The organism is Enterovirga rhinocerotis (assembly GCF_004363955.1).
In the GTDB taxonomy this organism is placed as follows: domain Bacteria; phylum Pseudomonadota; class Alphaproteobacteria; order Rhizobiales; family Beijerinckiaceae; genus Enterovirga; species Enterovirga rhinocerotis.
In genome coordinates, this window is the sequence record NZ_SNZR01000011.1 from 1,801,688 (window position 1) to 1,856,982 (window position 55,295).

The following is a 55,295-nucleotide window of genomic DNA, read 5'->3' on the forward strand; positions in this document are numbered from 1 at the left end:
CGGACTGAGCCGCGACGAACTCCGTCGCATCGTCCTCGACCAGCTCGGATAAGACCCGCTGAGGGATCACCGCTGAGAGACCCGGCCAGTCGCGAGACTGGCCTTTTTATTTGTGGCTCAGCGCCGCTGGCGCAGCTTCGGCGGCGCTTCGGGCTCGCCCGGCGCCGTCTCGCAGCCGAGCGCCGGCACGGCGATGACCGGCGCGCCGCGCAGGTCGCGCCGGCAGATCACCGCGCCCCTTTCCTCCAGATAGCCGATCATGCGCCGCGCCCGGCCGGCCGAACTCGTGCCGTAGGCACGGGCGAGTTCGGCGTCCGACGGCGTCGGCAGCCCTTCGAGCGCAGCCCGCGCGAGGAGGAGGAAGAGCCCGTGGAGATCGTCGGGCAGGTCCGCCGCGAGTGCCTTGGCGCGCTCCCATTCCGGATGCTCGCCCGTCTCCTCGCCGATCCCGGCCCGCGCCACGGCGAGGCGCCTGCGGAAGGCGGGAAGGTCCGGTGCCTCGCCGCCGATGCGGCGGATCCGGCAGCGGACGGTGAAATCCTGATAGAGCGTCGCGACGTTGGTCGCCCCGGAATCGCGGTCGGCGAGGACCTCGGCCATCACGGCATCGAGCGCCGCCTCGCGTTCGGCGCCCGTCAGCGCCGGCTCCTCCTCCGCCTCGGCGGGCCGCGAAGGGGGGCGGTAATTCGCCAGTTGGACGAGGACGTCCGGCGCCGGGACCGGACGCGGCCGCGGTTCCGCGCGCGGCGGGGCCTCTCCCGGCGTGGGAGCGGCGAAGAGAAGGTCGCGTGCATCCTCCTGCACCTCCGGCAGCGGCAGGAGGCCCGGCGAGCCGCCGCGGCTCGCCGTCGAGACGGACCCGACCAGGATGGGGAGCGGCCGGCGCGACAGGGCGGGGCCGAGCGCGACGAAATGGCCGCGTTCGAGATCGCGGAACGCCTCCGCGCCGCGCCGGTCCATGCCGAGGAGGTCGGCGGCGCGGGCCATGTCGATATCGAGGAAGGTGCGGCCCATCAGGAAGTTCGAGGCCTCGGCCGCGACGTTCTTGGCGAGCTTGGCGAGGCGCTGGGTCGCGATGACGCCGGCGAGGCCGCGCTTGCGGCCACGGCACATCAGGTTCGTCATGGCGCCGAGCGAGAGCCGACGCGCCTCGTCCGAGACCTCGCCCGCCGCCGCTGGCGCGAAGAGCTGCGCCTCGTCGACCACGACGAGGATCGGATACCAAAAGTCCCGCTCCGCATCGAACAGCCCGCCGAGGAAGGAGGCGGCTGCGCGCATCTGGCCGTCGATGTCGAGCCCTTCGAGGTTCAGCACGACGGAGACGCGGTGACGCCGGACGCGCCCGGCGATCCGATGCAGCTCGGATTCGGAGGCCGCCGCATCGACGACCACATGGCCGTGCTCGTCCGCGAGGGTGACGAAATCGCCCTCGGGATCGATCACGACCTGCTGCACATGCGGGGCGCTCTGCTCCAGCAGGCGGCGCAACAGGTGCGACTTGCCCGAGCCCGAATTGCCCTGGACGAGCAGGCGGGTCGCCAGCAGCTCGGCGAGGTCGAGCCCCGCCGTGGCGCCGCCCCGCGTCTGCCCGAGATCGATGAGGAGGGTCATGCCGCGTCTATAGCGCGGCAGCGCCGCGAGGGGTCGGCCGCCCGTGTCTATTCACAGCGAATGAGCCGCGAGCACGCGGTTCACCACCGCCGCCGGTCCTGAATCGCTCGATGCCCGTTCACGCAGAGGCCTTCACCCTCCCCCTCCAGGGGAGGGTTCAGCCCTCGAAGGCCTTCGCATAGGCCTCAGGCTTGAAGCCGACGAGGATATCGTCGCCCCGCACGAGGACCGGGCGCTTGATCATGGAGGGCTGGGCCAGCATCAGCGCCTTGGCCCTGGCCGCGTCGAGCCCGTCCTTCTCGGTCTCCGGCAGCTTGCGGAAGGTCGTGCCGGCGCGGTTGAGCACCACCTCCCAGCCGAGCCGATCGATCCAGCCGTCGAGAGTCGCCGCGTCGATCCCCGCGACCTTGTAGTCGTGGAAGGCGTAAGCGATGCCGCGGGCGTCGAGCCAGGCCCTCGCCTTCTTCATGGTATCGCAAGCCTTGATGCCGAAGATGGTGACGGATTCGCGGGTCATGCGCTCCGCTCGCATGGCCGCGGGCCCCTTTCAAGGCGCGGATGACGCTTGCCTCACCTTCGCCCGCTTGCCGCCGCAAGCTCGACCCCGACCGCCGACGCCAGCGTCCTTCTCAGATGAGCCGAATGCCGCGCCGAATCACAACCCTCGCCACCCTCGCCCTCTCGGCCGTCCTCGGCCTCGGCGCCGCCCATGCGCAGGACACCGCCTCGCAGGAGGCGAGGAAGCGCGCCGCGAACACGGCCGCCTTCCCCGATGCCGCCCGCGCCCTGTTCAGCCAGCAGACGACGCCGGCGAACCTTCAGGCCCGCGCGATCGGCAATTACGCCCGCGGCTGCCTCGCCGGCGCCGTCGCGATGCAGGTGGACGGGCCGAGCTGGCAGGTGATGCGGCGCAACCGCAACCGCAATTGGGGCCATCCCGACCTCATCCAGTATCTCGAGACCCTCGCTCAGGCCGTGCCGCGCATCAACGGCTGGCCGGGCATCCTGATCGGCGACATCTCGCAGCCGCGCGGCGGCCCGATGATCACCGGCCACGCATCGCACCAGATCGGGCTCGATGCCGATATCTGGCTGACGCCGATGCCGCGCCAGCGCGTCGATGCCCAGCAGCGCGAGAACATGCCGGCCACCAACATGGCGCGCTCGGACTGGATGGACGTCAATCCGAACGCCTGGACCCACGGCCACACGCAGCTCATCCGGGCCGCCGCTGCCGATCCGCGCGTCGAGCGCATCCTCGTCAATCCGGCCATCAAGGTCGCTCTGTGCCGCGAGTCGGGCGCCGACCGCCGCTGGCTGCACAAGGTGCGGCCGATCTGGGGCCACAACTATCATTTCCACGTCCGCATGGCCTGCCCGGCCGGCATGGCGAGCTGCCGGCCGCAGGAGCCGCCGAATTTCGGCGACGGCTGCGGCGAGGAGCTGACCGGCTGGCTCGCGCGCCAGCACAAGGCGATGTTCGCCCCGAAGAAGCCGCGCCTCGGCCCGCCGCGGAAGGTGAAGCCGAAGCCGCCCATGTCCCTCGACGCCCTGCCGCCGGAATGCCGGCAGGTCCTCGTCGCCCGCTGAGGGTTGTTCCCCCGCCGTCATTGCGAGCGGAGCGAAGCAAACCAGCGGAACCGCTTCCCAGGCTGCCCCCTGGGTTGCTTCGTCGGCGCCTCCTCGCAAGGACGTCCGATGGGCGCCCGTCAGGCCTGCGGAGGAACGGGCCAGGCCGGCAGCGGATCTCGCAGCGCCTCGAAGGCGGCCGCGAGCCGGAGGACGCCGGCATCGTCGAAGCGCCGCCCGGCGATCTGGAGCCCGATCGGAAGCCCGGCCGGGCTCATCGCGGCCGGAACCGAGATCGCCGGCTGCTCGGAGAAATTGTACGGCACCGTGAAGGCGATGTGCTCGAAGGGCCTCTCCGGCTCGTGGTTCGGCGTACCGAGCTCGGCCGGAAAGGCGGTGCCCGAGGCGACCGGCGAGATCACGAAATCGTAGTCCCGCGTCGCGGCGAGCGTCGCATCGCGGATGACGTGGAGCTGGCTGAGGCCGCGATAGACGGTCAGCCCGTCATAGTGCCGGGCCGGCTCGACCCATGCGCGGATATAGGACAGGACGCGCGCCTTCCCCTCCGGCGGCAGCGCATCGATATCGGCGAAGGAGCGCTGGCGCCAGAACACGTCGAGCCCGTCCAGCATCGCGCGGGTCAGGAAGGGCGGGATCGTCTCGACGATCGCGCCTTCCGCCTCGAAGAGACGGGCGGCCTTGGCGACGGCCGCGGCGACCTCCGGATCGACCGGCAGGCCCACCCCCGCATCGGGAAGATAGCCGATCCTCAAGCCCCGGATGGCGAGCGGCGGCGCGGAATAATCGAGTTCCGAGGGCGGCAGGCTCATGCCGTCGCGCGGATCGGCCTTCGCGAGTTCGCGCATCATGAGGGCCGCATCGGCGACGGTTCGCGTCATCGGACCGACCGCACGCCCCCAATAGGGCGGATCGACCGGCACGCGCCCGAAGGACGGCTTCAGCGCGACGACACCCGACCAGGTGCCGGGCAGGCGGACGGAGCCGCCGATATCGGTGCCGAGATGGAGCGGCCCGAACCCGGCCGCCGCCGCGCCGCCGGCGCCCGCGGAGGAGCCACCTGGCGTCTTCGAGAGGTCCCACGGATTGCGGGCGAGCCGGTGGAAGGACGAGAGGCCCGAGGAGAGCATGCCGTAATCGGGCATCGTCGTCTTGGCGACGAGGACGGTCCCGGCCTCGCGCATGCGCGCGGCGGCCGGCGCGTCGGCGGGCGTGATGGGCGGCTCGCGCCCGGCCGTGCCGAGCGGCATCGGATCGCCCGCCGTCGCGATGTTCTCCTTGATCGTGACGGGCACGCCGTCGAGCGCCCTCGCCTCCCCGCGGCGCCAGCGCGCTTCCGATTCGGCTGCCGCCGCGAGGGCGGGCTCCGGCCGGAACAGATAGGTCGCGCCGAGGCCCGGCTCCCAGGCCTCGATCCGCGCGATCACCGAGCGCGCCACCTCGACGGGTGAGAGCGAGCCGTCGCGATAGGCGGCGAGAAGGGCGGTCGCGGGAAGATCGGCTGGCTCGGTCACGCATCGGCTCCGGGGCTCGTGGCCGGCGGAGTGCGGGCCAGTTCGCGGCGGCCGTCAAGAGGGACGCGCGAGCCCCTGGCGCGGTAAGGAGGCATCGCGGGGCTTCACGCGGCGCATCGCCTGCGCCACCATCCCGCCGCAACGCAGGACAGAGGACCGATGCCGGACACGATCAGACGCCACTCGCCGTATGGCGGTATTCTGCACGAGGTGGTGGAGCATGCCGGCACGCTCTATTTCGGCGGCATCGTCTCCGAAGATCTCAGCCTCGATGCGACCGGCCAGGCCGCGGACGTCATGCGCCAGCTCGGCATTCTGCTGGCGGATAACGGATCCGACCCCTCGCGCGTCCTCATGGCCACGGCCTACGTCACGGATCTCGCCGACAAGGCGGGGTTCAACAAGGCCTGGACGGATTTCTTCGCCGAGGCCGACCTGCCGGCGCGGGCGACGATCGGCGTCGCCGATCTCGGGCCGGGCGTGAAGCTCGAACTCGTCGTCACCGCCGCCCGGACCCGCTGAGAGCGGACACGAAAACGCCCGCCGGGGATTTCACCGGGCGGGCGCCTCTGCGTCTCCGGCGACGCTGGACTATCTGCCAGGACGGGCGGGAAACTCGCCGGCGCTCAAGCCCTCGGGCGAACGGTCGGCGTTGAGGGAGAGATAGGAAGCCCGGCGCAGGTTTCAAGGCCCGACGCCGGAATCCTCGCTCGGAACGGCTTGGCTTCGCCAGGCCGAGCGCCGATGCTGCGGCCGGCCGCCCGGCTCGGCGAGCCCCAAGACGAGGCAGGATGTCGACCGACGCATCCGCCAGGAGGAAGACCATCGCCATGCAGTATCGCTCCCTCGGCCGCAGCGGCCTGAAGGTGTCGCCCCTGTGCCTCGGCACGATGATGTTCGGCGGCCCGACGGACGAGGCGACCTCCGCGCGCATCGTCGACGATGCCCGCGAGGCCGGGATCAACTTCATCGATACGGCCAACAGCTACAGCGCCGGGCGGTCCGAGGAGGTGGTCGGGCGAGCCATCGCCGCCCATCGGAACGATTGGATCCTGGCGACCAAGATCGCCAGCCCGGCCGGCAGCGGGCCCAACGACAGAGGCCTCTCGCGCCGGCACTGCCTGTCCGCGACGGAGGATTGCCTGCGCCGTCTCGGCACGGACGTCATCGACATCCTCTATCTCCACAAGGAGGATCACGCGACGCCCCTGTCGGAGACGGTGCACGCGCTCGCCGATCTCGTCCGCGCCGGGAAGATCCGGTATTTCGGGGTCTCGAACTACCGGGCCTGGCGCGTCGCCGAGATCTGCCGGCTCTGCGATGCGATCGGGATCGACCGGCCCATCGTCAGCCAGCCCTATTACAACGCCCTGAACCGGATGCCGGAGGTCGAGCACCTGCCGGCCTGCGGCCATTTCGGCCTCGGGGTGGTTCCGTACAGCCCGCTGGCGCGCGGCGTCCTGACCGGCAAGTATCCGAGCGAGGCGCCCCCTCCGGCCGACAGCCGCGCGGGACGCACCGACAAGCGCATGCTGGAAACGGAATGGCGCCCGGAGAGCCTCGCCATCGCGGAGCGGTTGAAGGCCCATGCCGAGGCGCGGGGCATCACGCCCGGGCAGTTCGCGGTCGCGTGGGTGCTGAACAACCGCCTCGTCACCGGCACCATCGCCGGCCCTCGCACCGAGGCGCAGTGGCGCGATTATCTCGGCGCGCTCGACTACCGCTTCACGGCGGAGGACGAGGCGCTCGTCGATTCCCTCGTCCCTGCCGGGCATCCCTCGACGCCCGGCTATAACGACCCCGCCTATCCGATCGAAGGGCGCCTCGCCCGCACGTGCTGAGCGGACACGTTGCGGGGCTTGCCTCTCCACCCTCCCCTTCCAGGGGAGGGTTGGGAACGTCGCCTGAGCCCCTTCTGTCAGCCTTCCTTCGGCAGCGGGCCGTCCGCGTAGAGGTCGGCCCGCGTCGGGGGCAGGCCGGAGAGGCCACGGGCGCGGCGCGAGGCGAGGGACTGGTAGATGCCGATCGTGCCGCGCTCGAAGCCGAGCGAAACGCCGGCGAGATAGAGCAACCACAGGCGCAGCTTGCCCGCCCCGACCTCGGCTTCCGCCGTCTCGCGCGCCGCATAGAGGCGCTCGCACCAGAGCTTCGTCGTGCGGGCGTAATGCTCGCGCCAGGCCTCGACGTCGTGGACCTCGAAGCCGTTCCGCTCGAGCGATTCCACCGTGCCGCCGACATGGTCGAGCTCGCTGCCGGGGAAGACGTAATTGATGATGGCGGCGTATTCCGGCCGCTTCTTGCGGAAGGCGCGCGCGTTCTTCTTGGCCGGCCGGGTGATGGCGTGGTGCAGCAGAAGCCCGCGCGGCCGCAGGAGATCGCGCATCTGCCGGTAATACGCGTCGCGATTGGCGAGCCCGACATGCTCGAACATGCCGATCGAGGCGATCTTGTCGAAGGTGCCCGTCAGCTCGCGGAAATCCTTCAGCTCGATCGTGACCCTGTCCTCGAGCCCGAGCCGCCTGATCTTCTCCTGCGCGAAATCGAACTGCGCCTGGGACAGCGTCACGCCGTGAGCGGTGACGCCGTGATGGCGCGCGGCGTGGCAGACGAGCCCGCCCCAGCCGCAGCCGATGTCGAGGAAGCGCTCGCCGGGCTTGAGGCGCAGCTTGCGGCAGATCATCTCGAGCTTGGCCTGCTGCGCGTCCTCGATGCCCGTCTCCCAATCGGGAAAATAGGCGCAGGAATAGACCATCTCCGGATCGAGGAAGAGCCCGTAGAAGGCATTGGACAGGTCGTAGTGGAACTGGACGAGCGCCTTGTCGTCCCGGCCGGACGAGGGCGAATCCGGCTGGGCCTTGTCGTAGGCGGCGCTCGCCGCGCCCGTGCCGGCGCGGGCGAAGAGAAAGGGCGCGAGCACCTTCACCGCGCGCAGCTTGTCGAGCCGCTTCAGGGCGCCCTTCGTCGCGGCTCCGCGACGCGCCGCGAGGTCGAACAGGGTGCCGCCTTCGAGCGTCAGGAGGCCTTCCGCCGCGAGGTCGATCACGGTCGCGAGCCGGGGACGGCGCAGGAGGCGCGTGATCGCCTGCGGAGCGTTGATCGCGATCGCGAGATCGTCCCGCGCGCCGGGGCCGAGCGGGACATGCGAGCCGTCCCAGAGGCGGATCGAGAAATCCGCCTGAAGGGTCTGCCCGAGATCGGTGAGAAGGGCGCGGAACGCCTCGAGCCTCGGCTCGGATGGGGTCGTCACGGTTGGATCACACTCGTGTCATGCCGCCGGCTCCGGCCGGGTGCGCGAGGATTAGAGCCCGCGGCGCAGGCCGCATAGCCCCCACCGCCGCTCGCAGGGCGGCGCCGCGTCAGGGCGCCGCCTGATCGATCGAGGCAGGAGGCTCCTGCGCCGGCTCTTGTACGACGTCCTGGCAGACGTCGACCCATTCGGCTCCGACCAGAGCGGCCATGCGCTCGGGCGCGATGCGAAGCGAGGACCGGGGCGATCCCGCCGCCGGAACGACCTCGTCGAAAGCGCGCAGCGACACGTCGCAATAGACCGGCAGCGGCGCGACGAGCCCGAAGGGGCAGACGCCGCCGACCGGGTGGCCCGTCAGGGCCTCGACCTCGTCGCCGCCGAGCATCCGCGCCTTGCCGCCGAAGGCCCCGCGCGCCTTGCGGTTGTCGAGCCGCGCATCGCCGCGCACGACGACGAGGAGCACGCGCTCCCCAACGCGCAGCGAGAGCGTCTTGGCGATATGGGAGGGCGGCACGCCATGGACGGCGGCGGCTTCCGCGACGGTCGCCGTGCTCGCCTCGTGCTCCAGCACCTCGATATCGGGTGCCTTGGCCGCGATCTCCGCCTTCACCGATGCGAGGCTCATCTCACAATCCTTCCGCGCCGCCGTCGGAGCGTGGATCGTGCATCGCCTCGACCCGCCCGTCCTTCGGGTACTTCACCACCATGCCGGCATGGCCGAGCCCGTCCGAATAGGCCTCGCCGATCACCTCGACCTCGTGGCCGAGCCGCAAGAGCCCGTCCACGATCTCCGGATCGAAGCGGTTCTCGAGCTTGAGGCTGGTCGACGTCGAGCCCCAGGTCCGGCCGAGCAGCCAGCGCGGCGAATCGACCGCCGCGGCAAGGCTCTCGCCGAGATCGGCATAGCGCGTATAGAGCTGCGCCTGGAACTGCGGCTGGCCGTCGCCGCCCATCGAGCCATAGGCCATGGACCGTCCATCGTCGAAGGCGGCGAGGGCCGGGTTCAGCGTGTGGAAGGGCCGCCGCCCCAGCTCCAGCGGGTTGACCGCGGCGGGATCGAGCGAGAACGAGGCGCCGCGGTTCTGGAGCACGATCCCGGTTCCGGGCAGGACGCAGCCCGAGCCCCATTCCCAATAGACCGACTGGATGAAGGACACGGTGAGGCCGCTCGCGTCGCTCGCGCCCATCCAGATCGTGTCGCCGGGATCGGAGACCGACGGGAACGGCGCGGCGCGCGCCATGTCGATCACGGCGGCCTCGCGGGCGAAGACATCGGCGGTCAGGAAGGCCTGCGGATCGTGTTTCAGCCGGCCGTGATCGGTGACGACGCGGTCGCGGATGCGGAAGGCGCGCTTCGTCGCCTCGATGAGCCCGTGATGGTGGCGCACGCCCTCGCGGCCCGTGATGCCGAGCTTCTCGTAAATGCCGAGGATGAGGAGCGCCGCGAGGCCCTGGGTCGGCGGCGTCATGTTGTAGACCGTGGCGCCGTTCAGGCGCGCCCGGAGGGGCTCGCGGGCGACGGCGCGATAGGCCGCGTAATCCTCCCGCGTCACGACCATGCCGAGACGTTCGAGGTCGGCGCCGATCTCACGGCCGACATCCCCGCGATAGAAGTCGTCGAGCCCCGCCGAGGCGAGATGGGACAGCGTGTCGGCGAGTTTCGGATTGCGCCGGATGTCGCCGGCCTTCGGCGCCTTGCCGTCGAAGCCGTAGGTCCCGGCAAAGCCGGGCGCCGCCCAGAGGGCGGCCTTCTCGTTCGGCTCGGTGCGCAGTTCCGAGGCGGAGACCTCGCAGCCCTCCCCCGCGAAGCGGATCGCATCGGCGAGGAGGTCGGACAGCCCGAGCCGTCCGCCGAGGCTCTTGGCGTAGTCGAGGGCGAGCGCCCACCCGCCGATCGTGCCCGCGACCGTCACGGCCGCATCGGCTCCCCGGAACGGGATCGAATCGTAGCCGAGATCGCGGTAGCGCCGGATCGTCGCCTTGGCGCCCGCCGGACCGCAGGCCTCGATCGCCCGCACCCGGCCGCCCGGCTCGCGCACGACCCAGAAGCCGTCGCCGCCGATCGCGTTCATGTGCGGATAGACGACGGCGATGGTCGCCGCCATCGCGACCATGGCCTCGATCGCGTTGCCGCCCATGGCGAGAACATTGCGGCCGCTCGCCGCAGCGAGCCGATGAGGCGCGGCGACGGCCGCCGTCGAGAAGGTCGGTGTGTCCATGATCGTCCGGTGTACTGGGTACACCTCTTGTTGCACGCTCCGTGCCGGCACGGTAGATCGCGCGCTGTTGCCGGACCATCTCCTGGAGCTCCCGTTGGCCGAGACGAGCCGCCGTACCCACCGTGACCATTTCCTGACCACCATCAGCCTGATGGTGCTGGTCGGGGTGGAGGTGTTCGCCGTCGCCCTGTCGGGAGGCTGGGCCATCGCGGGTCTGTTCGAGCTCGGCGACTACGTCGCCTATGCGCTCATGGCCGCCTTTTCCTGCATCGCGGCCTGGCTGATGTTCCACCTCTGGCAGAAGGCCTCCAACGTCGATCCGAACGGCTGACGCCGCAGAGGCCCGAAGCATCGCCCCGGTGCCCGCCTCGCGCTCGAGGCGTTCCCGAGTGAAGCGTGCCTGGGCAAGGGGCCGGAACGCCGCGGCTCTTGAGGGAGCGGGACGGCTCCTATAGGCCAAAGGCGACCGTTCGGAACGGGCCGTCGGCCTCGGAGGGTGGGATGCTGACACGCGGGTTCGGAGGGGCGCTGATCCTGGGGCTCGCGTTGTCGCCGCAGCCCGCCGCGGCGCAAGCCACGGAAGCGCAGCCGCCGGCGGAGGCAAGCCTCCCGCTCGTCCAGGTTGCGATCCGCCTTCCCACGGAGGCCGGCCGCTGGGAGACGCGCAGCCAGCCGATCTACGACGCGCATCGTCAGGCTCTCTCGCGCAGGACCTACACCGTCTGGAACGCGCGGCCGTCGCTGGGGCTCGATTTCGTCTGGATCCCGGATCGCGAGGCCGCAGCGCGGCCCGGCCGGGTGAGCGGACAGGGCCGCCTCGTCTGGCGGCTCGCCGGCAAGCCCTCCTACGATCCCTCGGCCTTCTTCGCGGAATATCAGGGCGCGATGCGCGACGGGCGGCCCGAAGGGCACGGCATGTACCGCGACCGCACGGGCCTGACCTACGAAGGTCCCTGGCTCGGAGGCCTGCCTCACGGCGAGGGCCGCCTCAAGCTCGGCAACGGCGCCGAGTTCGCTGGCCTCTTCCGCCGCGGCGCGGCCGAGGGGCCCGGCCACTTCTACGATGTCGACGGCGAGATCTTCGAAGGCCGCTTCCGCCAGGGCCTGCGCAACGGCCAGGGCCGGACCGTTCTGCCGAACGGCGCGGCCTACCGGTCGGATTGGGCGGCGGGCGAAGAGCAGGTCAACTCCCGCCGGATCAGGCTGGCGCAGCTCGGCCCGGCACGGGGGCCGGGCGAGGATATCCGCCTCGGCATCTCGGTCGACCGCCAGGACGACGACAGCCTCCTCCAATACAGCGCGACCAATGCCGAGAGCGGCCTCGTCATCCAGCCGAGCAAGCGGCGCCTGATGGCGCTCTGGAAGGGCAACGAGAACATCCAGCTCACGATGCGCGAGGAGAACCCGAGCGAGCGGGGCAGCTACGGCGTCTTCGCCTATGCCTCGGGCGACCTGCCGCCGCTGACGCTCGTCTTCGAGGTGCAGAACAGGGCGTCCGCGCCGGTGCGCATCCGCGGCGCGCATCTCGACGTCGAGTCGAGCGTCTCCGATCTCCAGCCGGCCATCCAGCTCAGCAGTGGCGCGACGGCGGAATGCGGTGCCCGCAACCGGCCCGATTTCTCGCCGCGCTTCGAGCTCGAGAATTTCGGCTGGTCCCCGGCCGAGCGGGCGCAGCTCCGCTTCGCCTTCGCCCGGCCCAAGACGAGCGTCGCGCCCTCGGCCTTCGGCGTGACGAAGGAGATCGGCCTGATCCGCACCGCCGCCAAGATCGATATGGAGCCGGAACTGCGGGCGGCCGGCGTCAAGACGGACCAGCTCAAGCGCCGCGCCGATACGGGCGGCATCGGCTGCCGCTCGAGGGGCAACGGCCCGGCCTGCCTCGCCGAGATCGCCGCGAGCGGGCTGTTCGGCACGCTCTCGCGCCAGATCACGCTCGAGGAGCGCGACATCTATCTGAACGCCGTCGGCAATCTCAGCTACGTCTGGAAGAACGCCAAGGGCGAGGAGGAGGCGCGCACGTCGCCCTTCACCGCCCGGCTCCTCCTCGGCCGCACGCCGATCGAGGCCGAATGCGGCGAAGGGGCCGAGAAGGAGCCCGTCGGCAAGAAGCCGCTCGAATTCCGCCTCGACCAGAGCCGCTACCGCCTGCCCATCGCCTTCGAACGGACGATCCCGGCCGGCCGCTCGGCGCGCTACACCGTGGCGGTCTCCGCCGCGAAGTCCTCCGGGCACAACTTCAAGGTCGTGCTTCAGACCGCCGACGGGCAGCAGATCGCCTCCCGCCCGATCAGCCTCACCTATTTCCGCCCGAGCCGGCTCGTCGAGGGCACCCCGACGGAGTGAGCGGCCTCACTGCGCCTTGATGCCTGCATCCCGCGCGACCTCGGTCCAGCGGATGATCTCGGCATCGAGGTAGCGGGCATAGTCCTCGGGGCTGGTCGCGAGGATCGTCGCGCCCTGCACGGCGAGCTTCTCCTTCACGCCCGGATCCGCGAGCGCCTTCACGACGGATGCGTGGAGGCGCTCGACGATGGGCTTCGGCGTCCCGCCCGCGACCATCATGCCCTGCCAGGCGCCGATCTCGAGCTTGCCGAGCCCCGCCTCCTCCATCGTCGGCACGTCAGGGGTGACGGGCGAGCGCTTGTCGGACAGGACCGCGAGGCCCCTCACCTGGCCGCCATTGGTCAGGCCCTGCGCGGAATTCACCGCATCGGTCGAGACCTGGATATGGCCGCTCGCGACGGCCGCGAGGGCGGGCGCCGTGCCGCGGAAGGGCACATGGACGGCTTCGAGGCCGTTCAGCTTCAGGATGAGCGCCATCGCGAGATGCGTGACGTTGCCCACCCCGCCCGAGCCGTAGGAGATCTGGCCGGGCCGCGCCTTCGCGTATTCCACGAAATCCTTCATCGTCCTGATCGGCAATTGGGGGTTCGCCACCACGACCAGGGGAAGCATGGCCGTCAGGCTCACTGGGGCGAGGTCCTTGCGCGGATCGAAGGACAGCTTGGCGTAGATCGCCGGGCTGATGGCGACGTGGGAGCTGTTGTAGAGCAGCGTGTAGCCGTCGGGATCGCTCCTCGCGACGGCCTCGGTCGCGACGTTGCCGTTGGCGCCCGGCCGGTTCTCCACGACGACCGGCTGCTTGAGGTCCTGCGACATGGCCTCGCCGAGGACGCGCGCGACGAGATCCGTCGGCCCACCGGCGGCGAAGGGCACGATGATCTTGAGCGGGCGGCTGGGATAGGCATCCTGTGCGTGCGCGGAGCCGATCGCCGGCAGAGCCAGCAGCATCAGGCAAGCCGCGACCCGGCGTGTGAAGCGGACCATTCGTTCTCCTCCCGTCGCGCTGCTCGCGCGATCCGATCCCGGCGCATTCGCGCTCGATGGCGACGGTCGACCGACGACCGCCGACGCGAGGATGACCCGAAGCGGACCGAGCCGCCAGCCGTGATTCAATCCTGCTCGCGCATCAGCGCATTGGCGCGGTCGAAGAGATTGGGGAGCGGCAGGATGCGGGTCGCGACCGTGCCCTGCCGGAAACGCCTCACCTCGAGGAGGACGCCCGAGCCGCGGGACGCCGTCTGGTCGAACAGGAAGTTGCCGAGGGAGGGCACGAGCGCGTAGGCGCCGCCGGCCGGGGCCTCGATCAGATCCGTGCCGCGATGGCTATGCGCGCCGACGACGATCCCCGCGCCGCAGCGGTGCAAAGCCTCGGCCGCCTGCCGCTCTTCCGGCCGGAGAATCGTCTCGTACTCGACGCCCCAATGCACGAAGGCGAGAAGCGGGGGAGCCGCCGGCACGCGGCAGAGCCAGCCGAGTTCCTTGGGATGGGAGACCGGGAAGCCCGCCCGATCGTTGCGGCCGACGAGATTGACCGCGACGACGCGAAGCGGACCGAGATCGGCCGCCGCGCCGTGGACGAGCGGCGTGATCCCCGCCGCCTTCAGCACCGCGATGCTCTCGCGATAGCCGTCGCGGCCGAGGTCGTGGCTGTGGTTGTTGGCGAGGCTCGCCGCCCGAACGTTCAGGGCCTTCAGGAGCGGGATCGCGAGCCCGGCATGCATCGCGTGGAGGTTGTCGGGCAGGCCTTCCGGAGGCTGCCGCAGGACCGCTCCCTCGAGATTGACGACGAGGGGGGCGCCGCCGGTCAGCTTGCGCACCGCCCCGACGAGGTCGGCGGCGATGCGCGGATCGGCGAGGGGTTTCGTCAGGTAGCGGCCGGCGAACAGATCGCCCGCGAAGACCACGACGTCCTGATCCGGATACGAATGGGGGAAGGCCGCCCGCTCCGGCGAATAGACGGTGACGATGTAGCTCGTCGTGCGGGAGGCGTGCGGGACGTATTCGATCGAGTTTCGGCTCCCGATCACGGTGGCGCGGCTGCCGCGCTCCTCCTGCAGCCGCATCTGGATGTACTGGGCGGCGCGCGAATCCATATGGTCGGACGAAATCAGGCGCGTCACGGCTTCGATGTCGCCCGCCGCGATCACGTTCAGCGTCTCCTGGTCCCGCTGGAGCGAGGCCGCCGGCGGCAGGTAGTGCGAATAATCGGTCGACTGGACGACGAGCGTGCGGGGACCGACGAGCGGACGCAGGAGCGCGAGCACCCTGTCCCAATCCGCGCGGTCGGCCCGGATCGAGATCGCGAGGGCGACGACCGGCACCTCCGGCAGCGCGTCCTTCAGGAAGGGCAGGAGGGACACGACCCCGTGCTCCTTCTCGAAGAGATCGGAATCCTCGACGAGGTCGCCCGCGCGGAGCAGGGCCTCGGCCGCGGCGGCATCGGTCGCGACGCGCCCGAACACCGTCTCGAAATCCCGCCGGGTCGTCGCGAAGGGGCGCCGGGTGCGGTTGAAGTGATCCGGCGAGATGAGGATCACGCGGTCATAGGACTGCCCCTTCAGCGGCGCGAAGCCGCGCGCCATGAGGTCGGCCGCAAGGAGGTGATGCGGCACCCCGATCCCGGTCACGGGCAGCGAGGCGGCGCCCACGGGCAGGCGCTCCTTCGCGATCGCCGCGCGGAACGGCGCGGGATCGTCATAGAGCGAAGGGATGGGCGGCAGATCCGCCCGGGCCGGCGTCACGAACAGGAAGAGCAGGGCCAGAAGAACGCCGCGCGTCAAATCATATCCCCTTCCCGGCCAGCCTCCGCCGAGGTAGCGCGGCGCGCCGAGCCATACAACGGCATGCGTTCCTTCTGCGTGAGGGGCCGGCTCACCCGCCGTGCCCCTTAATCCCCCTCCTCCGTCTGGGGGGGCGGCCGCGTGCCGTCGCGCCGGTAGCAGGCGAGCCAGCAGGTCACGGCCGCGCGCACCGGGCCGGGCACGGGCGTGCGGCCGTTGAGATAGCGCCAGACCTGCGTCCGCTCGACGCCGAGCGCCGCGGAGAGCGAGGAGGTCCATCCCCGCTCTCCCCAGATCTCGATCGCCGCCGCGCGCAGGCCGTCGGCCGTCATGGCGACCTCTGGGTCTTCCCGGCCGCCCCTCCCCGCCGCTCATGCCGGCGAAAGCCGGCAACGAGGATATCGCCACCCTGGATTCCAGCGTTCGCCGGGGCGAGCGGAGCGAGGACCGGGCAGCGCGACATCAGGCCGTCTCCGCCTGCTCCCGCTCGTGGATGAAGCGGATCACGTTCTCCGAGAACCCGTCGATATGGGTCCAGGGTCCGTAGCCCACCCCGTTCCGGGCGCTCGCGACGTTGATCATGTAGCCCGCCGCCCCCCGGAGCGGATCGGGAAGCCGGGACGCCTTGCCCTGGATCCAGTGCCCGTAGCGGGTCGGATCGGTCGCCTGCTCGTCGGTGATGACGATGATCCGGTCGTACCGCATCTGCCCGTTCACCGTCTCCACCGCGTCGAACAGAGCCGTCCCGCCAGACTGGCTCGACGCGATCGCATCGATCCCCGCCATGCCGCGGCGCGGCGGGATCTCGATCACCTGGTTGGCGAACGAGAACACCCGCAAATCGCCGTGGATGACGCTCGCGAGGGCGCAGGCCGCATCCTTCCGGGTGAGGTCCGAGCGGGCCGAGAGCTTCGCATCCATCGAGCCCGACACGTCGACGAGCACGGCCGTCTTCCCCGCCAGCAGCGGCAGCGACGCGATCCCCTCGCAGAGCGCGGTGTCGAGTTCCGGCTCGAGCTGCGGGCAGGCGCGCGCGGCCGCGACGAAGCGGAACGGCAGGACGCGATCGGCCCCGCGCCGGGCGACGATGGCCTCGCGCACGAGCGGAAGGTCGACATCGGCCTGCACCATGTTGCGGAGGTTCCGCAGCAGGGCGAGGTAGCCGAGCTTCTTCTCGCGCAGCAGGCGCTCGAAGGTCTCCTTCTTGTCCGCGCCGCCCGAGAGGGCGACCTCCCAGGTATCCGGGGCCGGCAGCGAGCGCTCGCGCACGCCCTTGTAGAGGGCGGCGCGCGCCGCGTCGGCCGGCTTCGGACGCACGAGTCGGATCACGTCGGCGAGCTTCACCGCCGCGTCGCGATCGTATTTCGCGAACTGATAGGCGTCGAACTTGGCGAAGGACCGGGCGAGCCCCTTCTTCATCTGGGCCGAGAGCGGCTTCCTGCCGTCGCGCCAGTAGATCGCGCAGAGTTCCGCCAATTCGTCCGCACGCGAGATCACGCGCTCGATCGTGTCGGCGACCAGCCTCTCGCCGCGGGCGCATTCCGCCAGCGCGCAGAGCAGCAGCAACGGCACGTGCCGCAGATGCCGCTCGTGACGCGCCTCGACCGCCAGCGCCGCGATCTCGACGGGATTGACGTGCAGCGCCGTCTCCCGGATCCGCTCCGCGACGGATCGGCCGTCCTCGTAGAATTCGTCTTCCCAGAGGAGGCACGAGAGCACGGAGCGGCGCAGCTGCTGCAGCGGCGTGATCGGGACGGCCTTCCCGCCCTCGTGCGTGACGAGCGGCGCGGCCTTCGTGTTCAGTCGCATCGAACCAACTCCTTCGCCGCGGCGGCGAACGGTCCGGCAGGCGGGAGGAAGAAACGAGACCGGCCGTTGGGTGCTCTACCCCTGAGCTACCGTCAGCCGAGACTGCCGGGCCGGATTCGAACCGACGACCTCCCGCTTACCAAGCGAAGGATCCGATCTCTGCACCATCCCGCCCGCCGGACCGTCCGGTCCGCCGGGCATGCCTCGGCGGGCGCGTCCGGCCGAGGCGTCTCCGGGAAGCAAGCGGCTTCGGTCGGGCCGCCCATGGGGCAGCGAAGGAGCCGAAACCTCCACCACGGAGACGACGTTGCATAATGCAACATTCGCCAGGATGTCAAACCCGATCATCCGGGGCGCTTTCGACGACGCTCCAGCCGGGACGCTGCGATGAGTGTCGCGAGCGTGCGATGAGGTTCAACGGAAAGCCGGCAGGGATCGCATCCGCCGTCATTGCGAGCGCAGCGAAGCAACCCAGACCGGAAAGGCAGGCGGCCCCTGGGTTGCTTCGTCGGCTATGCCTCCTCGCAAAGACGACTGCCTGGCCTCAGGTCGCGCCCTCGATCTCGACCTCGATGCGATCCTCGACGACGCGGATCGGATAGGTGTCGAGATCGCAGCTCACGGGCGAGCCGGCCGCCTTTCCGGTCCGGATGTCGAAGAGGCCGAAATGGGCGGGACATTCGATATGGCCGTCGACGATCTCGCCATTCGACAGCCGCGCGAAGGAATGCGTGCACAGATCCTGCGTCGCGAAATAGCCGTCGTCGAGGCGGTACACCGCGATCCATCGGCCGGCGCATTCGCGCCCGATCACGGGCTTCTCCGCGAGGTCGGTGATATCGGCGATATGGTGCCAGGGCATCGGGCTTCTCCGCGGCAGCTCGGACCTCGTCCGGTCATGCTAGCCGAGGACGGCGCCCGGCGCCTCCCCGCCCGGGGCGCTGACGCAGACGATTTCTTTCCCTTCGATCCCGCCCCGGAGCATCGATGACCAACTGGATCTTCCTCGCCGCCGCCATCGTCGCGGAGGTGATCGCGACCTCTGCGCTCAAGGCGTCGGACGGCTTCTCCCGCCTCTGGCCTTCGGTCGTCACGGTGATCGGCTATGCGATCGCCTTCTATTGCCTGTCCCTCACGCTCCGGACGATCCCGGTCGGCATCGCCTATGCCGTGTGGTCCGGCGCGGGGATCGTGCTGATCTCGGGCGTCGGCTGGGCCCTGTTCGGCCAGAAGCTCGACGCGGCGGCCATCGTCGGAATCGGGCTGATCCTGGCGGGCGTGCTCGTGCTGAACCTCATGTCGAAGGCGGCTCCCCACTGACCCGCCGCCCCGTGCCCCGCTCCGATTTGACTTGCGCGCGCGCAACCGGAAAGACGGGGCCGACGGTTCCCCTCGGGGGATGAAACGGGAACGCGGTGAGGACGGCTTGGCCGTCCGAGGCCGCGGCTGTCCCCGCAACTGTAGGCGGCGAGCCTTCGCTCATGATGCCACTGGGCTGCACGGCCCGGGAAGGCGGGCGGAGGCGTCGAGCCGCGAGCCAGGAGACCGGCCGTCGACCGTGGTCACGCGCGAGCCGCCGGGCGGGGTGTCCGGGCGGCCCCTCGCGGTGACGCCCTGGACCACGAGCGGACCCTCATGACCTCGACCTCCCGCATCCCCGTGACGGTGCTCACGGGCTTTCTCGGCGCCGGCAAGACGACGCTGATCCGCTCGCTCCTGCAGCGGGCCGACGGGCGGCGCATCGCCGTCATCGTCAATGAATTCGGCGATCTCGGCTTCGACGCCTCGCTGATCGAGGATTGCGCCGACGAGGCCTGCAAGCCGGGCGACATCGTCGAGCTGACCAATGGCTGCATCTGCTGCACGGTCGCGGACGACTTCATCCCGACCATGGACAAGCTGCTCGGCCGCAAACTCGACGCGATCGTCATCGAGACCTCGGGCCTCGCCCTGCCCCAGCCGCTCCTGAAGGCCTTCTCCTGGCCCGGCATCAAGACCCGCGCCACGGTCGACGGGGTCGTGACCGTCGTCGATGCGAGCGCGCTCGCCGAAGGCCGGCTCTCGCTCCACGACCACGAGGAGGAGGAGGATCCGGCCCGCGAGCACGACGATCCGGTCGAGGAGGTGTTCGAGGACCAGCTCGCCTGTGCCGATCTCGTCGTCCTCAGCAAGGCCGACCTCGTCGCGCCGGACGCCCTCGCCGCGATCGAGGAGAAGCTGAGGGAAGAATTGCGGGCGGGCGTGAAGATCGTGCGCTCGAACGCGGCCGACCTCTCTCCGGCGGTGCTGGTGGGACTGGCCGCAGCCGCCGAGGACGACGTCTCCGCCCGGCTCGGCCATCACGGCGAGGAAGAGGAGCACGATCACGACGACTTCGATTCGATCGTCGTCGTCCCCCCCGCCGCCCTCGACCTTCCGTCCGTCGAGACGGCGGTGCGGGCCGCCCTCGCCCGCCCCGGCGTGCTGCGCGTGAAAGGCTATGCCGCCGTCGACGGCAAGGCGGCTCCCCTCGTCGTCCAGGCGGTGGGAAGCCGGGTCGAACTCGCCTTCGCCCGGCCCGGCACGGAGGCCCCCCTCGGGCTCGTCGTGATCGGCCTCAAGGACATGGATGCCGAAGGAGCCCGCGCCGCGCTCGGCGGCTGACGAGACGGGGCCTGCCGGCTCGCAGCCTTCAAGGCAGGGCCGGCAGCTCCAAGAAGGGGTCCAGGACACGGACGCCCAACGGCTCGAAATGGCGCGTGTTCCTCGTCAGAACGGCGAGGTCGTGGACCTGCGCCGTGGCTGCGATCGCGATGTCCTCGAAGCCGGGGCGATGGGCCCTGGCGCCATCGGCGATCCGGCCGGCGGCGTGGGCGCATCTCAGATCGAAGGGCAGGATTTGCGGCGCGTAGAGATGCTCGATGCTCTGCCACCATTCGGTGAGCATGCGCGCCTTCGTGGTCGCCCCTTCCCGCTCGGCCTTCGAGATGCCGGACGCGATCTCGGCGGCGGAGATGACGGACAGGAACAGGTGCGACCCGGCCCGATCCAGCCAATCGACCACTCGCCGCTCCGTGACCCGTTTCGACGGCGCGAGCGCGGAGACGACATTCGTGTCGACGAGGAACATCAGAGGTCGGGATTGTCTCGCGTCGCGCCGCTCCGCGCCGGGAGATCGCCGTCCTCGCCCGGGAAGGACGCGAGAAGCCTCCCGAAGCTCGGGACCCGGGACAGCTTCTCGTATTCGGCGAAGGACAGGACGACGGCCTCCTTCCGGCCATGCCGCGTAATCACCGCCGGCTGGCCCCGAACGGCCTCGTCAATGACGGCAGACAGGGTCGCCTTCGCGTCTCTGAGCTGGATTTCCCGCATGCTCGCCGCCTCAATGACCACTGTAGTCATATAAGGCGAAGCATGGTCGGGGCAAGATGTGCTCCGAGCCTCGACCGCTTCGATCCCTCCCCGCAGGGGAGGGCGAGTCGACGCGGAGCGTCGAGCCGGGGTGGGGAAACCGGGCCGGAGCGCCCCACCCCGGTCGGCTGACGCCGACTCGCCCTCCCCTTCAGGGAGGGATCAGGTCGGGGTTTCCGATGCTTTCTCTCCGTCAGGCGGCCGCGGCCTTGTCGCCTTCGGCGAGCTGGCCCGGAAGCGCGTAGGCCCACTGGGTGATGTTGCCGGCGCCGAGGCAGATGACGTAGTCGCCGGGCCGCGCGCGATCGCGGATCATGGCGGCGAGATCCTCCGGCCTGTCGAGCGCCGCGACCGAGCGATGTCCCCTTGCCCGGATGCCGGCCGCGAGAGCTTCGTGGTCGGCCCCCTCGATCGGGCTCTCGCCCGCCGCGTAAACCGGAGCGACGATCACGCTGTCGGCATCGTTGAAGCAGGCGCAGAAATCCTCGAACAGCGATTTCAGGCGCGAATAGCGATGCGGCTGAACGACCGCGATGACCTGCCCCTCCGTCGACGCGCGGGCGGCCGTCAGCACCGCCTTGATCTCGACCGGATGGTGTCCGTAATCGTCGAAGACGGCGACGCCGTTCCACTCGCCGGTCCGGGTGAAGCGGCGCTTCACCCCGCCGAAGCCGGCGATGCCCTTGCGGATGTCATCGGGGCTGATGCCGAGCTCATGCGCGACGGCGATGGCGGCCGTCGCATTGAGGGCGTTGTGCTTGCCCGGCATCGGCATTTCGAGGTTGTCGAGCTCGAGCCGGAAGCCGGGGCGCTTGTCCCGGATGAGCACGCGGAAGCGCAGGCGCCCGCCCTTCTGGTCGACGTCGATCAGGCGAACGTCGGCCTGGGGATTCTCGCCATAGGTGATGACGCGCCGGTCCTCGATCTTGCCGACGAGGTCTTGCACCACCGGGTGGTCGATGCACATCACGGCGAAGCCGTAGAACGGCAGGTTCTCGACGAAGGACCGGAAGGCGTCCTTGATGGCGTCGAAGGTCTTGAAGTGGTCGAGATGCTCGGGGTCGATATTGGTGATGATGGCGACGTCCGAGGGCAGCTTCAGGAAGGTGCCGTCGGATTCGTCGGCCTCGACCACCATCCAGTCGCCCGTGCCCTTGCGGGCATTGGTGCCGTAGGCGTTGATGATGCCGCCATTGATGACGGTCGGATCGAGCCCGCCGGCATCGAGCAGCGTCGAGACGAGCGAGGTCGTCGTCGTCTTGCCATGGGTGCCCGCGATCGAGACGCAGCTCTTGAAGCGCATCAGCTCGGCCAGCATCTCCGCCCGTCGCACGACCGGCAGGCGCCTCTCGCGCGCGGCCTTGAGCTCCGGGTTGTCGCGACGGATCGCAGTCGAGACGACGACGACATCCGCACCCTCGACATGGGCGGCCTCGTGCCCGACGAAGGTCTTGATGCCCTTCTCGGCGAGACGGCGAACATTATAATTGTCTGAGGCGTCAGAGCCTTGCACCGTGTAGCCGAGATTGTGCATCACCTCGGCGATGCCGGACATGCCGATCCCTCCGATCCCGATGAAATGGATCGGGCCGAGGCGTTCGGGAAGCTTCATGGTCGCTCCTGCGGAAACGTGAGGGTGCTCATCCTGAGGTGCCCGCGATAGCGGGCCTCGAAGGACGCACGGGGTTTGAGCGTGCTTCGAGGCCCGCCTGCGGCGAGCACCTCAGCATGAGGGGGTTGGGATTCATGTCGCGCGGGTCGCGGGGCTGCCCTCAGACACCGCGATCCCGGCGAGATTGAGGACGACGTCGGCCAGCCGCTCTGCCGCATCCGTGATGCCGGCCCCCTTGGCAGAGGCGGCGGCCCGAACGAGGCTCGACGGATCGACGAGATGGGCCGCGATCTCGGTCGCCACCCGCTCCGGCGTGAAATCGGGCTGCATCACGAGCGTCGCGGCGCCGATCTCGGCCAGCGTCTTCGCGTTGGCGGCCTGGTCCTGGTCGAGCGCGCCGGGCAGCGGCACGAGGACCGACGGACGGCCGATCGCGGCGAGTTCCGCCACCGTGGAGGCGCCCGAGCGCGAGATGACGAGATGCGCCGCCGCCATCCGCGCCGGCAGGTCCTTGAAGAACGGCTCGACGCTCGCCGCGATGCCGGCTTCGGCATAGGCCGCCCGGACCGCCTCGAGATCCTCGGGCCGCGCCTGCTGGTCGACATGCAGCCGTGCGCGCGCATCGGGCGGCAGGGAGAGCAGCGCCGGCGGCACGATCTCGCTCATGATCCGCGCGCCCTGGCTGCCGCCGAAGACCGCGAGCCGGAGATCGCCGCCGGCGACGGGAGCGGCATAGGGCGTCCTGGCCGCCTCGATCACCGCCGGGCGGATCGGATTGCCGGTATAGTGCCGGCGGCTCGCCATGGAATCCGGCACGCCCTTCACGTCGGCGAAACCGGTCGCGATGGCGCTGACGCGCGGCAGCAGGAACTTGTTCGCCCTCCCGATCACGCCGTTCTGCTCGTGGATCAGCGTCGGGATCTGCAGGATCGTCGCGGCGAAAACGGGCGGGACGGTCGGATAGCCGCCGAACCCGACGACGCAGGCAGGCCTCTCGGCCCGCAGAGCCCGCAGGGACGCCATGACGCCCCGTCCGAGCTTCAGCGCGGCGAACGCCTTCGCGACGATCGAGCCGCCGGAGGGCGTCGCCGAGGGAATGCGGACGACCCGTTCGGCCGGGAAGGTCTGCGCGATCTGCTCGACGCGCCCGTCCGTCGCCAGGAACACCCGCACGCCACGCCCGCGCAGCGCCACTGCCAGGGCCTCGGCCGGGAAGAGATGGCCGCCCGTGCCGCCGGCCGCGAGGAGAACGGGACGTCCGACGCTCACGCCTGGCCCCCGAAGGCGAAGCGGTCGAGCCGCTCCGCACGGGGCCGGCGGCGCGTGAGCGCGATCAGGAAGCCCATGGCGAGTGCGAGCGAGAAGAGCGAGGAGCCGCCATAGGAGACGAAGGGCAGCGTCATGCCCTTCGCCGGCATCAGATGCACGTTGACCATCATGTTGATGCAGGCCTGGAGGCCGAACATCATGACGAGGCCCGTGACGGCGAGGCGCACGAAGGTGTCCTCGTTGCGGCATGCGAGGACGAGGCCGCGCAGCACGATCGTCGCGAACAGGGCCACGACGGCGACGCAGACGAGGACGCCGAATTCCTCGCCCGTCACCGAGAAGATGAAGTCCGTATGGGCATCGGGCAGGATGCGCTTGATCGTTCCTTCGCCCGGTCCGCGGCCGAGCAGGCCGCCCTTGGTGAAGCTCTCGAGCGCGGTGGCGACCTGGAAGCTGTCGCCCGAATCCTTGTCGAGGAAGCGCTCGAAGCGCTCACGGACGTGAGGCAGCAGCGTGTAGGCCGCAAAGACGCCGACGAGGCCGATCCCGCCGAGGCTCGCCACCCAGAGCCAGTGCAGGCCCGCGACGAAGAAGAGACCGCCCCAGGTGATCGCGACCAGCATCGTCTGGCCGAAATCGGGCTGGAGGATGAGCGGGACGATCGTCGCCGGCAGGAGCAGGATCGCGAGGAGTGCACCCGGCATGTCGCGACGCTTCGCGCCTTCGGAGAAGGCCCAGGCGGCCAGCACGACGAAGGCGGGCTTGACCATCTCCGAGGGCTGCAGCCCGAACGAGCCGATCTGCACCCAGCGATGGGCGCCCTTGATCTCCGGCCCGAACTTCAGGGCGAGGAGGCACAGCGCGATGCCGGCGACATAGACGACGAAGGCGAGCCGCCGGACCTGCCGCAGCGACAGGAAGGACACGGAGACGAGGATCCCCACGGCCGGCAGGAGATAGATGAACTGCCGGTTGACGAAATGGAACGGGGACAGCCCCAGCCGTTCGGCCACGGGCGGGCCGCCCGCCATCAGGAAGACGAGCCCCGCCACCATGAGGGCTGCGAGGCTTGCCAGGATCGGACGGTCGACCGTCCAGGCCCAATCGCCCAGATAGGTGCGCTCAGCGCGGGAAGACATGCGGTCGGCTCCAGGATCGCTCCTGCCACGACGCGCGGAAAATGGTTAATCCTGCGTTTAAGGGGACCTGGGGACGGCGTCAGTGCGCTCCCGCCCCGCTTGTCTCCACAGGTATCCGGAGCCGATGCGCACGCGCGCTGCCGAGGGCGGCCGGTCGGATCGGGCGGTCTTCGCAAGCGCGTTGCGGCCGCTGCGGCGTGATGCCCCGGACGGAGCAGCGTTCCCAGGGGGAGACCGTGCCATGTCTCCGATTCGCAACAGCTTTCCGGCCTCCGCTCCGAAGTCGTCAAAGTTCCTTTAACTGCCTTTCTGGCATCCGGTAGGTTCAGAGTTGCGTAACCGGGGCCAAGAACATGGTCGTCGCCAAGGCGAGACAACGAGCCGGCTGGGTCGCGCTCGCGGCAATCGCCGTGAGCCTTTTGGTGTCGGCCTGCGGGCGCAATGCCGCCGACAGGTTCGGCGATGCGGCTCCTCACCCCGCCGTCGCGAAGGCCCACACGCTTCCCATCCACGGCATCGATGTCTCCCGCTGGCAGCGGAACATCGACTGGGCCTCGGTCGCCGCGTCCGGCAAGCGCTTCGCCTTCATCAAGGCGACGGAAGGCGGCGACCACATCGATCCGATGTTCCGTCAGAACTGGGAAGGCGCGAGGCGGGCGGGCATCCCGCGTTCGGCCTATCACTTCGTCTATTGGTGCCGTCCGGCGCACGAGCAGGCGGCCTGGTTCAGGCAGATCGTGCCGCGCGATCCCGATGCCCTGCCCCCCGTGCTCGACGTCGAGTGGAACGGCGAATCCCGCAACTGCCCGCGCAAGGTGCCGCGCGCCCAGGCCCTCGCGATGATCGACCTGATGCTCCGCGAGATGGAGGCCCATACCGGCAAGAAGCCGATCATCTACACCGACATCACCTTCCATAAGGAGATCCTGGAGGGCGAGTTCCGGCACCATGCCCACTGGATCCGCTCGACCGCGGCCGAGCCCCATCACCGCTACAACGACCGCATCTGGACGCTTTGGCAGTACACGACGACCGGGCGCGTCCCCGGCATCGTCGGGGCCGTCGACCGGAACGTCTTCTACGGCGGCGAACGCGACTGGGCCTATTTCGCCCGGACCGGCTGCGATCCCCGCCACCGCTGCAAGTGAGGCGGAAACGGACCCGGTGCGCGCGGTGAGGCGAAGGCCTCCCGCCGAGATCGGCCTGTCACGGCACGCGAGGCTGCGATAAGCTCCGGGGAAACTGGAGGACGCGGCCTTGATCCCGAACGCGATGCGCGATTTCGACTTCGACCTCGGCGAGACGGCCGACGAGATCAGGTCCACCGTCCGGGACTTCTCGCAGAACGAGATCGCGCCGCGCGCGGACGAGATCGACCGCAGCAACACCTTCCCGCGCGACCTCTGGCCGAAGATGGGCGCCCTCGGCCTGCACGGCATCACGGTCGAGGAGGATTATGGCGGGACCGGGCTCGGCTATCTCGAGCACGTCGTCGCGATGGAGGAGGTCTCGCGCGCCTCGGCCTCGGTCGGCCTCTCCTACGGCGCCCATTCCAATCTCTGCGTGAACCAGATCAGCCGAAACGGCACGGAAGCGCAGAAGCGCCGATACCTGCCGAAGCTGATCTCCGGCGAGCATGTCGGCGCCCTCGCCATGTCCGAGCCGGGCTCGGGCTCCGACGTCGTCTCGATGAAGACGCGGGCGGAGAAGCGCGGCGACCGCTACGTCCTCAACGGCAACAAGATGTGGATCACGAACGGGCCGGTCGCCGAGACCCTCGTCGTCTACGCCAAGACCGATCCCGAGGCCGGGCCGCGCGGGATCACCGCCTTCCTGATCGAGAAGGGCATGGCGGGCTTCTCGACCCATCAGAAGCTCGACAAGCTCGGCATGCGGGGCTCGGACACCTGCGAACTCGTCTTCGAGGATTGCGAGGTTCCGGAGGAGAACGTGCTCGGCAGCGTCGGCCGGGGCGTGAACGTCCTCATGAGCGGGCTCGATTACGAGCGTGCCGTGCTCGCGGCGGGCCCCCTCGGCATCATGCAGGCCTGCATGGATGTCGTGATGCCGTATATCCACGAGCGCAAGCAGTTCGGACAGCCGATCGGCACCTTTCAGCTCGTGCAGGGCAAGGTCGCCGACATGTACACGTCGATGAATGCCTGCAAGGCCTATGTCTACGCGGTGGCCAAGGCCTGCGACCGCGGCCGCACGACGCGCGAGGACGCCGCGGGCGCGATCCTGATCGCCGCCGAGAAGGCGACGCAATGCGCCCTCGACGCGATCCAACTCCTCGGCGGCAACGGCTACATCAACGACTATCCGACCGGCCGACTGCTCCGCGACGCCAAGCTCTACGAGATCGGCGCGGGGACGAGCGAGATCAGGCGCATGCTGATCGGGCGGGAGCTGTTCGGGGCGTAGGGGGGCTAGAGATCCACGAGCCGAGCCGCAACCTCCGGCATCTTGGCGAGGCTGCCGGCGATCCGCTCACGCCATCGCGGCCCGCGAGCCGTCGCATCCTCATAAGCCTCGCGCAGTTCGTCCGGGCGCAAGGTTGCGAGCGCCTCGATCAGGAACGCGGCCTGGGCCCGGTCCTTCCGGGCCTTGAGGCCGTCGGGCCCACCCTGCCGGCGCTCAGCCACGATGAGCTTGTGAATGGCGAAACGCTCGGGGCGAGGGATCTGGATCAGGATGCCCGATCGATAGAGCGAGACGGCGGGAATCGGATCCTCCAGGAGGAAATCGAGGTGCCGGAGCGCCTGCGCGCTGACGCCGAGCGCCGGAAGGTCCCGGATGCCCTCCTCGCGTTGCGCCGGCATGAGGAATTCGATGAGGGTCTCCCCTCCATGCTGCTGCCAGCGCCAGGTCTTGCCGCGCTCGAGCGAGGGGGCGGCCGAGAACTTCAGGCCCGAAAAGACATCGACGAGAGGCTGCTCCACGCTATCGCCGATCGCGAAGGACAAGCGCTCGAAACTGCCGATGTCGATGTCGCCGGTCTGGGCGAGCTGATCGAAGCCGAACACGACCCCCAGCTCCCCTTCGTAATGTCGGAACGCGACGGTCCCGACCAAGGTCCCGCCGAGCCTGAACACGCCGGCCTTCGACAGCCCGGACAGAATGCTCCCGGTCTTCTGATCGGTAGAGCCGTAGCCCTCGGCCCGCATGATCCGGACGAGGCGGGTCATGTCCCGTCTGCGGGCGTCCGCATCCTTCTTGAGATCGCTCGCGCGGGCCAGTCTGTCGCGCAGCGCCTCGGTATCGGGGCCGATATAGCGCTGGGCCATCGTGTTGCCGATCCGATACTTGTCGTACCAGAACACGCGGCCTTTCACCGAGACCCGCGTCGGAGCACCACGAATGTCGGACACCTGCTCGTCCATGAGCAGGCGCCGGAGGTCGTGATAGGCCGATTGCCCGACATGTGAATGATAGCGGATCACGCCGCTATACAGCATAAATTATTTTTGCTGTATAGCGCGCCCGCCTGCCATCGGTCCGAGGCCGTGCGTCGACATCTCCGCCTCAGCCGAGCGCGCTCACGCCCCAGGCTGCGGCCCGTCGTAGCCTTCGATGATGATGAGATCCATCTCGGCGCCGCCCTTCTGGAGGGCGCGGGCGGCCTGGTATTCCTCCGAGGCCCAGCAATCGAGCGCAGCCTGGTAGGACGGGAACTCGATCACGACATTGCGCTGGCGGGACGAGCCGACGGCCGTCTCGAAGGCGCCGCCGCGGACCAGGAAGCGGCCGCCGAACTTGGCGAAGGCTTTGCCGTTCGCGGCCACGTAGTTCTTGTAGTTGTCGGGGTCGTGCACGTCGACGCGACCGATCCACAGGCCCTTCGGCATTCTCGCCTCCCTTGCTGACGTTTTTCGAGTTGACTAGTTTAGTTGGCTAACAGGAGCCCGTCATGGCCGCAAGCACGAAGGGATTCGCCGACGGGCCGCGCAAGCCCTATCGCGCCGAGGGCGCCGAGGTGACGGTGCACCAGGCCAAGACGCACCTCTCGCGCCTGCTGGCGGAGGTCGAGGGCGGCGCGACGATCGTCATCACGCGGCGCGGAAAGCCGGTCGCGACGCTGCAACCGATCGAGGGCCGGCCGAAACGCGTCTTCGGATCGATGAAGGGCATGCTCGAGATCGACGAGCGCTTCTTCGAGCCTCTGCCGGAGGACGAGTTGCGTGCGTGGGAAGGCGAATGAGGTTCCTGGCCGATACACATGCCGTGCTTTGGTATCTGCTCGGCAAGCGCGCCCTGCCGGATCGCGTGCGGGATGCTTTCGACGACGGCGCCAACGAGGTCTTCGTGAGCGCCGCATCGGCCTGGGAGATCACGACGAAACACCGACTCGGCAAGTTGCCTGAAGCGGATTTCATCGCGGCAGCGGTGGAGCATCATTTGAGCGGTCACGGCTTTCAACCGCTCCCAATCACGATGGCGCATGCCGAGATGGCGGGACGCCTCGCAGGGACGCATCGCGACCCCTTCGACAGGATGCTGATCGCTCAGGCCCTGTCGGAGAACCTCACCCTCGTCTCGAACGAGGCGGCCTTCGACGCCTTCGGCGTGAGCCGCCTCTGGTGAGGCTGGAGTTGCATGCCGTTGTCGGGAAAGCGGATTCCACTGTCCCGCGGCACGCTCTAGGGCCGGCGGTAGACCCAGACGCGCGCCGGCGGGAAGTTCAGCCAGATGCGGTCGGACGGGGTGGTCGTGTAATGCTCGGCGCTCGGGATCGGCGCCTTCACCCCGTAGGTGAACTGAACGAAGGGGGCGTTGCGGTCCAGCATGTCGTGGGCGGCATGCAGGAGCCCGATCCGCTGATCCAGCGGCTTGTTCAGGAGCGGCAGGCTCGACAGGACGGCCGCGCAGGGCTCCTGGACCACGTCCGCCAGGACCTCGCCGGCCGCATAGGCGTCGCCCTGGATGATGGTGGCGCGCGGGTAGCGGCGCTTCAGGAGGGCGCAGAAATCCGCGCTGTACTCGACGAGGACGAGACGCTCCTGCTCGATGCCGCGGCGCAGAAGCGCCTCCGTCACCGGCCCGGTGCCGGGTCCGAGCTCGACGATCTGTCCGTTGCGCCGCGGATGGACGTACGACGCCATGGCGTCGGCCAGGAAGCGGCCGGACGGCGCCACGGCCCCGGTCAGGAGCGGACGCTCGAACCACGACCGCAGGAAGCGGGTCTCGTTCTCGAAACGCGGACGATCGGGAGAACGCCTGCGCGAACGATCACCGGTAAATTGCAGCACCCCGTGACCCCTGTTTTCGTCTGTCCCAAACCCTACGCCATAACGCATCACGGCGTCAGGATCGACTCGCACCGCCGATCCCTTCGAAGAAATCCTTCATCCGCGCAAAAAATCCAGCGCTTTCGGGCGAGGTATCCTTCGACGATTCCTTCTCGAACTCCAGCAGAAGTTCGCGCTGCCGCCGCGTGAGGTTCTGCGGCGTCTCGACGGCGACCTGGATGTAGAGATCTCCGAAATCGCGCGAGCGCAGGACGCTCATGCCCTTCTGCCGCAAGCGAAATTGCTTCCCCGACGAGGTTCCCTCGGGAACCTTCACCTTCGCCTCCTGGCCATCGATGGTCGGCACCACGAACTCTCCGCCGAGCGAGGCCGTCACGAAGGAAATCGGCACCTGGCAATAGAGGTCGGCACCGTCGCGCTGGAAGAACTCGTGCGGCTTCACGGTCAGGAAAATGTAGAGATCGCCAGGCGGGCCACCGCGCATGCCGGCCTCGCCCTCCCCCGCGATTCGGATCCGCGTGCCGTCCTCGACGCCCGCCGGAACGTTGACCGACAGCGTCCGCTCGCGCGTCGTGCGGCCCGCGCCGCCGCAATTGGCGCAGGGATCGTCGATCACCTCGCCGCGGCCGTGGCAATTGGGGCAGGTCCGCTCGATCGAGAAGAAGCCCTGGGCCGCCCGCACCCGTCCGGCGCCGCCGCAGGTCGGGCAGGCGCGCGGCTTCGAGCCAGCCTTCGCGCCCGTGCCCGAACAGACCTCGCAGGTCACGGAGGTCGGGATGGTGACGGAGGCCGCCCGGCCCTTGAAGGCGTCCTCGAGCGAGATCTCGAGATTGTAGCGCAGGTCCGCGCCGCGCTCGCGTCCTCCAGCACCGCGCCGACCGCCTCCGCCGCCCTGCCGGGCATCGCCGAAGAAGGTGTCGAAGATGTCCGACATGAAGTCGCCGAACTCGTTCCCGAATCCGGGACCGCCCGGCCCGCCGCCGTTCTGGAACGCGGCATGGCCGAAGCGGTCATAGGCGCCGCGCTTCTGGGGATCGGACAGGACCTGATAGGCCTCGTTGATCTCCTTGAAGCTGATCTCGGCTTCGGCATCACCCGGATTGCGGTCGGGGTGATACTTCATGGCGAGCTTGCGGAAGCTCGCCTTGAGCTCGACCTCGGTCGCCGTCCGCTGGACGCCGAGAACCTCGTAATAGTCGCGCTTGGACATCCGTCGTCCGCCCATCCCTCAACGCGTCATGGCCGGGCATAGCCCGGCCAATCCGATCCGAGGGCAGCGCCCCCGAGCCGCGATCGCCGGGACAGGCCCGGGGACCACGGCGCGACGATCACGCACTCTTCTTCTTGTCGCCGTCGACTTCCTGGAAGTCGGCGTCGACGACGTCGTCCTGCTTCGGGGCCGAGGAGGCGGAGGGGCCGCCCTCGCCGCCCGGCTGCCCTTCGGCCTGGGAGGCGGCGTACATCGCCTCGCCGAGCTTCATGGACGCCTGCATCAGGTCGTTCGTCTTGGCGCGGATCGCCTCCGGATCCTCGCTGGTCAGCGCGGTCTTCAGCGCCTCGATGGCACCGGTGATCGCGCCCTTGTCGGCCTCGGCGAGCTTGGCGCCGTGCTCGGCCACCGACTTCTCGGTCGAGTGGATGAGAGCCTCGCCCTGGTTCTTCGCCTCGACCAGCTCGCGGCGCTTCTTGTCCTCGGCGGCATTCGCCTCGGCTTCCTGCACCATGCGCTGGATGTCGCCGTCCGACAGACCGCCCGACGCCTGGATCTTGATCTGCTGCTCCTTGCCCGTCGCCTTGTCCTTCGCCGTGACGTTGACGATGCCGTTCGCGTCGATGTCGAACGTGACCTCGATCTGCGGCATGCCGCGCGGCGCGGGCGGGATGCCCATCAGGTCGAACTGGCCGAGCATCTTGTTGTCGGCGGCCATCTCGCGCTCGCCCTGGAAGACGCGGATCGTGACGGCGTTCTGGTTGTCCTCGGCCGTCGAGAAGACCTGCGACTTCTTGGTCGGGATGGTCGTGTTGCGGTCGATCAGGCGCGTGAACACGCCGCCCAGCGTCTCGATGCCGAGCGAGAGCGGGGTCACGTCGAGGAGCAGGACGTCCTTCACGTCGCCCTGCAGCACGCCGGCCTGGATCGCGGCGCCGATCGCGACGACCTCGTCCGGGTTGACGCCCTTGTGGGGCTCCTTGCCGAAGAACGTCTTCACGACCTCCTGGACCTTCGGCATGCGCGTCATGCCGCCGACGAGCACGACCTCGTCGATCTGGCCGGCCGACAGGCCCGCATCCTTGAGCGCCTTCTTGCAGGGCTCGATGGTCCGCTGGACGAGATCGTCCACGAGGCTCTCGAACTTGGCGCGGCTGAGCTTGAGCGCGAGGTGCTTCGGCCCGCTCGCATCCGCCGTGATGTAGGGCAGGTTGATCTCGGTCTGGGCGGCCGAGGACAGCTCGATCTTCGCCTTCTCGGCGGCTTCCTTCAGACGCTGGAGGGCCAGCTTGTCCTTGGTCAGGTCGATGCCCTGCTCGCGCTTGAACTCGGAGGCGAGATACTCGACGACTCGGTTGTCGAAATCCTCGCCGCCGAGGAAGGTGTCGCCGTTCGTCGACTTCACCTCGAAGACGCCGTCGCCGATCTCGAGGATCGAGACGTCGAAGGTGCCGCCGCCGAGGTCATAGACCGCGATGGTACCGGCCGTCTTCTTGTCGAGCCCATAGGCGAGCGCGGCCGCCGTCGGCTCGTTGATGATGCGCAGCACGTCGAGGCCGGCGATCTTGCCGGCATCCTTGGTCGCCTGGCGCTGGGCGTCGTTGAAATAGGCGGGAACCGTGATCACGGCCTGCGTGACGGGCTGGCCGAGATGCGACTCGGCCGTCTCCTTCATCTTCTGCAGCGTGAAGGCGGAGATCTGCGACGGGGAGTAGGACTTGCCGTCCGCCTCGACCCAGGCGTCGCTGTTGCCGCCCTTGACGATCTTGTAGGGGACGAGACCCATGTCCTTCTTGGTCATGGGGTCGTCGAAGGTGCGCCCGATCAGGCGCTTGATCGCGAAGAAGGTGCGGTCGGGGTTCGTGACCGCCTGGCGCTTGGCCGGCTGGCCGACGAGCCGCTCCCCGTCATCCGTGAACGCGACGATGGACGGCGTCGTGCGCGCGCCTTCCTGATTCTCGATCACCTTCGGCGTCGAGCCTTCCATGACCGCGACACACGAATTGGTGGTGCCGAGGTCGATACCGATAACTTTAGCCATGGTGGGATCCCTCACCCTTCAAGCAGACCGCCGGGCCCCAGCGAGGCGACCCGGCCCATGGTGATGAAAACGGGGTCCGGGGCATCGGGCAGACCTGCGGCGATGCGACGTTCCCCAGCGATGGAACCGATATAGGCAGAAGCCCCGCGCCTTCAAGGCGACGAGGGCCATCCGAGCGCTGAAACCTCAGGAATTTTAACCGTCGGGGAGCCGGGCGAGGACCCGGAACTGGTTGCCGAGCGCGCCCATGGTGAAATCGTGTTCGACGGTTTCGGCATAGCGATCCGCGATATCCGGCCCCCACAGGCGAAGGGCGAGCGGGCGGCCTCCGAGCCGGGCCGAGACCCGATAGGTCCCGAAGGGGATGCCGGTGACGACAAGCCCTTCTCCCGTCCTGCGGACACGCTTCGTGATCGGGCGGGCGCCCCTGCGGGGCACCAGCGAGATCTCGGCTTCGCTCAGATCCGTATAGTCCGAGATCGCGTTCTCGATCACGAACACGCCGCCGTTGCCGTAGGGGAGTTCGGGCGAGCTTTCGACCATCTCTTGCCGGAAATCGCGGCGGACGGCTTCGTGCGACCCGAAGGTGGCGGTGTCGCTCGCGACGAGATCGATCTGCAGCCTGCGGCCGCCATTGACGATGATCTGATAGGCGTTGGCGCTGTATTCGCCGGGCGGCAATCCCGCGAGCGACAGGCTGTAGCGCCCGTCGGGCCCGGTCTCGCCCACCGCCTTGATGCTGCGCCCGCCATAGGGCAGCCGCGGGGCCGAGACGGTCTGATAGACGGCTTCGACCTTGACCCCGGCGAGCGGGGCGCCCTCGTCGTTGCGCGCGATCCCGGATACCGAGCCCTGCGCCTGCGCGCTCGCAGGCAGGGCCAAGGACGCTGCTCCGAGGACGACGTCGCGTCGCCGGAGGCGGGTCACGTCAGGCGGAGGTCGGCGCAGCGCCGCTTCGGCGGACGACGACGGTCGCCCCGACCTGGACGTTGTCGTAGAGCTCGAGCACGTCCTCGTTGAGCATGCGGATGCAGCCGGACGAGACCGAGGTGCCGATGGACCACGGCTCGTTCGTCCCGTGGATGCGGAACATCGTGTCCTGGCTTCCCCGGTACAGATAGAGCGCACGGGCGCCGAGGGGATTGGCGAGGCCGGGGCCGGCATGGCGCTGCATGGTGGGCCGCAGCCGGAGCATGTTCGCCGTCGGCGTCCAGCTCGGCCACTTGGCCTTGCGGCCGATCGTGCCCGTTCCGCGCAGGGTGTAGCCCTGCCGCCCGACCGCGACGCCGTAGCGGCGAGCCATCCCGCCCTCCTGCACGTGGTAGAGGCGCTTCTCGTCGACATCGACGACGATCGTGCCCGGCCGGTGCGCGCTGGAATAGGCGACCTCGGTCGGAGCGAGAGACGGATCCAGCAGGCTGCGATCGACCTTCGGGATCTCGTATTCGCCGTCGGGGATCGTGCCGGTGTACCAGCGCGCGTAATCCGCATCCGCCTGCTGGGCGGAGGTCAGCGTCAAGGGCTCCTGGCGAGCCGTCTGACAGGCCGCCACGGGGGCGCCGATCATCATGGCCAAAAGGGCGCGTCGAGTGGTCATCGCTGGGAAGGGCTGTTTTTCGGAAAGAGCGCTAAGTCTATCAAGAACGCGGCCAAAGTAGTGTGCCCTCCCGGCCACAACGGGGCGAGGCCATGGCAAAGTTGGGCCCTTCCAGGCTGCGATCCGATGTCACGGAGGGCAGCCATGTCGTCCAGGTATGGCTTGTAGCGGCCGTTATCCCCCTTCAGCGGCTCGTCCGCCCCGACCTCAAAGGGCCGAGACGAAGGCCCGCACGTCTTCGACGAGAAGATCGGGCTGCTCCAGCGCGGCGAAATGGCCGCCTTTCGGCATCACGGTCCAGCGGCGGATATCGGCGAACATCTCTTCCGCCAGCGATCGCGGCGGCCGGACCATCTCCTTCGGGAACTCGGCATAGGCCGTGGGCCGCATGACCTTCCCGCCGGGCGGAACGGGCCACTCGCTGTGCATGCGCGTGTAATAGGGCCAGAAGGACGAGCCGATCGCGCCGGTGAACCAATAGAGCGCGATGTTCGCCAGCATGTGGTCGCGGGGGATCGCATTCTCGATGACGCCCTCGCAATCCGACCAGGATCGGAACTTCTCCACGATCCAGGCGGCGAGGCCCGCCGGGGAGTCGGTCAGCGCGAAGGCGAGGGTCTGCGGCTTCGTGCCCTGGATCCACTGGTAGCCTGTCCCGTCCTTGAGCCAGGCGCCGAGATGATCGAAATGCGCCTTCTCCTCGGGCGTCGAGCCCTGGTTCGTCTTCCCGTCACGCGGCAAAGGCATGATGTTCAGGTGGATTCCCTCGACGTTGTCCGGATGCGCATAGGCCATCCGCGCCGCGGTGAAGCCGCCCCAGTCGCCGCCCTGGACGAGGAAGCGGCCATAGCCGAACGCCGCCATGACCTCGACGAGCCGGTCGGCGATCTCCTCGACCGAGAAACGCTTCTGCCCGGGCGCGAAGGAGAGGCCGTATCCCGGCAGCGAGGGCGCGACGACCGTGAAGGACAGGCTCGGGTCGAGCCCGAACCGGGCAGGGTCCGTGAGGCGCGGGATGAAGTTCAGGAACTCGAAGACCGAGCCCGGCCAGCCGTGGCACAGCAGCAGCGGGCGCGGGTTCGGCCCCTTCCCTTCGACATACAGGCAATGCACATCGACATCGTCGAGCTGCACCTTGAATTGCGGGAAGGCGTTGAGCCAGGCCTCCTCCCGGCGCCAGTCGAAGGCGTCGCGCCAATAGCGGACGAGTTCGCTCATGTAGCCGACTTCCGTGCCGTAGGCCCAGGGCTCGCCGGGGGTCTGGTCCGGCAGCCGCGTCAAGGCGAGGCGCTGGCGCAGATCGGCAAGCGCCTCGTCGGACACGTGAAGGGAGAACGGGCGTGGCTCCGCCATCGGACCTCCTCAGTGGCAGCATGTCATCCGGGACGAACATCGCTCGATCCGGCCGCGGAACACAAGCCCCGCGCGGATGTCGCGTCACCCTCGCCGGGAGGGACGATGACGCGACATGGTGGTGATGGGCCGCCGGCGGCGACTCAGGACGGTCGTCAGTCCAGCTTCGCGCCGGAGAATTCGACGACCTTCTTCCACTTCTCGGTCTCTTCGACGATCACCTTGCCGAAGCCCTCGGGCGAGAGCGGCATGGGGGTGCCGCCGAGATCCGCCAGCCTCTTGATCATGGCCGGGTCCTTGAGGATCTCGCTCACCTCCTTGTTCAGCCGCGCGATGATCTCGGGAGGCGTCTTCTTCGGCGCCGAGATCCCGAACCAGGCGCTGGCCTCGTAGCCCGGCACCGTATCCGCGACGGTCGGCACGTCGGGCAGGGCCGGCGAGCGCTCCGTCGTCGTCACGGCCAGCGCGCGCAGGCTGCCCGCGCGGACGTGCTCTATCGAGGACGGCAGATTGTCGAACAGCACATGCGCCTGGCCGGAGATCATGTCGGTCAGGGCGGGGCCGGCGCCGCGATAGGGCACGTGCACCATGTCGACGCCGGTCATGAACTTGAAGAGCTCGCCCGACATATGGACGGACGTGCCGAGGCCGGACGACGCCATGTTCACCTTGCCGGGATGGGCCTTGCAGTAGTCGATGAACTCCTGGACGGTCTTCACCGGAAGCTTGGGGTTGATCTCCATGATGTTCGGAGACCGCGTGATGCCGGCGACGGGCGCGAGATCGCGCACGAAGTTGAAGTTCAGCTTCTTGTAGAGCGTCGCGTTGATGCCGTTGGCCGGGTTGGTGAGGTGGATCGTGTAGCCGTCTGGCTCGGCATTGATCACGGCCTCGGTGCCGATGTTGTTGCCGGCGCCCGGGCGGTTCTCGATATAGACCTGCTGCCCGAGGCGGCGGCTCAGCGGCTCCGCGACCAGGCGCGCGAGCACGTCCGTCGTGCCGCCCGGCGGATAGGGCACGATCCATTTCACCGGACGGATCGGATAGGTGTTGGCGAAGGCGCTGCGCGGCGCGAGGATCGCCGCAGCCCCGGCGCCGAGCGCCAAACGACGGGTCCAACCCACTTGCATCGATGTTCCTCCCTGCATCGCCGTTCGGGAGGCCCGCGGGATGCTTATTGTCGGCGCATTGGGAGGCCGCGCGGCGGCAACCCGCCTCGACGTTACCGGCAATCGGCCGCAACGTCATGAGAGGAGGCGGGCATCCGCCCCCCTCCTTTCGACGAATGCCGGGCCGTCAGCTCTGCGCCGCGTACCCGCCATCGACCGGGATCGCCGTGCCGGTCACGTAATCCGACGCCTCGCTCGCGAGGAACACGGCGATGCCGGCGAGGTCATCGCCCCGTCCCCAGCGCTTGGCGGGCGTGCGCTTCAGAACATGCTCGTTCAGGCCGTCGACCTGGGCGCGCGCGCCGACCGCGAGATCGGTGTCGATCCAGCCCGGCAGGACGCAATTGACCTGGATGCCGTCCGCCGCCCAGGCGGTGGCGAGGGATTTCGTGAGCTGCATGATGCCGCCCTTGCTCGCCCCATAGGCCGCCCCGAACGGAGCCCCGAAGAGCGACAGCATCGAGCCGATGGTGACGATCTTGCCCCCGCCCGCCTTCTGCATGTGCGGATAGACGGCCTGGCAGCAGAAGAAGGCGCCGGACAGGTTGATGTCGAGGAGGCCGCGCCAATCCTCTTCCGTCAGCGCCTCGGGGCGCTTGCGGTTGGCGATGCCGGCATTGGCGATGAGGATGTCGACGCGTCCGGCCTTCCGCGCCACCTCCTCGACCATGGCGAAACAGGCATCGCGGTCCGAGACCTCCGCCTCGACGAAGAAGGCGTGCGGGCCGAGTTCCTTCAGCGCGGCCTCGGCCTTCGCCGCGTTGCGGCCCGTGATCGCGACGCGGGCGCCCGCCTCGGCGAGGCCTTTCGCCATGCCGAGGCCGATCCCGCCATTGCCTCCGGTGACGATGGCGACGCGGCCGGTGAGATCGAAGAGCTTCATGCGGCCTCCTTCAAGCGATGCGAGCGGCTCACGCGATCGTGACCACGTCGTCGAGATTGCCGGGGAAGGCGTCGCTCGGCGCGCCCCAGGCGCAGTAGCCGCCATCCACCGGCATGGTGATGGTCGTGATGAAGCGCGCCCGGTCCGAGCACAGGAAGACCATGGCCTCGGCGATGTCCTCCGGCCGGCCCATCTTGCCCATCGGCGTGCGCTTGCGGATGGCGTTCACGTCGAGCTTGCCCTCCTTCATCAGCCCGTCGGTGAGGGGCGTCAGGATGTAGCCGGGCGCGACGGCGTTCACGCGGATGTTGTGCGGCCCCCATTCGCAGCCGAGCACGCGGGTCAGCATGCTGATCCCCGCCTTGGCCGCGCTGTAGGCCGTGCGGACGGGCAGGCCCATCACGCCGGCGATGGAGGAGACGTTCGCCATCGCGCCCCCGCCCTGGCGGATCATGTGCGGGGCGACCGTCTTCGAGACGAGGTAGGTCCCGGTCAGATGGATGTCGATCAGGCGCTGCCAATGCGCGAGCGGCTGGTCGATGGTCGGGGCGAAGCTGTCGGGCACGCCGGCATTGTTGACCAGGATGTCGATGCGTCCGAACCGGTCGATCACCGACCGGACCATCGCCTCGACATCGGCCTCCTTCGAGACGTCGCCGCCCACGGCGCCGTGATCCGGCCCAAGCGTGGCGGCCGCCTCTCTCGCCGTCTCCTCGCGGAGGTCGTTGATGACGACCTTCGCGCCCTCGCGGGCGAAGGCTCGCGCCGTCGCGAGCCCGAGCCCCGATCCGGCACCGGTGATGAGCGCGATCCTGCCCTCGAGTTCCATGCCCGTCGCTTCCTTCCTTGGGGTCCGTCCCGATCGTGACGCCGGGATGCCGCCTCTCCTGTCGCAGGAGACGGGATGCGCGGCAATGGCCCGTTCGGCTCTGCCGGCAGGGCTTGTCATGACGGCGGACTTGGATGGGCGTGGCGGTGATGGCGCACCACCCCTCCCCCTTGCGGGGAGGGCCGAGTCGAAGCGAAGCTTCGAACCGGGGTGGGGGCGTGCCGCCTACCCCAACGTCGGGGAGGTGGAGCGCCCCCCATCCGGCCCTCCGCTTCGCTCGGGACCACCTTCCCCACGAGGGGGAAGGAAGTCGCGAAGCGTCACGCCAACCGCAGGCGATGGCCCTCCCCCTCCAGGGGAGGGTTGGAGTTGAGCCGGCCCGTCCCGGGGCTATTCCGCCGCCTGGGCGGCCACCGGTGCCGGCGGCGTCCAGCGCAGAACCGGCTTCCGCGCCGCGCCCGTCTCGTCGAGGCGGCGGCGGGGGGCATGGAACGGGGCTCCCTTGAAGCGCTCGGTCTGCTTGGCCTTGGCCGCCATGGCGAGATCGCGCATCGCGGCGATGAAGAGGTCGAGCGAGGCCTTCGATTCCGATTCCGTCGGCTCGATCAGCATCGCGCCGTGGACGACGAGCGGGAAATACATCGTCATCGGGTGGTAGCCCTCGTCGATCATCGCCTTGGCGAAATCGAGGGTCGTGACGCCCGTATCGGCCAGCCACGTATCGTCGAACAGCACCTCGTGCATGCAGGGCTTGTCGCCGAAGGGGAGCGACATCAGGTCCGACAGCGAGGCGCGGATGTAGTTCGCGCCGAGGACGGCGTCCTCCGAAGCCTGCCGCATCCCGTCCGCCCCGTGCGAGAGCATGTAGGCGAGCGCCCGCACGAACATCCCCATCTGGCCATGGAAGGCGACCATGCGGCCGAAGGGCTGCGCATCCTCATCATACCAGGCAGCATCCTCGATCAAATCTAGGGATGAATGCCTGACGACGAGCGGCGATGGATCTCCCGTCACCTCGATACCAGCGGCGCGCAGTTCGGCCACCGCTGCATCCCAACCGTCCTTCGAGAAAAGTTCGGGCTTCCGAAGCGCCAAAACTTCGTCCGAAGTGACGGTCCCCCGGCCGCGCGCTGCTTCGACGAGTGCTGAAACCGACGCCGGACCAGCGTCCTTGTAGCTCACTTCCTCCACGTCCACGACGAACGGCACCGGCGCATAGGGCGCGAGCCGCTCGGACAGGACGACCGGCCCCGCGCCCGGCCCCCCTCCCCCATGCGGGGTCGAGAAGGTCTTGTGCAGGTTGATATGCATGGCGTCGACGCCGAGATCGCCCGGCCGGACCTTGCCGACGATGGCGTTGAAATTGGCGCCGTCGCAATAGAAGTAGCCGCCGCATTCATGCAGCGCGTCCGCGATCATCTTCGCCCGCGGCTCGAACAGGCCGCAGGTGTTCGGGTTCGTCAGCATGATGGCCGCGATGTCGGGGCCGAGGAGCGGGCGCACATCCGCGATATGGACCCAGCCGTCGTCGCGCGCCGGAACCGACCTCACCTTGAAGCCGATCAGCGCGGCGGTCGCCGGATTGGTGCCGTGGGCGGATTCGGGCACGAGGACGACGTTGCGGGTCTCGGCCTCGCCGCGCGCGGCGATGGCCGCCTTGATGGCCATCAGGCCGCAGAGTTCGCCATGCGCGCCTGCCTTCGGCTGGAGGGCCACGGCCGGCATGCCGGTGAGTTCGGTCAGGTAGCGCGAGAGCTCCGCCATGAGTTCCAGCGCGCCCTGGACCGTCGAGACCGGCTGGAGCGGGTGGACGTCGCCGAAGCCCGGCAGCCGCGCCATCTTCTCGTTCAGCCGCGCATTGTGCTTCATCGTGCAGGAGCCGAGCGGGAACAGGCCGGTATCGATGCCGTAATTCTGCTGGCTGAGCCGGACGTAATGGCGCATCGTCTCGGGCTCGGAGAGGCCCGGCAGCCCGATCGGCACCGTCCGCTCCAGCCCGCCGAGACGCGGCGTGAAGGCTTCGGGCTCGTCGAGATCGACGCCCGTGACATCGGCGCGTCCGATCTCGAAGAGGAGCGGCTCCTCCTGTGCGAGCGCGCGGTTGCCGGTGAAGGTCGGGTGCTCGGCAAGGACCGAGCCTTCGGTGGAGGACGGGCGTCCCTGGCGGTTCATCATGAAGGTGGCTCCTGCTCGGCTCGTCGCGTCCTCAGCCCGGCTGGGCGAGGCAGTCGCGCTGAGCCTTCGCGGCTTCGGGGAAATCGGTGAGATCGAAGGTGATCGTTCCGCCCTCGACCTCGAGGGAGGCGGATCGTCCGGCCTCCATGGCCGCGACGGGAGCGGGATCTGAATTCGCGGCGACCGGCAGCACCAGCGTATCGGGAAGGGCGGAGACGGCCTTGCCGCTCCATTCCGCGCCCCCGGCGATGCTCAGCCGGACATCGTAGGCGGCGCGCGGCGTCCAGGCCCAGGCCGGGTTCCGGATGCCGAAATAGCCCTCGCCCGATTTCAGGGCCTGGTAGCCGAGCGTGCGCCCGGCCTGTGCCGTCTCGACGGTGCAATAGGCGCCCATCCGCCCCTTGCCCCATTTCAGCACCCACGACCCGACCTGCCGCTGTTGGACGGGCTGGGCCTCGGCCGGGAGCACGAACGACAGAACGACCGCCACGGCAATCGCCAGCGCACCAACCCTCCCCGCGGTAGCGGTGGGGAGGTGCCGGCGCAGGGTCACGCCAGCGCTCCCGTCAGCGCCGTCACGAGCGCGGCGCGGTCCTCGTCGGTGTTGACCTCGGTCGAGGCGACGATGAGGAGGTCGTCGAGGCCTTGCCCCGGATAGAGGCGCGAGGCCGGAACGCCCGCGAGGATGCCCTGCCCCGCCAGCGTCTCGACCACGCCCGCGGCGGGTTTCGGCAGGCGCAGCGTGATCTCGTTGAAGAAGGCCTTCGTCATGACCTCGACGCCCGGCACGGCGGCGAGCGCATCGGCGAGCTTGATGGCGGCGGCGTGGTTGATCCGGGCGAGGCGGGACAGTCCGGCCTCTCCGAGAAGGCTCATGTGAATCGTGAAGGCGAGGCAGCAAAGCCCCGAATTCGTGCAGATATTCGATGTCGCCTTGTCGCGGCGGATATGCTGCTCTCGGGTCGAGAGCGTCAGCACGAAGCCGCGCCGGCCCTCGGCGTCGACGGTCTCACCGCACAACCGGCCGGGCATCTGGCGGATGTATTTCTGGCGCGTCGCGAAAAGCCCGACATAGGGGCCGCCGAACGAGAGCGGCACGCCGATCGACTGGCCCTCGCCGACGACGATGTCCGCCCCCTGGGCACCGGGCGATTCGACGAGGCCGAGGGAGACCGCCTCGGTGAAGACCGCGATCAGCAGCGCGCCATGCTTCTGCGCCGCCGCCGCGATGGGGCGGAGGTCGCGCAGATTGCCGAAGACGTCGGGGCTCTGGACGACGACGCAGGAGGTCTCGTCGTCGATCCGGGCGATGATGTCCTCGGAGGCCGTCACGTCCGGCGGCAGCGAGACGACCTCGTCGCCCGCCATCTGCGTCGTGGTGCGCACGACCTCCGCGTAATGCGCGTGCAGGCCGCCCGACAGCACGGCCTTGCGCCGGCGCGTCACGCGATGCGCCATCAGGACGGCTTCGGCGGTGCCGGTCGAGCCGTCATACATGGACGCGTTCGCCACCTCCATGCCGGTGAGAGCCGCGACCTGGGTCTGGAACTCGAACAGATATTGCAGCGTGCCCTGCGCGATCTCGGGCTGGTAGGGCGTGTAGCTCGTCAGGAACTCCGAGCGCTGGATGACGTGGTCCACGGTCGCGGGGATGTGGTGCTTGTAGGCACCGGCCCCGACGAAGAAGGGCACCGAGGACGCGGCGACGTTCCGCGCCGCCATGCGGCCGAGGATGCGCTCGACCTCCATCTCGCCCTTCCGCCGGGGCAGGTCGGGCAAGTCGCGAAGGAGCGCGCCATCCGGCACGTCGGCGAAGAGCGCATCGATCTCGGCGACGCCGATCCGCGCGAGCATCGAGGCCCGATCGGCCTCCGTCAGGGGAAGATAGCGCATGGTTCGGCCTCAGAAGGTTCTCGGCTCGATCACGATCTCGGCCCTCACCGAATTCGCGATGTAGCAATGGTCGTGGGCGGCGTGGTGCAGCGCCTCGATCGCGGGGGCGTCGGGCTGCGACTCGCCGGAAAAGGCGACGGCCGGCGCGAGCGTCACGCGGCTCAGGTGGAGCCGGCCGGATTCGTTCGGGGCCATCGTGCCGGACGCGTCGTCGCGATAGCGGTCGACGACGTAGCCGGCCTTGGCCGCGAAGCTCAGGAAGAAGAGCATGTGGCAGCTCGACAGGGCCGCGACGAGCGCCTCCTCGGGATCGACGGCATCCTCGCGCGAATACGGCACGCGCACCGAGGAGGGCGCCGACGAGGCCGGCACCGAGACGCCGCCGTCGAAGGTCCAGAGGTGGCCCCGGCCGTAGCGGTTGTCGGTGAAGGCCTCGCCCTCACCCCGCCGCCATTCGACCGCGGCCGTATAGACATGCTCGACCAAGCGCCCGCCTCAGCTGATCGAGGCGATGAACTCGGCATAGGCCTCCTCGGTCATGAGGCCGTCGAGCTCTGCGGGATCGGTGATCTGGAGCCGGAGGAACCAGCCCTTCCCGGCCGAATCCTCGTTGACGAGGGCCGGCGCGCCTTCGAGCTCGGAATTGGTGGCGGTGACGGTGCCGGAGACGGGCGCGAAGACCTCGCTCGCCGCCTTCACGCTCTCGACCACCGCCGCCTCGTCGCCCTTGTTCAGGACGCGGCCGATCGCGGGCAGCTCGACATAGACGACGTCGCCGAGCTGGGCCTGGGCGTAATCGGAGATGCCGACCGTGCCGGTATCGCCCTCGACGCGGATGTACTCGTGGTCCTTGGTGTAGCGGACGGTCATGGAAAGCTCCTGTGGCGGCGGCTGAGGGCGGGAGCCGTCAGCGTTTGTAGCGATGGGGCGTGAAGGGCATCGGCACGACCGTGCCGGCAATGGTGCGGCCGCGCAGGCTGACGCCGAGCGCCGTGCCGGGGGCAGCGAAGTCGGAGACGACGTAGCCCATCGCGATGGGTGCGCCGACCGTCGGCGCGAAGCCGCCCGAGGTCACCTTGCCGATGAGCTCGCCGGCCGAATCGACGATCTCGGCATGCTCGCGGGCCGGGGCCCTGCCCTCGATGCGCAGACCGACGCGGCGACGGATCGGACCCTCCGCGAGCTCGCCTGCGATGCGGAGCTGGCCCGGGAAGCCGCCCTCGATCCGGCGCCGCTTCTGGATCGACCAGGCGAGGCCGGCCTCGATCGGCGAGGTCTCCTGATTGATGTCGTGCCCGTAGAGCGGCAGGCCGGCCTCGAGCCGGAGCGAATCGCGCGCGCCGAGCCCGACCGGCTTGACGCGTTCGTCCGCTGTGAGCTTCGCCCAGAGATCCGCGGCGGCCGAGGCGGGGACGGAGATCTCGTAGCCGTCCTCGCCCGTATAGCCGGAGCGGCTCGTATGGGTCGCGATGCCGCCGATCTCGAGAGGACGCACCGACATGAAGGTCATCGCCGCGCAATCCGGGGCGAGGCCGGAGAGGACCGCCACGGCGTCTGGCCCCTGAAGGGCCAGCAGCGCGTGATCGTCCATGCGCCGAAGCTCGATCCCCTCGGGCAGCGACGCCTCGATGAGGCGGTAATCGGCCTCCTTCGTGCCGGCATTGACGACGAGCAGGATCTCGCCGCCCCGCGCCGGATCGGACGGCCGCACGACCATGAGGTCGTCCACGATGCCGCCTTCCTCGTTGAGGAGCTGCGTGTAGCGCTGCTGGCCGGGCTTCAGCCCGAGGATGTCGGCCGGAACCAGCGCCTCGAGCGCACGGGCGGTCGTCTCGAAATCGGGACCGGCGAGGACGCATTGCCCCATATGCGAGACGTCGAAGAGACCCGCATGCTCGCGGGTCCAGGCATGCTCCGCCAGGATGCCGGTCGGATACTGGACCGGCATGGCATAGCCGGCGAAGGGCACCATCCGCGCGCCCAGGGACTGGTGCAGGGACGCGAGCGGCGTCTCCAGCAGGGGTCCGTCGTGATGATCGTCGGCCATGCGCTCTCCGGAACAGGATGTCGCGACGAGGCTGCGGCCGCGATCGCTCGCAGCCCTGCACCGTCACGCCCCCTCTGTCCCGGGACCTGAGAGATTTCCCCGCGGCACGTGCCGCGAGTTACCCCCGTCGGTGGATGACGCCCTCCGAGATCCGGGGGTCGCCATCGCTTTCCAGAGTGCCAGCTCCTCGCGGTCCTGATGCCTGAGCGTTTCCGGGGCGGTTGCGCCTTCGGCGTCGACGAAGGCGAGCCTTCGGCCGAACTCTCCCGCGAGGATCGACGGCCCGTCAGTCTTAGGGAGGCACGGCACGACCTGTCAACGCGTCCCGACCTCGCCCCAGACGCTCGCCTCCATTCCGCCTCCGCACGGTGCGATCGGGCACGGACGCGTCCGCGAGGGCATGGAACGAGGCACCATGATCGATCGAAGACGGGCTCTCCTGATCGCCGCCGCAGCGGCCGTGCCGGCGTCGGTGCGTGCCGCGAGCACCGCGGGATCGGCGGCCAATCAGTGGTTCGCGGTCCGCGGCGACGAGGGCCAGCCCGTGCCGAACACCCGGGCACCGACAGAGCTCGTCGAGGATGTCGAGGACCTGCCGGGCGCCATCTGGGCCGGGCCGAAGGGCGCGGCGGTGCAGCTCGTGGAGTTCTACGACTACAATTGCCCCTGGTGCCGGGCGGCGGACGATGCCCGCGACGCTCTGCAGCGCACACGCGGCGACCTGCGGGTCGGGCTCGTCGGCAACCCCATCCTGTCGCCCGCCTCCGCACAGGCGACGAAGGTCGATCTCGCCGTGCTCAAGCGCCATGGCGCCGCCGCGTCCTACGCGCTCCACAAGAGATTGTTCGCCCTCAAGGGCCGGATCGACGGGCCGCGTGCCCTCGAGACCGCGGCGGAACTCGGCCACGACCGCGCCGAGATCGAGCGCATCGCCGATTCGGACGAGATCGGCACCATGCTGCGCCGTCAGATGAGCCTCGCCGCCTCGCTCGGCATCAGCGCGACGCCGTCCTATGTCGTCGGCGGCGCCGTCGTCCTCGGCTATCCGGGACCGAAGAGCCTGGCACGGATGGTCGCGGATGCGGCGACCTGCGGCACGATCGCCTGCTGATCGCCAGGATCGGGACGGTCAGCGGCGGCGAGCGCCGCCCCCACCGCCGAGACCGACCTCGATATCGAATTCTCCGGTCCGAGGCGGGACCACGAGCCCGCCCTCGACCACCTGGAACATCGCCTGGGCCTGACCGGCCGGGATCACCACGGACGCGTTCTGCACGCGCGTCGCGACCACCGAGTCGCCCCTGACGATTCGGAACGTCACGGGCACGCTGAAGCGGCCGGAGCCGCCGCTCGGCCCCAGCAGTGCGAGCCCCTCCACCCCGACCCGGACCAGAATCGAACGGTCGTCACGCTCGAGGCATTCGCGGGCGATGTTCGAGATCGAGACCTGCGAGCCGCCATGGCTGATGGACGAGCGGCCGTCCGAGACGAGCACCTGGGGGCAGTACGACGAGGGGACCGGCCCCTCGCCCGATGCCGGCTGGGTCGCGGCGGAGCCGGCACCGGTCAGGCCACCGAGAGCCGAACCCGCGCCCTCCACGACGCCGCAGGCGCCGGCGGCAAGGGCGAGGACGACCGCACCCGCGAGATTCCTGGAGGGGGCGAGGAAAGCAACAACCGGACGCATCTGTCTCACCTCACGGAAGCGCATCGTAGCCGGGTCCGAACCCTTCGAGGGAGACGGGAATGCCGATTCCCTCCTCGGGGGTCTGATAGACGATGAAGGTCGCCTGCTTGCCGGCCTTGAGCTGCGTGACCAGGTTGTCGTCCATCGCCACCTCGGCGACGCAGCCCGTGGTCAGGCAGCGCACGAAGCCCGAGCGGCCGACATCGGCCGAATCGATCTTGAGGCCGAGCCCCGCAGGAAGAAGGACGCCCAGAGGCGCCACCGCCCGAAGGAGGCGGCCCTTGCCGTCGGCCGTCTTCAACACGATCACCAGCAGCGTCACGTTGGGCCGGTCATCGGCCGCGACGTTCTGCACCAGCGCGCATTGCTCGCTCTGGGCACCGGCGGGCGTCTCGCAGCGCAGCTGCCAGTCACCAAAGGTGTTCTTGACCACGCCCTGCGCCCGGGCCGCGTGCGATCCGGCGGCGATCCCGCCGAAGGCCAGTGCCGTTGCGCAGACGACCGCAGCAGCCGTCCGCCGAAGACCGGAATTCCGGCGTCGTCCACGTTCTGAAATCATCACCTCTCCCGTCCTGAACGACGGTTGGCCGAGGGCCGCGACCGACCACGCACCATCCGGAGTGTCAAGCGAGCCACCGACGGCAAGCAGCGCAAATGACGCATAATCACCCGAACGCGGCGCGATTGCGTCCCGTCCGACGTTGTGGTCTTAGGACATTCTAACCTAGAGACGCCGCATGTCGGCCTCTCCCCCCCTTCGCGCATCGCGAATGGGACGGAATCGGGGCCGGATGTCGAGAGGGTGCTGGTGGTGAACGTGTCTGCGCGGGCGATGGCGATCCGGCTCTGTGCCGTCGGTTTGGTGATATGGGCGGGAGCGGCCGCCGCGGCCGGAACGGGGGCACCCGAGCCCTGGCAGATCGCGATGCAGACCCCCGTGACCGAGGTCGCTCGCGACATCCATTGGTTCCACACCCTTCTGATGTGGATCATCACGATCATCACGGTCTTCGTGGCCGGGCTCCTCGGCTATTGCATCTGGCGCTTCAACGAGAAGACCAATCCGACGCCCTCGAAGACGTCTCACAACACCACGATCGAGGTCCTCTGGACCGTCGTGCCGGTCCTGATCCTGGTGATGATCGCGGTCCCCTCCTTCCGGCTCCTGCGCAAGCAGCTGATCATTCCGCCGGCCGACATCACCATCAAGACGACCGGCCATTCCTGGTACTGGGAATACGAGTATGCCGGCGACAAGGACGGCAAGGGCGGCTTCAAGTTCGATGCCAACCTCGTCGAGGAGAAGGATCTGAAGCCCGGCCAGCTCAGGCTGCTCGCGACCGACAACGACGTCGTCGTCCCCGTGAACAAGATTGTGCGTCTCCAGGTGACAGCCGCCGACGTCATCCACGCCTTCGCCGTGCCGTCCTTCGGCATCAAGATCGACGCGATGCCGGGCCGCATGAACGAAACCTGGTTCAAGGCCGAGCGCGAGGGCGTCTACCACGGACAGTGCTCCGAGCTCTGCGGGCAGAGGCACGCCTACATGCCCATCACCGTCAAGGTCGTCAGCGAAGCCGCCTACGCCGCGTGGCTCGCCGAAGCCCAGAAGAAATTCGCGTCGACCGACGCGCCGGCCGGGGCCAGCCGCCTCGCCGACGCAGCGGTCCGATAACGCAATCGATCAGGAGGACCGAAGGGTCTCGCCATGGCACACGCAGCCGACACCCACGCCGATCATGCTCATGATCACGACCACCACACGCCGACCGGCTGGCGCCGGTGGCTGCTGTCGACCAATCACAAGGACATCGGCACGCTCTATCTGATCTTCGCGTTCATCGCCGGCCTCGTCGGCGGTGGCCTGTCGATCGCGATGCGGCTCGAGCTGCAGGATCCGGGCCTGCAGTATTTCTCCAATCCGCAGCTCTTCAACGTCTTCGTGACGGGCCACGGCCTGATCATGGTGTTCTTCCTGGTCATGCCGGCCCTGATCGGCGGCTTCGGGAACTGGTTCGTCCCCCTCATGATCGGCGCGCCTGACATGGCGTTCCCGCGCATGAACAACATCTCGTTCTGGCTGACGGTCTCGGCCTTCTGCCTTCTGATCCTCTCGCTGTTCTTCGAGGGCGCTCCGGGCGTGAAGGGCTTCGGCGGCGGCTGGACGGTGTATCCGCCCCTCTCCGTCTCCGGCCATCCGGGACCCGCCCTCGATTTCGGCATCCTGTCGCTGCACCTCGCCGGCGCAGCCTCGATCCTGGGCGCGATCAACTTCATCACGACCATCCTGAACATGCGCGCGCCGGGCATGACGCTGCACAAGATGCCGCTCTTCGCCTGGTCGATCCTCGTGACCGCGTTCCTGCTGCTGCTGTCGCTGCCCGTGCTCGCCGGCGCGATCACGATGCTGCTGACGGACCGCAACTTCGGCACGACGTTCTTCGATCCGGCCGGCGGCGGCGACCCGATCCTGTACCAGCACCTGTTCTGGTTCTTCGGCCACCCCGAAGTCTACATCATGATCCTGCCGGCCTTCGGCATCGTCTCGCACATCATCTCGACCTTCTCGAAGAAGCCGATCTTCGGCTATCTCGGCATGGCCTACGCGATGGTGGCGATCGGCGTCGTCGGCTTCGTGGTCTGGGCTCACCACATGTACACGGTCGGGCTCTCGCTCCAGACCCAGGCCTATTTCGTCTTCGCGACGATGGTCATCGCGGTCCCGACGGGCGTGAAGATCTTCTCCTGGATCGCGACGATGTGGGGCGGCTCGATCCGCTTCTCCGCCGCCATGCACTGGGCGATCGGCTTCATCTTCCTGTTCACGGTCGGCGGCGTCACCGGCGTCGTGCTCGCGAATGCCGGCGTCGACCGCTACATGCACGACACCTATTACGTGGTCGCGCACTTCCACTACGTGCTGTCGCTCGGCGCGGTCTTCATGATCTTCGGCGGCATCTACTACTGGTTCCCGAAGATGAGCGGCCGGATCATCCCCGAATGGATCGGCATCCTCCACTTCTGGATCGCCTTCATCGGTGCGAACATCCTGTTCTTCCCGATGCACTTCCTCGGCCTCGCCGGCATGCCGCGTCGTTATGCGGACTATCCGGACGCCTTCGCCGGGTGGAACAAGGTCGCCTCGTTCGGCTCGTACATCTTCGCCGTCGGCATTCTCGTCTTCCTCTACGGCGTCTGGAAAGCCTTCCAGAACAAGGAGCAGGCCGCGAACAGCCCGTGGGGCGAGGGTGCGACGACGCTCGAATGGACGCTGACCTCTCCGCCGCCGTTCCACCAGTACGAGACGCTTCCGGTCATCGCCGACACGGACCACCACTGACCAAAGGAGGGCGGCCCGAGCCGCCCTCCTCCTCGAGAGCCCCCTGCGGCGAGACCGCCCGTTGGATTGACGCGTAACCGAGATGCCCCTCACCGCCGACCTCACCGCCGGAGCCGCGCCACGCGCCACGCTCGCGGCCGGACCGGCCCGCCCCTCGACCGGCGAGGTGCGCGATTACGTCGAGCTGCTGAAGCCGCGGGTGATGTCGCTCGTCGTCTTCACCGCGCTCGTCGGCATGCTCGTCACGCCCTCGGGGACGCATCCGGTCATCGCGGCCTCGTCGCTGCTCATGATCGCGATCGGCGCCGGCGCCTCCGGCTGCCTCAACATGTGGTGGGACGCCGATATCGACGCGGTCATGACCCGGACGGTCGGACGGCCGATCCCGGCGGGCAAGATCCGCGCTGAGGAGGCCCTCGCCTTCGGCCTGTTCCTGTCCTGTGCGTCGGTGCTGCTGCTCGGCATCATCGCGAACTGGCTCGCCGCCGGCCTCCTCGCCTTCACGATCGTCTTCTACGTCGTCGTCTATTCGATGGGTCTGAAGCGCGCGACGCCGCAGAACATCGTGATCGGCGGCGCCGCCGGCGCCCTCCCCCCGGTCGTCGGACAGGCGGCCGTAACGGGCACGGTCCACCTCGATTCCCTCGTCCTCTTCGCCATCATCTTCATGTGGACGCCGCCCCATTTCTGGGCGCTCGCGCTCGTGAAGGCGGGGGATTACCGGCAGGCCGGCGTGCCGATGCTGCCGAACGTCGCCGGACCGGACGCGACGCGTCTGCAGATCCTGCTCTACACCCTGGTCCTCGTCCCGCTCGGCCTCGTTCCGACCTGGCTGGGTTTCGGCGGCCTCGCCTACACGGTCGTCGCCACGCTCGGCGGGCTCGCGATGATCGCGCTGGCGGTCAAGGTGTACCGGCGCCGAGCGGGCCGCGAGGCCGACCGCGCCGCGATGGAGCTGTTCGCGTTCTCGATCCTCTACCTGTTCCTCCTGTTCGCCGCGCTGCTTGCCGAGCACGGTCTCGGATTGTGGCGGAACGTGCCGGGATTGAGCCTATGACCCTCGAAGAACCCGAACGTCACAAGCTCTCCCCCGAGGAAGTCCGTCGCCGCCGCACGCGCTCGATCGCGATCGCCCTGGCGCTCGGCTTCATGGTGCTGCTGTTCTATGCGGTCACGATAGCCAAGCTCGGTCCGCAGGTCCTGAACAGGCCGCTCTGATGTCGGCACCGCTTCCCACCCATATCGGCAATGCCCGGGCTCGTCGCACGACGCTGATCGTCTGCGCCGGCTTCGCCCTGTTCATGCTGGGCGCCGCCTTCGCGGCCGTGCCGCTGTACACGATGTTCTGCAAGCTCACGGGCTTCGACGGAACGCCGATGGTCCGCTCGACTCCGGCCTCCGAAACGCTGGAGCGGACCGTGACGATCCGCTTCGACACGAATGTCGCACCGGGGATCGACTGGAGCTTCACGCCCGAACGCCGCGAGATCACGGCGCGGATCGGCGAGACGCAGACGCTGTTCTTCCGGGTGAAGAACGAGGGCAGCCGCTCCGCGACGGGCGTCGCGACCTACAATGTCCAGCCCGACCAGGCCGGTGCCTTCTTCGTCAAGATGAAGTGCTTCTGCTTCGACGATCAGAGGCTCGCCCCGGGCGAGACGATGGATTTCCCCGTCGTGTTCTACGTCGACCCGGCCCTCGCCAAGGATCGCAACTTCGACGGGCTGGGCTCGATCACGCTGTCCTACACCTATTTCGCCTCGCGCAACGGCAAGCCGCTGGCTGCCGCGGAGAGCAAGCCGAATCTGTGAGGACAGGGCTTTGCTCCGGCCGCGAGGCCGGAGCCGGATGACAAACGCCCCGGCGAAGTCGTAAGCCGGGGATCAGGGACGAGTGAGACGGCGCCCCCGGGCCGGGCGCCGCGGCGGAGAGACGGGATCATGGCGCAAGCCGCAGAAGCCAAGCACGACTACCATCTGGTCGATCCGAGTCCGTGGCCGCTCGTCGGCTCGGTCTCGGCCTTCGTCATGATGGTCGGGTTGGTCATGACGATGAAGGGCCTCGGCCCCGAGACCTTCAAGCTCGGGCCCTATGTGCTCGGCGCGGGCATCATCGGCGTGCTCTACACGATGGCCTCCTGGTGGGCGGACGTGATCTACGAAGCCGGCCCCGGCGGGAACCACACCCGCGTCGTCCAGCTCCATCACCGCTACGGCATGATGATGTTCATCGCCTCCGAGGTGATGTTCTTCGTCGCCTGGTTCTGGGCCTATTTCGATGCGGCCCTCTTCGCCGCCGAACCGATCCAGTACCTGCGGGCCGAGAAGCTGCAGCATTGGCCGCCGGTCGGCATCCAGACCTTCGACCCCTGGCACCTGCCGCTCCTGAACACGCTGATCCTCCTGACCTCGGGCACGACGGTCACGTGGGCGCATCACGCGATGCTCGAGAACGACCGCGACGGCGTCAAGCAGGCCCTCTGGCTCACGGTCGTCCTCGGCGTCGTGTTCACCCTCTGCCAGATGTACGAGTACAGCCACGCGGCCTTCGGCTTCTCGGGCAACATCTACGGCGCCACCTTCTTCATGGCGACGGGCTTCCACGGCTTCCACGTCGTGATCGGCACGATCTTCCTCGCCGTGTGCCTGCTGCGCGTGTACTGGGGCCACTTCACGCCCGAGCGGCATCTCGGCTTCGAGTTCGCCGCCTGGTACTGGCACTTCGTCGACGTCGTGTGGCTGTTCCTGTTCGCAGCCATCTATGTGTGGGGTGCGGGCACGCCCGGCGCCCACTGACCGCGAAGGCGGCTGGACACGCAAGGGCGGCCTCGGCCGCCCTTTGCTTTCGCGGCTGCCGCCGGGAGTGATGAGAGTGGATTACGACCGTTCAGCCCCGCCGCCGGTTCCGACCGGCCTGCGGGGCCTCTGCCCGCGCTGCGGACGGGGCAAGCTGTTCCAGGGCTATCTGTCGCTGAGACCGAGCTGCGAATCCTGCGGGCTCGACTACGCCTTCGCGGATTCGGGCGATGGCCCCGCCTTCTTCGTCATGAGCTTCGTCGGGATCGTCATCGTCATGATGGCGATGTTCGTCGAGTTTTCCTACGAGCCGCCGCTCTGGCTTCACGCCATCCTGTGGGCGCCGCTGACCCTCGGGCTCAGCCTCCTGCTCGTGCGCCCCTCGAAGGGGCTCCTGATCGCGCTCCAGTACCATCACCGGGCCGAGCAGGGGCGCCTCAAGAAGTGAGCCTCCGCTCGGGCCGAGGCGCGATCCGGGCGCTGGCGGCGCCGTTCGCCGCAACCCTCGTCGCACTTGCGATCCTGGTCTCGCTCGGGACCTGGCAGCTCGAGCGCAAGGCCTGGAAGGAAGGCCTTCTCGCGCAGATCCAGGCGCGGGCCTTCGAGGAGCCGTCCGACGTCGCGCCGGAGGCGGACTGGCCGAGCTGGCGTCAGGCGGATCAGGAATACCGCCGGGTTCGCCTGAGCGGGACGTACCTGGCCGACAAGATCGTCGCCGTCCACGGCCTCGCCGAGCTCCGCGAGCGGCAGGCGACGCAGGGCTTCTACCTGTTCGTCCCGCTTCGGCGCGGCGACGGCTCCCTCGTGATGATCAATCGGGGCTTCGTGCCGACGGAGCTGCGCGACGCGGCGCTCGCGAGCCTGCGCTCCGCCCCCGCGGCGGGGACGGTCGTCGGGCTCGTGCGCGCGCCCGAGACGCGGGGCTCCTTCGTGCCCGAGAACGATCCGGCGCGCGACAGCTGGTTCGTGCGCAGCCTCGACGACATGGCGCGAGCCCGCGACCTCCAGCGCCTCGCCCCCTTCTATGTCGATGCCGATGCGACGCCCAATCCCGGCGGCTGGCCGAAAGGCGGCCAGACCCAGCTCACCCTGCGCAACCATCACCTGGAATATGCGTTCACGTGGTTCGGGCTCGCGCTCACGCTGGTCGGCGTCTTCATCGCCTTCGCCGTCGGCAGGCTGCGCGGTCCCGGATAGCGCCCTCGCCGGTTCGGCTTCGGGTCGACAGAGGTCGGCTGCCGTGCGAGATTTTTTCGTAGCAGCAGCAGGAGGCCGATGTGATCGCGGCACCGACGCGCGTGCTCCTTGTCTTTCCGCGTTTCAACCCGAACTCGTTCTGGAGCCTCACGGCGGCCTGCGAGGTGTGGGGCGCCCGCTGCACGGCGCCGCCGCTCGGGCTGATCACGCTCGCCGCCCTCCTCCCGCAGGATTGGGATCTGAGGCTGGTCAACCGGAACGCCGAGGACCTCACCGACGCCGACATCGAGGCCGTCGACCTCGTCCTGACGGGCGGCATGCTGCCCCAGCGACCGGACGCGATCCACCTCGTCGAGCGTTGCCAGGCGCTCGGCAAGCCGGTCGCCATCGGCGGTCCGGACGTCTCGTCGAGCCCCGAGGCCTATGAGTGCGCCGATTTCCGCGTCATCGGCGAGGCGGAGGGCGTGATCGACGAGTTCGTCGCGGCCTGGTCGTCGGGCGCACGCGAAGGCGTCTTCGAGGCGCAGAAGTTCCAGGCGGACGTGACCCGAAGCCCGCTGCCGCGCTTCGACCTGTTGAACTTCGACCACTATCTCTTCGTGGGGCTGCAATTCTCGCGCGGCTGCCCCTTCACCTGCGAATTCTGCGACATCATCGAACTCTACGGCCGGGTTCCCCGGACGAAGACGACCGAGCAGGTCCTGGCCGAGCTCGATCGGCTCCTGGCGCTGGGCTATCGCGGCCATGTCGATTTCGTCGACGACAATCTCATCGGCAACAAGAAGGCCGTGAAGCTCTTCCTGCCGCACCTCAAGGCCTGGCAGGAACGGCACGGCTACCCCTTCATGTTCTCGACCGAGGCCTCGCTCAACCTCGCCGACGACGCCGAGCTTCTGCTCATGATGCGGGAGGCGAACTTCTTCACGGTCTTCGTCGGCATCGAGACGCCCGACGAGGCCGCGCTCATCCAGATGCGCAAGAAGCAGAACACCCGCCGCAGCGTCCCCGACAGCGTCGCGCGGATCGAGGCGGCCGGGATGGCCGTGACGGCGGGATTCATCGTCGGGCTGGACGGCGAGGGAGACGGCGTCTCGGACTCGATCGCGACCTGCATCCAGGCCTCGAACATCCCGATGGCGATGGTGGGCCTGCTGACGGCCCTCCCCAACACCCAGCTCACGCGGCGCCTCGCCAGCGAGGGGCGCCTCCAGGCCGATTTCGCCATCGAGCAGACCGATGGCGATCAATGCACGGCCGGGCTGAACTTCGCGACGCTCAGGCCGCGGCGCGACATCCTCGCCGATTATCGC

General features: G+C 68.9%; 56 protein-coding genes and 3 riboswitches (1 of these 59 cut by a window edge). Of the genes, 21 read left to right on the forward strand and 35 right to left on the reverse strand.

All coding sequences use genetic code 11. The features are described from left to right. Positions 1-117 precede the first annotated feature (117 nt). On the reverse strand, positions 118-1,611 hold the full coding sequence (locus EV668_RS09270; protein ID WP_133769465.1) for a helicase HerA domain-containing protein: 1,494 nt from the start codon (positions 1,609-1,611) through the stop codon (positions 118-120). A 157-nt stretch (positions 1,612-1,768) separates the two neighbouring features. Further along, positions 1,769-2,128 (reverse strand): ArsC family reductase, encoded by a 360-nt coding sequence (locus EV668_RS09275; RefSeq protein WP_133769466.1) that lies wholly within the window; start codon positions 2,126-2,128, stop codon positions 1,769-1,771. Between the two features lie 125 nt (positions 2,129-2,253). Between EV668_RS09275 and mepA the strand changes: the two genes are divergently transcribed. Continuing rightward, positions 2,254-3,201, forward strand: a complete 948-nt coding sequence (mepA, locus tag EV668_RS09280) for a penicillin-insensitive murein endopeptidase (RefSeq protein WP_133769467.1) — start codon at positions 2,254-2,256, stop codon at positions 3,199-3,201. A gap of 119 nt (positions 3,202-3,320) precedes the next feature. On the opposite strand, the gene EV668_RS09285 is transcribed toward mepA, so the two are convergent. Beyond that, positions 3,321-4,712 (reverse strand): amidase, encoded by a 1,392-nt coding sequence (locus EV668_RS09285; protein WP_133769468.1) that lies wholly within the window; start codon positions 4,710-4,712, stop codon positions 3,321-3,323. Positions 4,713-4,871: 159 nt separating this feature from the next. Between EV668_RS09285 and EV668_RS09290 the strand changes: the two genes are divergently transcribed. Next, positions 4,872-5,234 (forward strand): RidA family protein, encoded by a 363-nt coding sequence (locus EV668_RS09290; protein ID WP_133769469.1) that lies wholly within the window; start codon positions 4,872-4,874, stop codon positions 5,232-5,234. 308 nt (positions 5,235-5,542) lie between these two features. Beyond that, positions 5,543-6,553 (forward strand): aldo/keto reductase, encoded by a 1,011-nt coding sequence (locus EV668_RS09295; protein ID WP_133770131.1) that lies wholly within the window; start codon positions 5,543-5,545, stop codon positions 6,551-6,553. Between the two features lie 77 nt (positions 6,554-6,630). On the opposite strand, the gene EV668_RS09300 is transcribed toward EV668_RS09295, so the two are convergent. From EV668_RS09300 to EV668_RS09310, 3 genes are all read right to left on the reverse strand, one after another. Beyond that, a complete protein-coding gene (locus tag EV668_RS09300; RefSeq protein ID WP_133769470.1) occupies positions 6,631-7,959 on the reverse strand; it encodes an SAM-dependent methyltransferase in 1,329 nt (442 codons plus the stop codon). A 109-nt stretch (positions 7,960-8,068) separates the two neighbouring features. Then, positions 8,069-8,584 carry a YbaK/EbsC family protein gene (locus EV668_RS09305; RefSeq protein WP_133769471.1) on the reverse strand — a complete coding sequence of 172 codons (516 nt, stop codon included), beginning with the start codon at positions 8,582-8,584 and terminating at the stop codon, positions 8,069-8,071. Between the two features lies 1 nt (position 8,585). Then, on the reverse strand, positions 8,586-10,181 hold the full coding sequence (locus tag EV668_RS09310) for a gamma-glutamyltransferase family protein (RefSeq protein ID WP_133770133.1): 1,596 nt from the start codon (positions 10,179-10,181) through the stop codon (positions 8,586-8,588). A gap of 148 nt (positions 10,182-10,329) precedes the next feature. On the opposite strand from EV668_RS09310, the gene EV668_RS09315 reads away from it, so the two are divergent. Both EV668_RS09315 and EV668_RS09320 read left to right on the forward strand, forming a co-directional pair. Next, complete coding sequence (locus EV668_RS09315; RefSeq protein ID WP_133770135.1) at positions 10,330-10,509, forward strand: hypothetical protein; 180 nt, start codon at positions 10,330-10,332, stop codon at positions 10,507-10,509. A 170-nt stretch (positions 10,510-10,679) separates the two neighbouring features. Then, positions 10,680-12,521 carry an MORN repeat-containing protein gene (locus EV668_RS09320; protein ID WP_133769472.1) on the forward strand — a complete coding sequence of 614 codons (1,842 nt, stop codon included), beginning with the start codon at positions 10,680-10,682 and terminating at the stop codon, positions 12,519-12,521. 6 nt (positions 12,522-12,527) lie between these two features. On the opposite strand, the gene EV668_RS09325 is transcribed toward EV668_RS09320, so the two are convergent. The 5 genes from EV668_RS09325 to EV668_RS09340 all read right to left on the reverse strand — a co-directional run bounded on the left by EV668_RS09325 (position 12,528) and on the right by EV668_RS09340 (position 17,972). Further along, positions 12,528-13,505 (reverse strand): Bug family tripartite tricarboxylate transporter substrate binding protein, encoded by a 978-nt coding sequence (locus EV668_RS09325; RefSeq protein ID WP_133769473.1) that lies wholly within the window; start codon positions 13,503-13,505, stop codon positions 12,528-12,530. 125 nt (positions 13,506-13,630) lie between these two features. Further along, positions 13,631-15,301 carry an AmmeMemoRadiSam system protein B gene (gene amrB, locus EV668_RS09330; RefSeq protein ID WP_166652394.1) on the reverse strand — a complete coding sequence of 557 codons (1,671 nt, stop codon included), beginning with the start codon at positions 15,299-15,301 and terminating at the stop codon, positions 13,631-13,633. Positions 15,302-15,408: 107 nt separating this feature from the next. Next, a complete protein-coding gene (locus tag EV668_RS24745) occupies positions 15,409-15,633 on the reverse strand; it encodes a helix-turn-helix domain-containing protein (protein ID WP_166652395.1) in 225 nt (74 codons plus the stop codon). Between the two features lie 130 nt (positions 15,634-15,763). Then, positions 15,764-17,110, reverse strand: a complete 1,347-nt coding sequence (locus EV668_RS09335; protein ID WP_133769475.1) for a TROVE domain-containing protein — start codon at positions 17,108-17,110, stop codon at positions 15,764-15,766. 544 nt (positions 17,111-17,654) lie between these two features. Beyond that, positions 17,655-17,972 carry a Rieske (2Fe-2S) protein gene (locus EV668_RS09340; protein ID WP_133769476.1) on the reverse strand — a complete coding sequence of 106 codons (318 nt, stop codon included), beginning with the start codon at positions 17,970-17,972 and terminating at the stop codon, positions 17,655-17,657. A gap of 125 nt (positions 17,973-18,097) precedes the next feature. On the opposite strand from EV668_RS09340, the gene EV668_RS09345 reads away from it, so the two are divergent. Together EV668_RS09345 and cobW are read left to right on the forward strand one after the other, a co-directional pair. Then, positions 18,098-18,430, forward strand: coding sequence for an SMR family transporter (locus EV668_RS09345; protein ID WP_133769477.1), 333 nt, complete (start codon positions 18,098-18,100; stop codon positions 18,428-18,430). Positions 18,431-18,476: 46 nt separating this feature from the next. Further along, positions 18,477-18,678, forward strand: a riboswitch (cobalamin riboswitch). A gap of 67 nt (positions 18,679-18,745) precedes the next feature. Further along, positions 18,746-19,753: a cobalamin biosynthesis protein CobW gene (gene cobW / locus EV668_RS09350; protein WP_133769478.1), complete on the forward strand. Its 1,008-nt coding sequence runs from the start codon at positions 18,746-18,748 to the stop codon at positions 19,751-19,753. Between the two features lie 28 nt (positions 19,754-19,781). On the opposite strand, the gene EV668_RS09355 is transcribed toward cobW, so the two are convergent. The 5 genes from EV668_RS09355 to EV668_RS09375 form a co-directional block, all read right to left on the reverse strand. Further along, positions 19,782-20,219, reverse strand: coding sequence for a type II toxin-antitoxin system VapC family toxin (locus tag EV668_RS09355; protein ID WP_133769479.1), 438 nt, complete (start codon positions 20,217-20,219; stop codon positions 19,782-19,784). After that, positions 20,219-20,461 carry a type II toxin-antitoxin system Phd/YefM family antitoxin gene (locus tag EV668_RS09360; RefSeq protein WP_133769480.1) on the reverse strand — a complete coding sequence of 81 codons (243 nt, stop codon included), beginning with the start codon at positions 20,459-20,461 and terminating at the stop codon, positions 20,219-20,221. Before EV668_RS09360 ends, EV668_RS09355 begins: the two co-directional genes overlap by 1 nt. Before the next feature lie 232 nt (positions 20,462-20,693). Continuing rightward, positions 20,694-22,112, reverse strand: a complete 1,419-nt coding sequence (gene murC, locus EV668_RS09365; RefSeq protein WP_133769481.1) for a UDP-N-acetylmuramate--L-alanine ligase — start codon at positions 22,110-22,112, stop codon at positions 20,694-20,696. Between the two features lie 132 nt (positions 22,113-22,244). Then, positions 22,245-23,381, reverse strand: coding sequence for an undecaprenyldiphospho-muramoylpentapeptide beta-N-acetylglucosaminyltransferase (murG, locus tag EV668_RS09370; RefSeq protein ID WP_133769482.1), 1,137 nt, complete (start codon positions 23,379-23,381; stop codon positions 22,245-22,247). Beyond that, positions 23,378-24,520, reverse strand: a complete 1,143-nt coding sequence (locus tag EV668_RS09375) for an FtsW/RodA/SpoVE family cell cycle protein (protein ID WP_133769483.1) — start codon at positions 24,518-24,520, stop codon at positions 23,378-23,380. Before EV668_RS09375 ends, murG begins: the two co-directional genes overlap by 4 nt. A 353-nt stretch (positions 24,521-24,873) precedes the next feature. Between EV668_RS09375 and EV668_RS09380 the strand changes: the two genes are divergently transcribed. After that, positions 24,874-25,668 (forward strand): glycoside hydrolase family 25 protein, encoded by a 795-nt coding sequence (locus tag EV668_RS09380; protein ID WP_133769484.1) that lies wholly within the window; start codon positions 24,874-24,876, stop codon positions 25,666-25,668. A gap of 109 nt (positions 25,669-25,777) precedes the next feature. After that, positions 25,778-26,944 carry an isovaleryl-CoA dehydrogenase gene (locus EV668_RS09385; RefSeq protein ID WP_133769485.1) on the forward strand — a complete coding sequence of 389 codons (1,167 nt, stop codon included), beginning with the start codon at positions 25,778-25,780 and terminating at the stop codon, positions 26,942-26,944. A 5-nt stretch (positions 26,945-26,949) separates the two neighbouring features. Here the strand turns inward: EV668_RS09385 and EV668_RS09390 are convergent, their stop codons facing one another. Both EV668_RS09390 and EV668_RS09395 read right to left on the reverse strand, forming a co-directional pair. Next, positions 26,950-27,891 (reverse strand): nucleotidyltransferase family protein, encoded by a 942-nt coding sequence (locus EV668_RS09390; protein WP_245512966.1) that lies wholly within the window; start codon positions 27,889-27,891, stop codon positions 26,950-26,952. Between the two features lie 168 nt (positions 27,892-28,059). Further along, on the reverse strand, positions 28,060-28,368 hold the full coding sequence (locus tag EV668_RS09395) for a DUF1330 domain-containing protein (protein ID WP_133769487.1): 309 nt from the start codon (positions 28,366-28,368) through the stop codon (positions 28,060-28,062). Between the two features lie 62 nt (positions 28,369-28,430). Between EV668_RS09395 and EV668_RS09400 the strand changes: the two genes are divergently transcribed. Together EV668_RS09400 and EV668_RS09405 are read left to right on the forward strand one after the other, a co-directional pair. Continuing rightward, on the forward strand, positions 28,431-28,721 hold the full coding sequence (locus EV668_RS09400; protein WP_133769488.1) for a type II toxin-antitoxin system Phd/YefM family antitoxin: 291 nt from the start codon (positions 28,431-28,433) through the stop codon (positions 28,719-28,721). Continuing rightward, complete coding sequence (locus EV668_RS09405; RefSeq protein ID WP_133769489.1) at positions 28,718-29,104, forward strand: type II toxin-antitoxin system VapC family toxin; 387 nt, start codon at positions 28,718-28,720, stop codon at positions 29,102-29,104. Before EV668_RS09400 ends, EV668_RS09405 begins: the two co-directional genes overlap by 4 nt. Positions 29,105-29,160: 56 nt before the next feature. Here EV668_RS09405 and EV668_RS09410 read toward each other — a convergent pair whose 3' ends face one another. The 15 genes from EV668_RS09410 to gcvT all read right to left on the reverse strand — a co-directional run bounded on the left by EV668_RS09410 (position 29,161) and on the right by gcvT (position 44,966). Next, complete coding sequence (locus EV668_RS09410) at positions 29,161-29,769, reverse strand: class I SAM-dependent methyltransferase (protein ID WP_245512968.1); 609 nt, start codon at positions 29,767-29,769, stop codon at positions 29,161-29,163. 55 nt (positions 29,770-29,824) lie between these two features. Beyond that, positions 29,825-30,979, reverse strand: coding sequence for a molecular chaperone DnaJ (gene dnaJ, locus EV668_RS09415; RefSeq protein ID WP_133769491.1), 1,155 nt, complete (start codon positions 30,977-30,979; stop codon positions 29,825-29,827). Between the two features lie 118 nt (positions 30,980-31,097). Next, complete coding sequence (gene dnaK, locus EV668_RS09420; RefSeq protein WP_133769492.1) at positions 31,098-33,020, reverse strand: molecular chaperone DnaK; 1,923 nt, start codon at positions 33,018-33,020, stop codon at positions 31,098-31,100. Between the two features lie 195 nt (positions 33,021-33,215). Continuing rightward, positions 33,216-33,902 carry a carboxypeptidase-like regulatory domain-containing protein gene (locus EV668_RS09425; RefSeq protein WP_133769493.1) on the reverse strand — a complete coding sequence of 229 codons (687 nt, stop codon included), beginning with the start codon at positions 33,900-33,902 and terminating at the stop codon, positions 33,216-33,218. 46 nt (positions 33,903-33,948) lie between these two features. Continuing rightward, the gene (locus tag EV668_RS09430; RefSeq protein WP_342636825.1) at positions 33,949-34,539 is read right to left on the reverse strand and encodes a L,D-transpeptidase; all 591 of its coding nucleotides are present in this window, start codon (positions 34,537-34,539) and stop codon (positions 33,949-33,951) included. Positions 34,540-34,824: 285 nt separating this feature from the next. Further along, complete coding sequence (locus EV668_RS09435) at positions 34,825-35,970, reverse strand: epoxide hydrolase family protein (RefSeq protein ID WP_133769495.1); 1,146 nt, start codon at positions 35,968-35,970, stop codon at positions 34,825-34,827. A gap of 155 nt (positions 35,971-36,125) precedes the next feature. Continuing rightward, a complete protein-coding gene (locus EV668_RS09440) occupies positions 36,126-37,100 on the reverse strand; it encodes a Bug family tripartite tricarboxylate transporter substrate binding protein (protein ID WP_133769496.1) in 975 nt (324 codons plus the stop codon). A 166-nt stretch (positions 37,101-37,266) separates the two neighbouring features. Continuing rightward, complete coding sequence (locus tag EV668_RS09445) at positions 37,267-38,022, reverse strand: SDR family NAD(P)-dependent oxidoreductase (RefSeq protein ID WP_133769497.1); 756 nt, start codon at positions 38,020-38,022, stop codon at positions 37,267-37,269. A 28-nt stretch (positions 38,023-38,050) separates the two neighbouring features. Then, positions 38,051-38,851, reverse strand: a complete 801-nt coding sequence (locus EV668_RS09450; RefSeq protein WP_133769498.1) for an SDR family NAD(P)-dependent oxidoreductase — start codon at positions 38,849-38,851, stop codon at positions 38,051-38,053. A gap of 390 nt (positions 38,852-39,241) precedes the next feature. Beyond that, a complete protein-coding gene (gcvPB, locus tag EV668_RS25285) occupies positions 39,242-41,023 on the reverse strand; it encodes an aminomethyl-transferring glycine dehydrogenase subunit GcvPB (RefSeq protein ID WP_425359614.1) in 1,782 nt (593 codons plus the stop codon). A 34-nt stretch (positions 41,024-41,057) separates the two neighbouring features. Beyond that, the gene (locus tag EV668_RS09465) at positions 41,058-41,516 is read right to left on the reverse strand and encodes a hypothetical protein (RefSeq protein ID WP_133769499.1); all 459 of its coding nucleotides are present in this window, start codon (positions 41,514-41,516) and stop codon (positions 41,058-41,060) included. Positions 41,517-41,575: 59 nt separating this feature from the next. Next, a complete protein-coding gene (gene gcvPA / locus EV668_RS09470) occupies positions 41,576-42,919 on the reverse strand; it encodes an aminomethyl-transferring glycine dehydrogenase subunit GcvPA (protein WP_133769500.1) in 1,344 nt (447 codons plus the stop codon). Between the two features lie 9 nt (positions 42,920-42,928). Beyond that, positions 42,929-43,405 (reverse strand): OsmC family protein, encoded by a 477-nt coding sequence (locus EV668_RS09475; RefSeq protein ID WP_133769501.1) that lies wholly within the window; start codon positions 43,403-43,405, stop codon positions 42,929-42,931. Between the two features lie 9 nt (positions 43,406-43,414). Next, positions 43,415-43,789, reverse strand: coding sequence for a glycine cleavage system protein GcvH (gene gcvH / locus EV668_RS09480; protein ID WP_133769502.1), 375 nt, complete (start codon positions 43,787-43,789; stop codon positions 43,415-43,417). A gap of 37 nt (positions 43,790-43,826) precedes the next feature. Then, on the reverse strand, positions 43,827-44,966 hold the full coding sequence (gcvT, locus tag EV668_RS09485; RefSeq protein WP_133769503.1) for a glycine cleavage system aminomethyltransferase GcvT: 1,140 nt from the start codon (positions 44,964-44,966) through the stop codon (positions 43,827-43,829). 70 nt (positions 44,967-45,036) lie between these two features. Then, a riboswitch (glycine riboswitch) is annotated at positions 45,037-45,145 on the reverse strand. Between the two features lies 1 nt (position 45,146). Next, positions 45,147-45,245, reverse strand: a riboswitch (glycine riboswitch). A gap of 136 nt (positions 45,246-45,381) precedes the next feature. Between gcvT and EV668_RS09490 the strand changes: the two genes are divergently transcribed. Then, positions 45,382-46,077, forward strand: coding sequence for a DsbA family protein (locus EV668_RS09490; RefSeq protein ID WP_133769504.1), 696 nt, complete (start codon positions 45,382-45,384; stop codon positions 46,075-46,077). Positions 46,078-46,095: 18 nt separating this feature from the next. On the opposite strand, the gene EV668_RS09495 is transcribed toward EV668_RS09490, so the two are convergent. Next, complete coding sequence (locus EV668_RS09495) at positions 46,096-46,653, reverse strand: hypothetical protein (RefSeq protein WP_133769505.1); 558 nt, start codon at positions 46,651-46,653, stop codon at positions 46,096-46,098. A gap of 10 nt (positions 46,654-46,663) precedes the next feature. Continuing rightward, the gene (locus tag EV668_RS09500) at positions 46,664-47,212 is read right to left on the reverse strand and encodes an invasion associated locus B family protein (RefSeq protein WP_133769506.1); all 549 of its coding nucleotides are present in this window, start codon (positions 47,210-47,212) and stop codon (positions 46,664-46,666) included. Between the two features lie 273 nt (positions 47,213-47,485). On the opposite strand from EV668_RS09500, the gene coxB reads away from it, so the two are divergent. The 9 genes from coxB to EV668_RS09540 all read left to right on the forward strand — a co-directional run. Further along, positions 47,486-48,328: a cytochrome c oxidase subunit II gene (coxB, locus tag EV668_RS09505; protein ID WP_133770137.1), complete on the forward strand. Its 843-nt coding sequence runs from the start codon at positions 47,486-47,488 to the stop codon at positions 48,326-48,328. 33 nt (positions 48,329-48,361) lie between these two features. Beyond that, positions 48,362-49,993, forward strand: a complete 1,632-nt coding sequence (gene ctaD / locus EV668_RS09510) for a cytochrome c oxidase subunit I (protein ID WP_133769507.1) — start codon at positions 48,362-48,364, stop codon at positions 49,991-49,993. An 82-nt stretch (positions 49,994-50,075) separates the two neighbouring features. After that, complete coding sequence (locus EV668_RS09515; RefSeq protein WP_133769508.1) at positions 50,076-51,050, forward strand: heme o synthase; 975 nt, start codon at positions 50,076-50,078, stop codon at positions 51,048-51,050. Then, positions 51,047-51,211, forward strand: coding sequence for a hypothetical protein (locus tag EV668_RS24750; RefSeq protein ID WP_166652396.1), 165 nt, complete (start codon positions 51,047-51,049; stop codon positions 51,209-51,211). The genes EV668_RS09515 and EV668_RS24750 overlap by 4 nt, the downstream gene beginning before the upstream one ends. Further along, a complete protein-coding gene (locus EV668_RS09520; protein WP_133769509.1) occupies positions 51,211-51,804 on the forward strand; it encodes a cytochrome c oxidase assembly protein in 594 nt (197 codons plus the stop codon). Before EV668_RS24750 ends, EV668_RS09520 begins: the two co-directional genes overlap by 1 nt. Positions 51,805-51,933: 129 nt before the next feature. Next, on the forward strand, positions 51,934-52,788 hold the full coding sequence (locus EV668_RS09525) for a cytochrome c oxidase subunit 3 (protein WP_133769510.1): 855 nt from the start codon (positions 51,934-51,936) through the stop codon (positions 52,786-52,788). Between the two features lie 76 nt (positions 52,789-52,864). Continuing rightward, positions 52,865-53,236 (forward strand): DUF983 domain-containing protein, encoded by a 372-nt coding sequence (locus tag EV668_RS09530; protein ID WP_245512971.1) that lies wholly within the window; start codon positions 52,865-52,867, stop codon positions 53,234-53,236. After that, positions 53,233-53,985: an SURF1 family protein gene (locus EV668_RS09535; RefSeq protein ID WP_133769512.1), complete on the forward strand. Its 753-nt coding sequence runs from the start codon at positions 53,233-53,235 to the stop codon at positions 53,983-53,985. Before EV668_RS09530 ends, EV668_RS09535 begins: the two co-directional genes overlap by 4 nt. Positions 53,986-54,068: 83 nt before the next feature. Next, positions 54,069-55,295: the 5' portion of a B12-binding domain-containing radical SAM protein gene (locus EV668_RS09540; RefSeq protein WP_208111523.1), read on the forward strand. It continues 381 nt past the right edge of the window; only the first 1,227 of its 1,608 coding nucleotides appear in the window; it begins with the start codon at positions 54,069-54,071; its stop codon lies off the right edge, out of view.

What these genes read in the sequence shown, in the direction of transcription:
- EV668_RS09270 (WP_133769465.1), bottom strand. Translation starts at nt 1,611, where the DNA reads ATGACCCTCCTCATCGATCTCGGGCAGACGCGGGGCGGCGCCACGGCG.
- EV668_RS09275 (WP_133769466.1), bottom strand. Translation starts at nt 2,128, where the DNA reads ATGACCCGCGAATCCGTCACCATCTTCGGCATCAAGGCTTGCGATACC.
- mepA (WP_133769467.1), top strand. Translation starts at nt 2,254, where the DNA reads ATGCCGCGCCGAATCACAACCCTCGCCACCCTCGCCCTCTCGGCCGTC.
- EV668_RS09290 (WP_133769469.1), top strand. Translation starts at nt 4,872, where the DNA reads ATGCCGGACACGATCAGACGCCACTCGCCGTATGGCGGTATTCTGCAC.
- EV668_RS09295 (WP_133770131.1), top strand. Translation starts at nt 5,543, where the DNA reads ATGCAGTATCGCTCCCTCGGCCGCAGCGGCCTGAAGGTGTCGCCCCTG.
- EV668_RS09305 (WP_133769471.1), bottom strand. Translation starts at nt 8,584, where the DNA reads ATGAGCCTCGCATCGGTGAAGGCGGAGATCGCGGCCAAGGCACCCGAT.
- EV668_RS09315 (WP_133770135.1), top strand. Translation starts at nt 10,330, where the DNA reads ATGGTGCTGGTCGGGGTGGAGGTGTTCGCCGTCGCCCTGTCGGGAGGC.
- EV668_RS09320 (WP_133769472.1), top strand. Translation starts at nt 10,680, where the DNA reads ATGCTGACACGCGGGTTCGGAGGGGCGCTGATCCTGGGGCTCGCGTTG.
- EV668_RS09325 (WP_133769473.1), bottom strand. Translation starts at nt 13,505, where the DNA reads ATGGTCCGCTTCACACGCCGGGTCGCGGCTTGCCTGATGCTGCTGGCT.
- EV668_RS24745 (WP_166652395.1), bottom strand. Translation starts at nt 15,633, where the DNA reads ATGACGGCCGACGGCCTGCGCGCGGCGGCGATCGAGATCTGGGGAGAG.
- EV668_RS09335 (WP_133769475.1), bottom strand. Translation starts at nt 17,110, where the DNA reads ATGCGACTGAACACGAAGGCCGCGCCGCTCGTCACGCACGAGGGCGGG.
- EV668_RS09340 (WP_133769476.1), bottom strand. Translation starts at nt 17,972, where the DNA reads ATGCCCTGGCACCATATCGCCGATATCACCGACCTCGCGGAGAAGCCC.
- EV668_RS09345 (WP_133769477.1), top strand. Translation starts at nt 18,098, where the DNA reads ATGACCAACTGGATCTTCCTCGCCGCCGCCATCGTCGCGGAGGTGATC.
- cobW (WP_133769478.1), top strand. Translation starts at nt 18,746, where the DNA reads ATGACCTCGACCTCCCGCATCCCCGTGACGGTGCTCACGGGCTTTCTC.
- EV668_RS09355 (WP_133769479.1), bottom strand. Translation starts at nt 20,219, where the DNA reads ATGTTCCTCGTCGACACGAATGTCGTCTCCGCGCTCGCGCCGTCGAAA.
- EV668_RS09360 (WP_133769480.1), bottom strand. Translation starts at nt 20,461, where the DNA reads ATGCGGGAAATCCAGCTCAGAGACGCGAAGGCGACCCTGTCTGCCGTC.
- murC (WP_133769481.1), bottom strand. Translation starts at nt 22,112, where the DNA reads ATGAAGCTTCCCGAACGCCTCGGCCCGATCCATTTCATCGGGATCGGA.
- EV668_RS09375 (WP_133769483.1), bottom strand. Translation starts at nt 24,520, where the DNA reads ATGTCTTCCCGCGCTGAGCGCACCTATCTGGGCGATTGGGCCTGGACG.
- EV668_RS09380 (WP_133769484.1), top strand. Translation starts at nt 24,874, where the DNA reads ATGGTCGTCGCCAAGGCGAGACAACGAGCCGGCTGGGTCGCGCTCGCG.
- EV668_RS09395 (WP_133769487.1), bottom strand. Translation starts at nt 28,368, where the DNA reads ATGCCGAAGGGCCTGTGGATCGGTCGCGTCGACGTGCACGACCCCGAC.
- EV668_RS09400 (WP_133769488.1), top strand. Translation starts at nt 28,431, where the DNA reads ATGGCCGCAAGCACGAAGGGATTCGCCGACGGGCCGCGCAAGCCCTAT.
- EV668_RS09405 (WP_133769489.1), top strand. Translation starts at nt 28,718, where the DNA reads ATGAGGTTCCTGGCCGATACACATGCCGTGCTTTGGTATCTGCTCGGC.
- dnaJ (WP_133769491.1), bottom strand. Translation starts at nt 30,979, where the DNA reads ATGTCCAAGCGCGACTATTACGAGGTTCTCGGCGTCCAGCGGACGGCG.
- dnaK (WP_133769492.1), bottom strand. Translation starts at nt 33,020, where the DNA reads ATGGCTAAAGTTATCGGTATCGACCTCGGCACCACCAATTCGTGTGTC.
- EV668_RS09435 (WP_133769495.1), bottom strand. Translation starts at nt 35,970, where the DNA reads ATGGCGGAGCCACGCCCGTTCTCCCTTCACGTGTCCGACGAGGCGCTT.
- EV668_RS09440 (WP_133769496.1), bottom strand. Translation starts at nt 37,100, where the DNA reads ATGCAAGTGGGTTGGACCCGTCGTTTGGCGCTCGGCGCCGGGGCTGCG.
- EV668_RS09445 (WP_133769497.1), bottom strand. Translation starts at nt 38,022, where the DNA reads ATGAAGCTCTTCGATCTCACCGGCCGCGTCGCCATCGTCACCGGAGGC.
- EV668_RS09450 (WP_133769498.1), bottom strand. Translation starts at nt 38,851, where the DNA reads ATGGAACTCGAGGGCAGGATCGCGCTCATCACCGGTGCCGGATCGGGG.
- gcvPB (WP_425359614.1), bottom strand. Translation starts at nt 41,023, where the DNA reads ATGAACCGCCAGGGACGCCCGTCCTCCACCGAAGGCTCGGTCCTTGCC.
- gcvPA (WP_133769500.1), bottom strand. Translation starts at nt 42,919, where the DNA reads ATGCGCTATCTTCCCCTGACGGAGGCCGATCGGGCCTCGATGCTCGCG.
- gcvH (WP_133769502.1), bottom strand. Translation starts at nt 43,789, where the DNA reads ATGACCGTCCGCTACACCAAGGACCACGAGTACATCCGCGTCGAGGGC.
- gcvT (WP_133769503.1), bottom strand. Translation starts at nt 44,966, where the DNA reads ATGGCCGACGATCATCACGACGGACCCCTGCTGGAGACGCCGCTCGCG.
- EV668_RS09490 (WP_133769504.1), top strand. Translation starts at nt 45,382, where the DNA reads ATGATCGATCGAAGACGGGCTCTCCTGATCGCCGCCGCAGCGGCCGTG.
- EV668_RS09495 (WP_133769505.1), bottom strand. Translation starts at nt 46,653, where the DNA reads ATGCGTCCGGTTGTTGCTTTCCTCGCCCCCTCCAGGAATCTCGCGGGT.
- EV668_RS09500 (WP_133769506.1), bottom strand. Translation starts at nt 47,212, where the DNA reads ATGATTTCAGAACGTGGACGACGCCGGAATTCCGGTCTTCGGCGGACG.
- coxB (WP_133770137.1), top strand. Translation starts at nt 47,486, where the DNA reads ATGGCGATCCGGCTCTGTGCCGTCGGTTTGGTGATATGGGCGGGAGCG.
- ctaD (WP_133769507.1), top strand. Translation starts at nt 48,362, where the DNA reads ATGGCACACGCAGCCGACACCCACGCCGATCATGCTCATGATCACGAC.
- EV668_RS09515 (WP_133769508.1), top strand. Translation starts at nt 50,076, where the DNA reads ATGCCCCTCACCGCCGACCTCACCGCCGGAGCCGCGCCACGCGCCACG.
- EV668_RS24750 (WP_166652396.1), top strand. Translation starts at nt 51,047, where the DNA reads ATGACCCTCGAAGAACCCGAACGTCACAAGCTCTCCCCCGAGGAAGTC.
- EV668_RS09520 (WP_133769509.1), top strand. Translation starts at nt 51,211, where the DNA reads ATGTCGGCACCGCTTCCCACCCATATCGGCAATGCCCGGGCTCGTCGC.
- EV668_RS09525 (WP_133769510.1), top strand. Translation starts at nt 51,934, where the DNA reads ATGGCGCAAGCCGCAGAAGCCAAGCACGACTACCATCTGGTCGATCCG.